This window comes from Streptomyces sp. NPDC015532 (assembly GCF_043078065.1).
Taxonomy (GTDB): domain Bacteria; phylum Actinomycetota; class Actinomycetes; order Streptomycetales; family Streptomycetaceae; genus Streptomyces.
This window is the reverse complement of record NZ_JBIBSY010000001.1, coordinates 883,123-930,091: the sequence shown is the minus strand read 5'-3', so window position 1 is coordinate 930,091 and position 46,969 is coordinate 883,123. Positions and strand designations below refer to the sequence as shown.

The window sequence follows — 46,969 nt, the reverse complement described above, 5'->3', positions numbered from 1 at the left end:
GGGGGGGGGGGGGGGGGCCGGGGCCGGGGGCGGGGGGGGGGGGGGGGGCCGCGCCGGGGGGGCCCGGGGCCGGGGGGGGGGGGGGGCCCCCCCCCCGACGCCGATGCCGATGCCGATGCCGGTGCCGGTGCCGGTGCCGACCGCCCGTCCGGGGTCCGGGGCCTCCCCCGCCCCGACCGCGGGCCTCCGGGAGCCGGGCACCCGAACCCCGGGCACCGCCTCCGAAAGCCTCCCGGGCTCCCCGGGTCCGCTCGCGGAGGCCGGGGCCACCGCCACGCCCGCCGTCCTCGCCGCGCCCCGCCCCACCCTGCGCGCCGCCCTCGCCCTGCTGCGCCGCCCGGGGCTGCGCGGGATCGCGCTCTGCGCGCTCCTGCTGGGTCTCGCCACCGTCAGCGACTCGTTCGTGTTCCTGCTGCTCCAGCGCAGACTCGGGGTGCCGGACCGCTGGTTCGCGCTGCTCCCCGTCGGCACCGCCGCCGCGTTCCTGCTGCTGGCCGTACCGCTGGGCCGGCTCGCGGACCGGGCCGGCCGATGGCGGGTGTTCCTGGCCGGACACGGCGCCCTGCTCCTCGCGTACGGCCTGCTGCTGACGTCCTGGCACGGTACGGCCCTGCCGTTCGCCGTCCTGTTCCTGCACGGCGGCTTCTACGCGGCGACGGACGGCGTACTCATGGCCGCGGCCTCGGACAGCGTGCCCGGGGAACTGCGCTCGTCCGGGCTCGCGCTGGTCCAGACGGGGCAGGCGCTGGCCCGTTTCGTCTGCTCGCTCGCCTTCGGCGCGGCCTGGACGGCGTGGGGCGACCGTACGGCGCTCACGGCGTCGGCCGTGGCACTCGCCCTGTGCGCCCTGTTCTCGACGATCCTGCGCCCCGCCCGCCGCACTCCCTCGGAAGGTCTCGCATGACGCCGCGCACCCGCGTCCTGGTCCTGGTCTCGGCCCTGCTCGTCCTCGCGGGCGTCGCGACGGCCTCCGTGCTGCACGCCTCGGCCCGCGCGGAGCGCCGGAACCAGGCACGGCCGGGCGGCCCGCGGATCACCGCGGGGCCGGTCTCCCTGACCGGCTCCCGGCGGCTGGTGTTCCGGAACATGGCGTGGGGCCCGCACCGCGACGAGCTGACGTCCGTCCCGGCGTCCGCCCCGTCGGGTCCGCGCACCGCGTCCAAGGTCACGTGCCTGCGCTTCTACGCCGCTTCGGGCACCGGGGTGTGCCTCCAGGCGGTGCGCGGCACGGTCCAGGACACCTACCGGGCGGTGATCCTCGACGCCGCTCTGCACGTCAGGGCCCGCTACGACGTGCCGGGCATCCCGTCCCGCGCCCGCGTCTCGCCCAGCGGCCGGTACGCCGCCTGGACCGCGTTCGTGGGCGGCGACTCCTACGCGGGCACGGACTTCTCCACCCGGGCGGCGATCGTCGACACCCGCACGGGAAGGCTGACGCCGTCCCTGGAGGCGTACCGGGTGGTGAAGGACGGCAGGACCTACCGGTCGGCCGACGTCAACTTCTGGGGTGTCACGTTCACGGGCGACGACCGCGGGTTCTACGCCACCATGGCCACGCGCGGCACGACCTACCTGGTCCACGGCGACCTGACCGCCCGCACCGTCACCACCGTGCACACGAACGTCGAGTGCCCGTCCCTCTCCCCCGACGGCACCCGGGTCGCCTTCAAGAAGCGCGTCAAGGGCCTTCCGCGGGACGCCCCCTGGCATCTGTACGTCCTGGATCTGCGCACCGGACACGAGACGGCGCTCGCCGATCCCCGCAGCGTCGACGACCAGGTGGTCTGGCGCGACGACCACACCCTCCTCTACGCCCTCCCCGGCGACTACGGGGCCGACCTGTGGACACTCCCGTCCGACGGCACGGGAAAGCCGCGGCGCGTGAGCACCGCGGCCGTGTCACCCGCGTACGTGGGCTAGGACTTCCACCGGGCCGGGCAGGGGGCCGTCAGGACCCGGCGCCGGCGCGGCGCCGGCGGACGGCCAGGACCAGGCCGCCGCCGAGGACGGCCGTGGCGGCCGCGGCCGCGGCGAGGACCGGGGTGCCGTCGGAGCCGGTGCTCGCGAGGCTGCCGTCGACGTCACCGCTGGTGGAGCCGCCCGACGTGGAGCCCGTACCGCCGGTACCGCCGGTACCGCCCGTGCTGCCGGAGCCGCCGGTGGACTGGCCCTCGGGGTCGTTGCCGCCGGTCGAGGTCCCCGGGGAGGTGGCGGAGGGCGACGGGGAAGGGTCCTCCTCGTTGTCGGTGGGGATGGCGACGTGGATCTTCGCCGTGTCGTTGGCGGGGTTCTTGTCGAAGTCCGGGTGGATGTCGTAGACCGAGGTCGCCTTCACGGAGCCGTCGGTGGTCTTCGTGCCCTTCGCGACGTCCAGCATGAAGGTGTACGTGAGGGCCTGGCCGACTTCGATGGTGTGGTCGTCGGGCGTGCAGACGTAGACGGCCCTGCCCGGCGTCCCCCCGGGCGCGTTCGGGCCGTCGATCCCGAACGGCTGGCAGTCCTGGGGAACCATGGAGGCGGTCGTGCCCTTGGGTATCCGCACCATGAGCGCCGGCTGGTCGTCGCTCGTCTGGACCCGGATCCAGCCGGGGCCGTCGTTGCGGAGCTGCACGTTGATGGACTGCCGGCCGCCCGCGAGGGCCTCGGTGTCCTCACCGACGGCGACGAGGTCGGCCGAGCTGTCGGCGGTCAGGTTCAGCCGCCGGTAGCTCTCGGAGAATCCCTCGCCCGGAAGCTCGCCCGTGGCCGAGGTTCCGTACTCGACCGCTTCCATCAGCGCCTTGGGCAGCGCCTTGAACCGCACGGGCGTCTCGACCGAGGCACCGGGCTCGATGACCGTGTCGAGCTCGCAGACGGCCTGGCGGACCTGGTCCGCGAGGGTCGAGTAGGTACAGCCCTTCACGTCCTCGGGGAAGTCGAGCCCGCGGGTCAGCCGGACCCGGAAGGTGAAGCCGTCCGCGGCCGCGGTGCCCTTGTTGGTGATGACGACGTTCTTGTCGTACACCTCGCCCGGCTTGGGCGACGCGCTCGCCAGAGTCGAGATCTCCAGGGACGCCTCACCCGGCTCGGCGTACGCCGGGGCCGCGGCGACCGCGGGAACGGCCGCGACGAACGCGGCGGCGGCCACGAACGCCGCCGGCTTGCTGAGGCGTGAGGGGCGGATGCGCTGGCGCACGGTGGGGTCTCCTCGTCGGAACCGGACGGACGACGACCGGAGGTCGGTCGTCCGGTCACGTACTGGACACCCGAGTGGCGCCGATGGTTGTGCGACCGTTCGAAAAAGGCGGGAGAACACCGCCGCCCGATCCAGGTAACGCTCATGACTCGGGCATATTCAAGACGACGATCAATGCCCTAAGCTGCGGTTTGCGCATTCGGGGGGCGGCCGGCCTGCTTGACGACCGGCACCGTGACACATGCGCATCACCCACGCCGTCTCAGGTCGAGCTTCAGCGTGCCCAGGCGTCCGCGCCCGTGCGCGGCTGCCGCCCGGGGCCGCCCGCAAGGGCCGATCGGCGCGCCTCCCCGGACCCCACGGTCATCGGAAGGCAGAGAGCGTCATGGCAGAACGTCAGTACCTCGGTCAGGGCTCCACCACCTCGGCGGAGAAGTTCTGGTACATCCTGGGTTGCATCTACTTCGGTGCCGCCTACTTCCAGAAGGTCCCCGTGAAGAAGGCGCTGAGCGAGTACGGGCTGGTCGAGATGACCGGCGCCGAGAAGTTCTGGTACGTCGTCGAGTGCATCTTCTTCGGCGCCGGCTACATCGCGAAGGTCACCATCAAGAAGGCCCTGTCCGAGGTCCGGAACGGCGGCGGGGTCCCCACCGTCTGACGGCACCACGGCAACAGACGGCCGACGGGCCCGGACCGCGAAAGCGCCCCGGGCCCGTCGCCCTTTCCACAGACCGACTCCGGCCGGCGCCTACAGCACCGGCAGGTTCTTCCGCAGCTCGAAGGCCGTGACCTCGCTGCGGTACTCCTCCCACTCCGCCTTCTTGTTGCGCAGGAACTTGTTTGGCGTCGGGCGGCCCTCGGACGATCCACGCCACGGCGCCGGTGACCTGCGATCGAGCGGCCGTCCACGGTCGTTGTTGGTCAATGTGGGCCGCCCTCCGACGGTCCACAGACGGCCCAGCCTTCAAGGCGGATACGAGCAGGACCGTCGACTACCGAACCACCGCCTTGTAAGGGCGGACGTGATCGGCAGCATGGGTGCCCAGGTTGCTCCGGCTGTAGCCACTGCCCAGGTGAACGGTGCATCTCGACTGTGGCGAGCCGTCGTTGACCGTGGTTGACCGCACGATGTGGCACGGCTGTGGCACGTTCGGAACGGCCGAGCGCTTAGAAGGCGCTCGGTGCGTCGAGTGAGGCACTGCCTCTGACCTGCGTCGCTCCCCCGCCCCGACTCCCAGTCGGCCAGTCCTCGACACGCATTCGACAGGGCCCGGGGTTCGCTACGGTCGCCGGTAGACCTCGGGGTCAACTCCCGCCTCGGGCTTCCTGGAGAAGCTCACATAGACGGGGTACTCAGAATCGCCCACCTGCATGAGGGCAAACTGATCCACATCGTGGTTGGCGAGCCGGTGCAGATACTGGAGGAACAACTCCAACTCCGCTTTGGACAGTGGCTCGTCGTGCCGCTCATTGCGCATGCATGCACGATACGAGCCCAGGTCGCAGGGCCCGCGCGGAACCGTCCCGCTAACGGTTGGACGCCGCAGCTGGGGCGGACGAAGCCGGCCGGATTCGAACCGGCGTCCTCGCGATTTTGGAGACCGCGCGCGACTACCTCTGCGCTACGACTTCGCCCGGCTGGGATCCTAGTCCCGCTGGCCATGCGCGAGGCGTACAGGCGCTCTTCGTCAGGACCCACACGCTTTCCAACTGTGTTGATGGGGTCTTGGGCCGCGTTCGGGGACGTTCACCTGCGTTCATGCGCGGCTGGTCGGCTTAGGGGAGTGGGCTTGTGGTCTCGCCTGAACGTCCGTGAACGGTGGTGAATGAGACGGAAACTGAGACGGTGGCGATTAGCCGGTCGCGTGCTCCTGCCCAGGTGAGCGCTCAGGGATGGCTCGCCAACGCGGTCTCGGCTTCGGCGCGGGTTGGGGGCTGTCCCGTCTCGGATGATCTGGACTGCGGGCAGAGCCGCGACCTGCGGCGACCGGATCGCTTGAGATGCCTGGTCGCCGGGAATCCCAGTGGATCTGGTCCCGGGCGCTTGGCTGCCGGTTGCTGTCTCACTTGATGTGGTTCGACCCCACCGTGGCGAGCTGACACGTCTCGGTAGGATCTCTTGATCATGGACGTGGTCGCGGGAAACGAGATGGTCGCCATCCCGCCGGGGCAGGTAACGCTGTCGGACCGGCGGACGCAGCGCAGTTGGTCGGTCGAGCTTGCGCCCTACCACCTCGCGGCATTCCCGGTCACCCAGGCGTTGTATGCACAAATCACCGGCCAGCGGCCGAGTACCGCCCACGGGGACCAGTTGCCCGTCGAGTGCGTTTCCTGGTGGGACGCGGCACGGTTTTGCAACGCCCTGTCCCTGCGCGACGGGTTCACGCCCGCCTACCACTTCTCTGCCGACAGCGAAGGCATCGAGTGGGACGCGTCCTCCAACGGGTACCGGCTGCCGACCGAAGCCGAGTGGGAGCACGCCTGCCGTGCCGGCACGACCGGGCCGCAGTACGCGCCGCTCGACGAGATCGCCTGGTACCGCGGCAACTCGCACGAGCGCATCCACGCCGTGGGCGGCAAACGCCCCAACCCGTGGGGTCTCTACGACATGCTCGGCAACGTCTGGGACTGGTGCTGGGACGTCTACGACGCCGAGGTCTACGGCACCTACCGGGTGCTCCGTGGCGGTGGCTGGTTCGATGAGCACTGGAGTTGCCGGGCCTCCGCGCGACGCCGCAGCCACCCGACGTTCCAGGTCGACGACGTAGGGTTCCGCATCGCGCGCTCCATCCTGTGACGACCGGTTCCCCCGCGTCGTCGAACGTGACGTCCGCCGCTTCCGCCAACGGACGGCGCACCTCTGTCCCGCACGCGGGACAAACACGCCACTTCGTAGGCCAGGCCCCGCCGGCCCCACCCGTTGAGAGCCAGTCGGCCTCGACGAAGCATCGAACGAACTGGCGGACCCGATCACCTGAGACAGCAAGCGAATCGGACCCGTTCACTTGAGAAGGGGACCAGATCGACAGAGACGGGACAGGGGCGAGGCGTGCCGCCGAAGGTGCGTCTGGGTTGTCCTGTGCCACTGGATCCTGACCGTTTGCCATCGGACTTTGACGGACGCGAGTTTGTGCCATCGGAGCTTGATCACCGCAGGCCAGCGACTCAGCGCACCGAAGGTACATTGAGTCGCTGACCTGCACTTATGTGCAGTTCCTCGTAAACGTGTAGGTCAGAGCCTTGCGATCGTCATGCAGGCTGCTCGTTTTGTGGGGATGGTGGGGTCAGGAAGGCTTGACCGCCGAGACCGGGGTGACGGTCACCTTGTTGTCGCACTCGGCCCACCACCCGTCGTTCAGGGCGACCTGGTGCTTCCCGGAGTGCGGCAGCCCGATGACCATCGTCGGATACGCCGCCGGGGTCTTGCCCGACACGCAGTAGCCGTCGCCCTCCCCCTGGACCTGGACGAAGGTCAGCTTCACCCACGCCTTGCCGTGCGGCCGGACCGTCACGGTGGCCGCCCTGCCGGTGGGGGTGACCTTGAGCGGGGTGTTGTGGGCGGGGGAGCCGTTGCTGGCGCCCGCGACCGTCGGATGGCCCTTGAGGACGCACGTCTTCCGGGAGACGTTGGTGAACTGCACGACTGCCGCCCCGGTCCCGGTCCCGACGGGCGGGTGGGCCGCCTGCCAGGCGCTGGCCTGGAGGGCGGAGGCCGGGCAGGCGGGCGGCGGGGTAGAGGTGGTGGTGCTCGCCGCCATGGCGGTGCCGGGCAGGATGCCGGTCACCGCCGCCGCGACGGCCGTGACCGCCGTCGTCGCCAGAGCCGCCCTGCGAATGCCGTTGCTGTGACGCATGTTGTCGTCCCCCTGAGTCGTCTCGTCCGCGGGTTTCGGTCGTCGGTTGTTGCCCCGCGGTACGCGTGGTCGTGGTGCGTGAGTGCAGATAGGGCGGGAGAGCGGCAGGGTTCCGTGCGGCGATTACTTGTGACGGAACGGTGACGACAGGCTGCACCCGTGCAGATGGCCGTTGCTGACACACCGAAGGCAACACGCCTTGGAAACAAGGGCGATGCGGCCACTCGATGTGCACTCGTCACGCTCTCAGCTAGGGAAGCTGATGTGATCTGGGGCTTGCTCCGAGGCTGACCAGCTGCTGAGCGGTATCGGCGCCTGGGGCAAGGCCGGCTTCCTCCCCCGCTGTTCCCCGGTGTTCCCCGCACGATCTGGCACGGGTCTGGCACGGCCTCTTCGTCCCGGACTCTCGGCTGAGAGGCCGCTGCGGTCAGGTGGGCGGGCCAATCGGCCGTTGTGCCGTGTTGGCGGTGGCCTGCGGTCACTACGGCTGCTCAAGGCGAACACATAAGCGGCGAATCGGGCCAACGTCGCCCGGACACAGTGCAGTTCACGTGCTTCCACACCCGCCACGCTCTTGGCCGGCACTCATGGGAAGACCGGCCGGAGTCCTGGCAAGCGGTGTCAAAAAAGATCTCTTCGCGGTACAACCGTCCCGGGGGTTCGGCAGTCGTCTTCGGTGCCGTCCGGCATCCGAGGCGGATCAGGCCGCCCTCACCCGGGCGACCCGATCTGCCCCGCGCCGGATGCGCCTCGCCAGCTTTGGCCTCGGGCGTCTCGGGGTCACCAGAGTGTGGGGGAAACACACTTATGCGTAAGCGCTCCACTGTGGCCGCCGTTGCCGGTGCCCTGGTCCTGTCCGCGTTCGCCGTTTCGGGCGCCGCTCAGGCGGACGAGGCCGTGGGTGACACCAAAATCACCAAGGTGGTCGTCAACGGCGGGTCCGACATCGTCCTGGGCACCACGAACCCGAAGACCTTCACCATCGCGGTGACCGCCACCGACGACTCGGGCATCAAGGAGGACTACACCTTCCCCGTGCTGTGGCACGGGCCCGGCCAGGTCATGCCCGACGACCCTTACGGGCTCGTGGTCCCCGACGACGTGTCCGGCGACTGCGTGGCCCACAACGCCACCACGACCACCTGCACCTTCACCCTGACCATGAACCCGCGGATCGATCCCCAGGACAACACCACGGCCGGGACCTGGAAGGTGAGGGCCAGTGCCAGCGGCAACGACTGGGACTACGTCAGCAAGGACGTCGCCGCCACGGTGCAGGTCCAGCGTTACGCCAAGCTGACGGTCAACGCCTCGCCGGAGCCGGTGAAGAAGGGCAAGACCCTCACCGTCAGCGGCAGCCTGACCCGTGCCAACTGGGAGACCTACAAGTACGCCGGCTACACCGGCCAGCCGGTGAAGCTGCAGTTCCGCAAGAAGGGCACCAGCACCTACACCACCGTCAAGACGGTGACCACGGGTACCGGCGGTGCCTTGAAGACCACAGTCAAGGCCGCCGCCGACGGCTACTGGCGCTGGTCCTTCGCCGGCACCTCCACCACCAACACCGCGACCGCCACCGCCGACTTTGTCGACGTGCAGTAAGCAGCGATGCAGCACCGCGGCGCGGGTCCCGTGAGCCGGGGCCCGCGCCGTGTCGTCTCCGCATGGCCTGTCGGCCAAATAGACCGGCTCGGAGCGCTTGCAGCGCGAATCAAGGCGTTGCCCTGTGCGTACTTGGGGCGCTTGCCGCTGTTCCCCGTCGTTCCCCCCGTTGGTCGCTCCTCGTTCGGGCACGTGCCCTCTTGGATGCGGCTTACTGCCGGGCGAGAAGTACGACCCCAGCGATGGCGCACGCGGGCCCAATGAACGCGAATGCCCAGCCTACGAACATCCCGACGGTGCGTCTCCTATGGGAGGCTGCGGCACTTGGCGGGGCGCCGCGTCGGTAGGCGACGTGGACGTCCTGCTGCATCTGATCCCCCCATGCCGCCATGGCTGCGGCACCGCCGAGCACCATGAACCACCCCATCAGGCCCGCCCCCACCCCCCAGATCAGCAGGCCTCGCCCTGAGGCGACATTCGTTGACCAGCCAGACTCACGAGCATGCGTACGACAACTCCTTGTGGTCAGGACGGATCAGCGAGCACCGTAGCCGAGGGCAAGACATCAACCTGACCTCCCCTACACGCTGGGCTCATTGTGCATGGCTGACCTGCTCTGAGACGGGCCCGTCCGACGGCCGTTGTCAGCGGCCTCGCCTAGTCTCCGGCGATGAGCATGATCACAGCATCTGTGGAGGCAGGGGCACCCGGTGCCGACGCGCCCGTTATTGATAGGCCCACTTTGCGACGGTGAAGGTCGCTGAACGAGACGATTTGGTGCGGGCCAGATCCGGTGCAACCTTCTGATCTGTAGCTCTATATAGAGCGGTCACGAACAGTCATACCGGCCGCGCTACGGCCTTTCGAGGATGCTGCCGGGCTGGGACGGTTAATGGAGTTGCTGTACTCCTGGAAGCTCTGCGAGGTCGGCGCCAAGGGCCTACCCACCCGAGCCTCAGCTGAATGTTCCGTTCATTGCTAGTGCTCTGACCGCATAGGTTCGCCGGGGCGGTCGGTCTAATCTGGCTCCGTGACGCAGCAAGTGAGTACAGTGGTGCTGATGTGCGGTCTTCCGGGAGCGGGCAAGACCACCTACGCGATGGAGCTGGTGCGCCGCGGTTTCGCCCGGCTGTCGATCGACGAGGTGGTCTGGCAACGACTCGGGCAGCGCGACGCCGGCCTGGTGCTGGGAGCTGAGGCGTTCGACCGGCTCAAGGAAGAGGTCCGCCGCGAGCAGCGGCAGGAACTGGTCGAGCTGATGCAGGCCGGGTGCGACGTGGTCGTGGACTACAGCTTCTGGAGTCGCGCCGCCCGCGACGACTACAAGGCGCTGATCGAAAGCCACGGTTGCCGCTGGGAACTGGTCCACCTCAAGGCCGACCGGACGACGCTGGAGCGCCGCCTCGAAGTACGGAGCGGTACGGAAGGCGCTAACGCCGTCACCGTGGATGAGACGCTGTTCAACCGCTATCTGGTCAACTTCGAGGAACCGAACGGAGAGGGCGAGCAGGTCGTCATGCAGTCCTCAGACTTGAGGATCTGAAGCTGTTCGGCGGGGAGGGCACGCCCGCCCCAGCGGATGCCCTTCTCGCTGCGGATGCGAGCGCGCTCCTTCCGCTGGGCGGCGAGGACGTCGGGGTGGCGTGCGTTCTTGTTGCGCCATCGCAGGTAGGCGTGCAGCGCACGGGTCTGGGCTGAGTGGCTGTGGTGGTGGGAGTTCGCGACGGTGAACTGCCGCAGCGGGCCGAAGTGGGCCTCGATTGGATTAGCCCAGGACGCGTAAGTCGGGGTGAAGCACAGCTGGACCCGGTTCTTCCTCGCCCAACGCCGGATGGCGTCGCCCTTGTGAGCGGAGAGGTTGTCCAGGATGACGTAGATCGGGGCGCCGTCCGGGCGGGCCGCGCGGATCGACCTCAGTGCGGCCAGGGTGTTCCCGGCGCCCTTCTTGGCGCGGTTGACGCCCCACAGCGTCTCGTCACCCACCGAGTAGCAGCCGTGGAAGTACCGCACCCCGTGAGTGCGGTGGAAGTTCGCGGTGCCGCTCGGGATGCCCCTGCTCGCCCAGCAGGACCCGGCGGTGGGCCGGATGCCGAGCGGGCCGAACTCGTCGAACGTGAACACCCGGTCAAGGAACCGCTGCAGGACCTCCTCGATTCGGTCGAGCTTGGCGTCGCGCTCGGGATCCGGGGACTCCCTCCAGGTCTTGGGGCGCTGGAAGGTGATGCCGCGGCGGGCAAGCAGGCACCGTAACGCCTCGCGGCCGATCCGGATGACGCGGCCGTGAACGCGTCGCAGGTAGGCGGCGAGTTTGCCCAGTGACCAGCGGGTGAAGGGCTGGCCGAGCTTGGTCGGGCGGATGGTGGCCGTCTGGACGACGAAGTCCTCGTCGTCAGAGCTGAGCAGGCGGGGACGGCCTCCCGCCCACTGAGGGTCCAGGCAGGCGAGGCCGATCTCGTTGAACCGGTGGATCACGTCCCGGGCGGTGTCCTCGTCGGCCTGCACCAGTTTCGCAATCACCGGCACCCGGTTCCCGCCGGCCGAAACCAACAGCATCATCGCCCGCCGATACCGCGCCGAACTGGTGCTGCCCCGACGCACGATCTGCTGCAGCTTCTGCCCCTCCTGGTCGGTCAACCTGCGCACACAGACAGGCTCAGCCACCACACCCCCAGCAGTCGGATCGGACCTCACCGGATATCCAACCGCTAGAACCACCAACCCGGCGAACCTACGTGGTCACAGCACTAGGCAGGTTGTACCTGGTACAGACACGGTCTGCCTGTTGGTGCCGTGCTCTCCTCTGCCCCCACTCTCTCCAGCTTCCATCCCGTCCGCCGTCGACCCACGCACCGTGGAACGGGCCTGGTTCCTGGCGTCGAGGTGGAGCGCAACTGTACGAACGACTGTGAGGATTGGGGTCTGCTGCAGCGGAAGCGTCAGGTCAGCACGAGCCGTCGGCCTTCTTCCGGAACTCCTTCAGGGACATGCTCTTGCCGTCGGCCCAAACGTCTCCCGGAGCGAGCTTCTCGATGTCCGAGGTGCGAAAGCCGCCGATTCCGTGGTAGTCGACAGAGTCGTCGTGTCCCGAGGTGAAGTTGAGCGAGTAGAACGCTCCGGCGGTCAGCTCTCCGGTTCCCAGTCGGCTGGCCCCCCAGTCCGCGGGAAGGGACACCAGGCTGATGTCCTGCTCCCCCTTCAACGGCTCGGGAGGCGTCCCCACCCAGTACTCCACCCCTTGCGTCGCCGCGCTGGCGGACTCCTTCCCGTCCATGCGCATGAGCGTCATCGAGGTGACGGCGGAATTCGGGCAGGCCCGCAAAAGAGCCCGAACCTCTCCACCCTGCGCCGCGTAGATGGCGACCAGGGGGCGCTCCGGCGGACTGCACCCAACCATGGTGGTGAGCGTGAGCGCAGTGCACGCCAGGAGTACGACCTTCCTGCTCACCCGCAGGCGATCACGAATAGCCACGCCGATAACCACCCGTTCTCATAACAGTCACGTCGGTTGCTGTACTTCTGTGCTGTACCGGGCGGTCGGAAGGGCCGGTCGCATGGCTGACCGGATCGGCGGTGGACACCGGCCCGGGTGAGGACCGTGATCGAGTGGCGCTTCCACGTGGTGACGTGGCCCGGGTGGAAGATCAGCTCACGCGATACCTACTGAGCACGTGCACCACTCCTCCCATCAGGAACTTTCCGCGGCCGCCCAACTCCCCGTAGATCTCGACGAAGGCGTCTGTCGAATCCGGCACTGCCGCGATCCGCACGGTGAACGTGCGCCGGCCGGTCAGCCGGTGGCTGTACCAGGCATCACGCTCGATGTCCGTTCCCGGCAGGGCCGCCTCGACGACCTCCCATTCGGAGTCCCCGAAGTCGTGTTCGGCGAAGTGCGCCAACACCTCGCACAGGGGCCGCAGATTCTCGCCGTATATCCGCTGCTTGCCCATGGCGCGAGTCTCGCCAACCGAGTGGGCGTGGATACCGTCCCAGACTCCCAGGCGCACGAGGCGGCGCTGGCGGGCTCTTTCGAACCGGGCGATCAACCCGAACCATCCGCCGAGCAGCATGCCCACGCCCAACGCGAGCAGAACGTCGCCATCGAAGACGAGGATGAAGAGACCCCAGAAGAAGATCCCTGCCACAAGCCAGACAACGAGTGGCCGCCTCGCTGAGAACATCTGAGATCTAGTCGGAGGCCGTTGTCCTCCGATGGCACGGTCGAAAGCCCAGTATGCACGCGCCAGATCCCCACCCTTGATCGGCATGGCGGGATCTTAGCCCGTCCCCTGCTGCAGAAGTAGGCCCCTGAGCTGTCAGCAATTGTCAGCGTTGAGTGCCCCTCCACGGCCTCGAGACGACCCCGGGCGGGCGCTCCGTTGCTGTGGTTGCAGAAGGTGGCACCCCGCGCAAGGTACCCAACTTTTGAGGTCTGGCCTCATCCTTATCAGGTCGATCACAGGGGTCTACCAACGTCGGCAAATCGCCCGTGCGCGCGCCTCGGCCGATCAGCCTCTGAGGTCCGGCCTCGACCGCCACTACCGCTTCTGGGCCCGTGACAGCCGCAGGGCTTCGTCACGGACTCCCTTGTCCTGGTCGGCAGCGAGTCTCACAAGCTGGTCCACGAACTCGTCCGTCCGGTCGTCGGCGATCATCCAACTCTGGTAGCCGAACACCTCGCCGTAGAGCTGGTCGGCGGTCGACCACTCCTCAGCCCGCGACAGCGCCGCCAGCACCGCGCGCAGACCGACCAGGTCCCTCCGTTCGAGCAAGGCCTGCGCCGTCTCCTGCGTAACTGCGGTGTCGTGGGCGTCCAATAGGAGCCGCTCAAGGATTGGGCCGACCTCTTCCCGCTCGGCCCAGGCCGCAAGCTGTCGGCCGGCCGCGGCTCTTCGAGACCACGATTCCGATTCCGAGTCACGAAGCGCTGCCGTCAATCGGTCCGCCCACTGGTCCTGGCTCACGTAGCCATACTGCCTGTAGCGAGATCGTGCAGGAAGAAACCAAAGCACAGATCAAGCGCCGGGAGAAGGCTTGAAAACCGTCGTGGCGCGAGTCGCCGTGGGTTCAAATCCCACACCCACCGCAGGTGAACGGCCCCGAGAAAGCGCCCAGATCGGTCAGGGGTCGTTGCGTTGCCTGCTGCCCGTAAGTGCCCGCGGTTCACCGTTGTTGCCCGCTGGATCGGGCACGATTGGGGCACGACGCCTTCTGATCCGTAGTTCGGCGGAGCTGCCGTCGGTGGCGTCTGGTGCGTGGCGGTGCCCCCTGGGGTCAGAATGGCGGGTCGTCGGAGTAGCCGGCTGTCCAGGAAGCCGAGATCCGTGAGTCAGGCAGAGGGCCGGGCTCCACACCCCAGGTCACGAGGCACCACTTGGCGATATACCGGTAGCCCCGGTAATCGCTGGTGCTTAGCGTGCTGCGCACCAGCGGCACGAGCTCCGGGATGTGTACGGCCAACTCGGGTGCGGCGAGCGTCATCGCGGCTGCGTGCACCGCAGCTTCCCGGATCAGAAGGTCCGGATCAGCAAGGTACGGCCGCGCTGCCTCGTAGATGAGCGGGAGGATGGCACGTACCGCGGCGACATCGTCAGGTTCTCCCGGGCCGTCTTCGTCGTACGTCGCGTCGTAAACGAGGTCACCCAGCCATTGCAGGAGTGCCGCGCGCATGGGCCGGCGGCGCTCCTCGTGGAAGTAGATCCCCGCGGTCGTCGTTCGGGGGTGGCCAAGGATGGCGATAACGAAGCGAGCGGCCGGGGCGGTGGCGCCGTAGATGGTGTTCTGGTGGGTCACGGCCTGACCGAGGTTGTGTACGGCGGTTCGCTGAACGTCCTCGTCGTCATCCAGTAGCCCTGCCAGGATGACGGGGGTCGCCGGGGCTACGTTGGGGCAGCAGTGTTCGACGCCGTTCCAGTCCGTCGCCAGGAGGAGCGCCCAGGGGTCGCTTGCCCCGCTGCCGTCATTGATCGTCACGGGTCCAGTGTGGCCTGTGGGTCATGTGTGGCCAAGGCCCGGTCGGCGCCTCTCGCAAGGCCTCTGTCGACCTGGAGAGCCTTCGGCCTGTGGTCGACGACGCTGGGAGGTTGGCTCCGAGACTTTGGGCGGGAGCTGCCATGGGGCGAGTGATCATGGCCCCGTAAGCTTCCGGCGAGTCGGGCAGTCTGCACCAGCCCGGGTGAGGCGTGCTCCTCTTGCTGTTCGGCGGAACGTCGCCCAAGGGTCGCGCCGCGCAGCGGCTCCTTCTTCGCTCTGTAAGGCGCACCCGAGCACTACAGGCGCCCCCTTCTTTGTCCTAACTAGGAAGACGCTGCGTCACCTGCGTCACCCGGTGACGCAGCCGATGACGTACCGGTGACGCAGCCCCGAACTGCCGCGTCACCCAAAACCGCAGGTCAGAGCCTGAAGTGACGCTGATGACGCAGTGACGCAGAAACCCGAACCTCGGACAAACCTGGGCCCCCGAGAAAGCCCGGAGCCACCAGAAACGCGACTCGACTCCCGAGGACTCCATGAGCCGAACCCGTTCCGCTCAACCCGATCCGCGCGCCACCCTCCGTGGCGGCCTACCCGATCGGTACCTCACCCCGACGACATCGCCGAGATCTTCGAGGTGCCCAAAGAGACCGTCTACCAGTGGCGCGGTCAGGCGCACCGACTTCAACGTCCGCTATTGGAAGCCCGCGCTCGTCGCCGCCGGCGTCATCCCTGCGCCCCGGCCGGGTGAGCGCTTCCAGGCGGCGCGAGAGCACGGCATGCACGCGCTGCGGCACTTCTACGCGTCGGTGCTCCTGGACGCCGGGGAGAACGTCAAGGCGCTGAGTACCTATCTGGGGCACACGGACCCTGGCTTCACGCTCCGGGTCTACACGCACCTGCTGCCGAGCAGCGAGGGCCGCGCCCGGCGGGCCGTGGACAGCATGTACGAGGGCGGCGTTTTTGGGGCGGACGGCCCACAGACGGCCCAGAGGTGGTGAGGACAGCCGCGGGGCCCACGGTCACCGACCGTGGGCCCCGCGTGCTGGGCAAGAGAAAACGTCCCTGACCTGCGTCTACAGCACCGGCAGGTTCTTCCGCAGCTCGAAGGCGGTGACCTCGCTGCGGTACTCCTCCCACTCCGCCTTCTTGTTGCGCAGGAAGAAGTCGAAGACGTGCTCGCCGAGGGTCTCGGCGACGAGTTCGCTGCGCTGCATGAGCGCCAGGGCCTCGCCGAGGTTCTGCGGGAGGGGCTCGATGCCCATCGCGCGGCGCTCGGCGTCGGAGAGGGCCCAGACGTCGTCGTCGGCGCCCGGCGGAAGCTCGTAGCCCTCCTCGATGCCCTTCAGGCCCGCGGCCAGGAGCAGCGCGTAGGCGAGGTACGGGTTCGCGCCCGAGTCGATCGAGCGGACCTCGACCCGCGCCGAGCCGGTCTTGCCGGGCTTGTACATCGGCACGCGGACGAGTGCGGAGCGGTTGTTGTGGCCCCAGCAGATGTACGAGGGGGCCTCGCCGCCGGCGCCCGCGGTGCGCTCCGAACCGCCCCAGATGCGCTTGTAGGAGTTGACCCACTGGTTGGTGACGGCGGAGACCTCCGCGGCGTGCCTCAGCAGGCCGGCGATGAAGGAGCGTCCCACCTTGGAGAGCTGGTACTCCGAGCCGGACTCGTAGAACGCGTTGCGGTCGCCCTCGAAGAGGGAGAGGTGGGTGTGCATGCCGCTGCCCGGGTACTCCGAGAACGGCTTCGGCATGAAGGTCGCCTGGACCCCCTGCTCCAGCGCGACCTGCTTCATGATCAGCCGGAAGGTCATGATGTTGTCGGCCGTGGAGAGCGCGTCGGCGTAGCGCAGGTCGATCTCCTGCTGGCCGGGGGCGCCCTCGTGGTGGCTGAACTCGACCGAGATGCCCATCGACTCCAGCATCGTGATGGCCTGGCGCCGGAAGTCCTGGCCCACGTTCTGCGGGGTGTGGTCGAAGTAGCCGGAATTGTCGGCCGGGGTGGGCCGTGAGCCGTCCAGCGGGCGGTCCTTCAGCAGGAAGAACTCGATCTCGGGGTGGGTGTAGAAGGTGAAGCCCAGGTCCGAGGTCTTGGCGAGGGCGCGCTTGAGGACATAGCGCGGGTCCGCGAAGGACGGGGAGCCGTCCGGCATGAGGATGTCGCAGAACATGCGGGCCGTGCCGGGGGCCTCGGCGCGCCAGGGCAGGACCTGGAAGGTGGACGGGTCCGGCTTGGCGATCATGTCCGACTCGTACACGCGGGCGAAGCCCTCGATGGCCGAGCCGTCGAAGCCGATGCCCTCGTCGAAGGCCTGTTCCAGCTCGGCCGGGGCCACGGCCACCGACTTGAGGAAGCCGAGTACGTCCGTGAACCACAGACGTACGAACCGGATGTCACGCTCCTCCAGTGTCCGGAGCACGAACTCCTGCTGCTTGTCCATCTTCCGCTTCCACCCATCCTTGCTGGTCAGGCCGCCTGCTCCCACGCCTCGAAGACGATCGGCGCACCTGAGCATCCCACCACAACACCATTTCATGCGCGTTGCGGACCATGATCGGCCGGGCGACCTCGGTCTGAACGCCTCGCGTACGGCAGGTGTCCTGCTCTGCCGCACATACTGCCTGCTCACACGCGCACCCGTAAGGGGCGGCCGGTACTCACCCGTCCCTCGCGATTAAATTTGCATCTCAGATGCAAGTTTAATTAGTGTGCGATCCATGCGGAGAGGTGCAACGCACCGCTCCGGCCCCGGCTTTGAGGAGTCCTGATGCTGTCCGAACAATCCGCTGTCACCGTGCGCGCGACCCTCCCCGTGGTCGGCGCCGCCATAGGTGAGATCACCGAGCGCTTCTACGGCCGGCTGTTCAGCGCCCACCCCGAGCTGCTGCGCGACCTGTTCAACCGCGGCAACCAGGCCGCGGGCACCCAGCGCCAGGCCCTCGCGGGATCCATCGCCGCCTTCGCGACCCACCTGGTCGGCCACCCCGACGAGCGGCCCGACGCGATGCTGAGCCGCATCGCCCACAAGCACGCCTCCCTGGGTGTCGCGCCCGAGCAGTACGAGGTCGTGCACGAGCACCTGTTCGCCGCCATCGTCGAGGTGCTCGGCGACGCGGTCACCGCGGAGGTCGCCGCCGCCTGGGACGAGGTGTACTGGCTCATGGCGAACGCCCTGATCGCCATCGAGAAGCGCCTGTACGACGAGAACGCGGACGACGGGTCCCTGCGCCCCTGGGTGGTCACCGAGCGCGTCGAGGAGACCGCCGACGTCGCCACCTTCCTGATCCGCCCGGCCGACGGCGCGCCCCTGCCGGACTTCCGCGCCGGCCAGTACGTCTCCGTCGGCGTCGAACTCCCCGACGGCGCCCGCCAGATACGCCAGTACAGCCTCTCCCGCGCGCCCGGCTCCCCGGAGCGCCGGATCAGCGTCAAGCGGGTGCGCGCCGGCGAGAACGGCGTGACGAGCCCCGAGGGCGAGGTCTCCGGCCATCTGCACGCCCACGTCCGCGAGGGCAGCGTCCTGGAGGTCTCCGCGCCGTACGGCGACCTGGTCCTCGACGACACGGACGCCCCGCTCCTCCTCGCCTCGGCGGGCATCGGTGTCACCCCGATGATCGCCATGCTGGAGCAGCTCACGATCTCCGGCCACAAGGCCCCCGTCACCGTGGTGCACGCCGACCGCTCCCCCGCCGAGCACGCGCTGCGCGCCGACCACGAGGCGTTCGCCGGCGAGCTCGCCGACGCGGAGACCCACTTCTGGTACGAGCGGCCCGAGCCCGGCCACCCCGCCGAGCGCACCGGTCTGGTCGACCTCTCCGCAGTGACCGTGCGGCCGGGCACGCACGCCTACCTGTGCGGCCCGCTGCCCTTCATGCGCGCGGTACGCACCCAGCTCCTCGCCAAGGGCGTGCCCGCCTCCGACATCCACTACGAGGTGTTCGGCCCGGACCTCTGGCTGGCCCAGGGCTAGGGACGGGACCTCCGACCGGGTCAGGGCCAGGGCACGGACCGGCGGCCGGCCGCCGGCGGGACCGGCGGGGTGCCGTGCGGACCGGTCAGGATCCGCTACGGCCTGCGGGTGATGCCCAGCAGTACGGGCCCGGTCGGCTCGGCGACGACGTCGGTGATGGTCAGCGGGTCCAGCGAGGCGTAGAAGGCCTCCTGGGCCCGCCGCAGGGCGCCCCGCAGCCGGCACGCCGAGACGAGCGGGCACGGTGTGTCGCCCTCGCACTCGACGACGTCACCCTCGCCCTCGAAGGTGCGCACGATCGCGCCGACGGACTCCCCGCGCCCCTTCTCGGTGAGCGTGAGACCGCCGCCCCTGCCGCGCCGGGCGTCGAGCAGCCCGAGGTGCTGGAGTTCGGCGACGACCTTGGCGGCGTGCGTGTAGGGGACCAGCATGTCGGCCGCGACCTCGCGCGTGGTGGGCGTCGAGTCGCCGGCGACGGCCAGTCGCATCAGGACGCGAAGGGCCAGGTCGGTGGAGCGCAGCAGCCGCATACCCGTCAGGGTAGGTAATGCGCATCTCCGGTTCAAATTTTCTTTTCCGGCCCGGTCCGGGGTGATTCGGGCCGGACCCGTGCCGGACCCCGTGCCGTCCCCCCGCGTCCCTGCGCGGTCCCTGCGCGGTCCGGACCCGCTCCCCCGCGGGAGCCGCCCGCCTCCGCTCCACTCACATCCACCTCTCCCTCGTCCACCCCCTTCTTCGGCCAATCCCGTGCACTCCCTGGGCCAATCCGGTGCCCTCCCTGCCGACGCCCCTCCCTGCCCGATTACGATCGGCGCACCCGACCGTCCCATCCTCATAAGGACTCACCATGGGTTCCGCCAAGAACACCAGCACCGGATCGCGCAAGGACCGCATCGAGGAGCTGCGCCGCGCCGAGCGCGCCCGTGAGCGGCGCAACCGGTTCCTCGTGATCGCGGCCTCCACGGTCGTCGTCGCCGGTCTCGTCGCCGGTGGTGTCGTGCTCGTCCGGTCGCAGTCGGACGACGCCAAGAAGGACACGGCGAGCGACTCGAAGCAGCCGTCGGGGCACTTCGTCACGGGCGCGGACGGGGTGAACACCTGGAAGGGCACCCTGACGCGCAACCACGTCGCGAAGACCGTGACGTACGCGATGGAGCCGCCGGTCGGCGGTGACCACAACCAGGTCTGGATGAACTGCAACGGCGACGTCTACACCAAGGCCGTGAACAACATGAACGCCGTGCACTCCCTGGAGCACGGCGCGGTGTGGGTGACGTACAACGGCAAGGCGTCCGAGGCCGATGTGAAGGCGCTCGCGGCGAAGGTCAAGAAGACCCCGTACACGCTGATGAGCCCGGTCGAGGACCAGAAGGACCCGATCATGCTGAGCGCCTGGGGCAAGCAGCGCACGGTGACCGGCGCGAAGGACAAGAACGTCGACGCGTTCCTCTCGGAGTTCGTGCAGGGCAAGCAGACGCCCGAGCCGGGCGCGGCCTGCACCAACGGCCTGTCCCAGTGAGGCACGTCGGGTGGATCGCGGGGGCCGCGGCGACCGTGCTCGTCGCGGCCGGGGCGATCACGTACGCGGTCGCCGACGGCGGCGGCTCCGGGACGCGGACGCCCGCCGCGGACTCCGCGGACGCGGGCTTCGCCCGGGACATGGCAGTCCACCATCAGCAGGCCGTCGAGATGTCCTACATCGTGCGGGACCGCACCAAGGACGTGGAGGTACGGCGGCTCGCGTACGACATCGCGCAGACCCAGGCCAATCAGCGGGGCATGCTGCTCGGCTGGCTCGACCTGTGGGAGCTGCCGAAGGTGTCCGCGGACCCGCCGATGACCTGGATGGGCATGGGTGACATGGCGTCCGGGAAGGACGGCTCGCTGATGCCGGGCATGGCCACCAACGCCGAGATGAAGCGGCTCGGCACGCTCAACGGGAAGAAGGCCGAGGTCTTCTACCTCCAGCTGATGACCGACCATCACAAGGGCGGCATCCACATGGCCGAGGGCTGTGTCGCCACATGCGCCGTCGGCGTGGAGAAGCGGCTCGCGCAGGGCATGGTCGACGCCCAGCAGTCGGAGATCACGTTGATGGCCGACATGCTGAAGGCCCGGGGCGCGAAGACCCGCGACTAGACCGGTCGTTCGGATCGCGTGGCGGGGCGGGGCGGGGCGGGGCGGGGTCTGACCGGCGTGGGGACGGTGGGGACTCGATCCGCTCACAGAAATCGTGCGCCTCTTTACAGAGTTCGGATCGGGACATAGGGAAAACCCTCGACTATGCGCGAGGGTGCATGTCAAACCATCCCAAATGATCGCCAATTGCTGCCACTTGGTCTTTCCTTGGCTTTTTCATTCCCCTGGCATGAACGGTTCACCGTAAGAGTTGCCCCCATCTGTGATCCATTCCTCACGCTCCGGCAGGACGTGGGGCTTTCGCATGGATCACCGCAACCACTACATGCGACGAATCGCATCGCAGGGGGTTCTATGAGATCCAACCGCGCCACCGCGCGCGCCGGAGTGAGCCTGGCGGCGACCCTGCCCCTGCTCGCCGGCGCGCTGGCGCTCGGCATACCCGCGGCACACGCCACGGACGGCCCGAGCCGGGACACGCTCGCGGGCACCAAACCCGCGTGGGCGACCGCCCACGCGGACAAGGGAGCGGCTTCCGACAGCTCCCAGGTCTCGGCCCGGGTGTACCTCGCCGGCCGGGACGCCAAGGGCCTGGCGGCGTACGCCAGGGCCGTGTCCGACCCGCACTCGGCTTCGTACGGGAAATACCTCAGCACCAAGAAGACGCAGGCCCGTTTCGGCGCCACCAGGGCCCAGGTCACCGCGGTGACCACCTGGCTGAAGTCGGCGGGCCTGAAGGTCACCGGAACGACGCAGCACTACGCCTCCGTCACCGGTGACGTGGCCGCCGCCGAGAAGGCGTTCGGCACCCAGCTGCACAACTACGCCAAGGGCGGGAAGACTTACCGGGCGCCGTCGAAGACGGCTTCCACGCCCGCCGCCCTGAACGGCGCCGTCCTGACCGTCACCGGTCTCGACAACGCCCCGCACAAGGCGCGGCACGCCGATCAACTGCCGCCTCCGGACGCGGTGTTCAACAACTCCGGGCCGTTCTCCTCGTACTACGGCTCGAAGATCGCGAGCACGCTGCCGGACGCGTACGGAACGAAGATCCCGTACGCCGTCCAGGGCTACACCGGCAAGCAGCTGCGCGCGGCGTACGGAGCGGGCAAGCGCACCGGCAAGAACGTGCGGGTCGCCATCACCGACGCGTACGCCTCGCCGACCATCGCGTTCGACGCCGCCACCTACGCCTCCAAGCACGGTGACGCGAAGTACGCCAGCGGTCAGCTCCGTCAGGTGCTGCCCAAGACGTACACGAAGACCGAGGAGTGCGGGGCGGCCGGCTGGTACGGCGAGGAGACCCTCGACGTCGAGGCCGTGCACGCGGTCGCGCCGGGCGCGAGCATCACGTACGTGGGTGCCGCCTCCTGCTACGACGACGATCTGCTCGACTCGCTCAACAAGATCGTCGACGGGCACCTGGCCGACATCGTCTCCAACTCGTGGGGCGACATCGAGGCCAACCAGACCCCGGACCTGGCCGCGGCCTACGACCAGACGTTCCAGTTCGGCGCGGTCGAGGGCATCGGCTTCTACTTCTCCTCCGGTGACAACGGCGACGAGGTCGCCAACACCGGTACGAAGCAGGTCGACACCCCGGCCAACTCGGCGTGGGTGACGGCGGTCGGCGGTACCTCGCTGGCGGTCGGCAAGGGTGACAAGTACCTGTTCGAGACCGGCTGGGGCACCGAGAAGGCCACGCTGTCCGAGGACGGCAAGAGCTGGACCGGGTTCCCGGGCGCGTTCACCTCGGGTGCGGGCGGCGGTACCAGCAAGACCGTGGCGCAGCCCTACTACCAGAAGGGCGTCGTCCCGAACGCGCTGGCCAAGGCCAACAACGCGGCGGGCAACCGGGTCGTCCCGGACATCTCGGCGATCGCCGACCCCAACACCGGTTTCAAGGTCGGCCAGACGCAGACCTTCCCGGACGGGACCGAGCAGTACAGCGAGTACCGCATCGGCGGCACCTCGCTGGCCGCTCCGGTGATCGCGGCGGTCCAGGCGCTCGCCCAGGAGGCGCGCGGCGGCAAGGCGATCGGTTTCGCCAACCCGTCGATCTACGCCAAGTCCGGCTCGAAGGCGTACCACGACGTCACCGACACGCCCGGCGGCAAGCACTACGCCGTGGCCCGTGTCGACTTCGTCAACGGCTTCGACGCGGCCGACGGTGTGGCCACCTCGGTCCGCAGCCTCGGCCAGGACAGCTCGCTGAAGGCGGTCAAGGGCTACGACGACGTCACCGGCGTCGGCTCGCCCGCGAACGGCTACGTCGAGTCGTACGCCACCACCAAGCACCACCGCTGACGACCGCTCCACGGCCGTCCGCCCGGCGCGCCCGCCTCCTCCGGGAGCGGGCGCGCTCGTGCGTGCCGGGGGCACGGGGGCCGGGGCGCCGCACGTCTCGCGCGCGTCCCGGCCGGGTCCGCCACCCCATCGCGTCGGTCTGACGATTACACTGGGCGGGTGCCTCGACTTCACCCTTCTCCCCAGCAGCCGCCGGAGTTCCGGTCCCTCTACCAGCACGGCTTCGCACGCGTCGCCGCCTGCACGGGCCACACCGTCATCGCGGACCCGCACGCCAACGCCGAGGCCGTGCTGCGGCAGGCGCGCGGATGCGCCGAGGAGGGCGTCGCCGTCGCCGTCTTCCCGGAGATGGGGCTGTGCGGCTACTCGATCGAGGACCTGCTGCTCCAGGACGCGCTGCTCGACCAGGTGGAGACGGCGCTCCAGGAGGTGGTGACGGGGTCCGCGCAGCTCCTGCCGGTCCTGGTCGTGGGCGCCCCGCTGCGGCACCGCAACCGGGTCTACAACTGCGCGGTGGTGGTGCACCGCGGCCGGGTCCTCGGCGTCGTGCCCAAGTCGTACCCGCCGAACTACCGGGAGTTCTACGAGCGCCGGCAGATCGCCTCGGGCGACGACGAGCGCGGCGGCACGATCCGGGTCGGCGGGGAGTCGGTGCCGTTCGGCGTGGACCTGCTGTTCGCCGCCGAGGACGTGCCGGGCCTGGTGCTGCACGCGGAGATCTGCGAGGACATGTGGGTGCCGGTGCCGCCGAGCGCCGAGGCGGCCCTGGCGGGCGCCACCGTCCTCGCCAACCTCTCCGGCAGCCCGATCACCGTGGGCCGGGCCGAGGACCGCAAGCTGTTGTGCCGTTCGGCGTCCTCACGCTGCATCGCCGCGTACGTGTACGCGGCGGCCGGGCTGGGCGAGTCGACCACCGACCTGTCCTGGGACGGCCAGACCATGATCTACGAGAACGGGTCGCTGCTGGCCGAGTCCGACCGCTTCCCGCTCGACGACCAGTTCGCCGTGGCGGACGTCGACCTCGACCTGCTGCGGCAGGAGCGGAGCCGGACGGGCAGCTTCGACGACAACCGGCGTACCCACACCGCCCGGACCGCCGATTTCCGGACCCTGTCGTTCCGGCTCGACCCGCCCGCCGGTGACCTGGGCCTGCGGCGCCGGATCGAGCGCTTCCCGTTCGTGCCCGCGGACCCCGACCGGCTCGCCCAGGACTGCTACGAGGCGTACAACATCCAGGTCGCGGGGCTCCAGCAGCGGCTCGCGGCGATCGGTGGCCCGAAGGTGGTCATCGGGGTGTCCGGCGGTCTCGACTCCACACACGCGCTGATCGTCGCGGCCCGCGCGATGGACCGGGCGGGCCGCCCGCGCAGCGACATCCTCGCCTTCACCCTGCCGGGCTTCGCCACCAGCGACCACACCAAGGGCAACGCGCACGAGCTGATGCGCTCCCTCGGCGTCACCGCGGCCGAGCTGGACATCACGCCGACCGCCCGGCTGATGCTGAAGGAGATGGACCACCCCTTCGCCTCCGGCGAGCCGGTGTACGACGTCACCTTCGAGAACGTGCAGGCCGGTCTGCGCACCGACTACCTCTTCCGGCTCGCCAACCAGCGCGGCGGCATCGTGCTCGGCACCGGTGACCTGTCGGAACTGGCGCTCGGCTGGTCCACGTACGGCGTGGGCGACCAGATGAGCCACTACAACGTCAACTCGGGTGTGCCGAAGACGCTGATCCAGCATCTGATCCGCTGGGTCATCGGCAGCCACCAGTTCGGCGAGGACACCGACCGGACCCTCGCCGCGATCCTCGACACGGAGATCAGCCCGGAGCTGGTGCCGGGTGAGGAGATGCAGTCCACCGAGTCGAAGATCGGCCCGTACGCGCTGCACGACTTCACCCTCTTCCACGTGCTGCGCTACGGCTTCCGGCCGTCGAAGATCGCCTTCCTTGCCTGGCACGCGTGGCACGACCCGGACGGCGGCGCCTGGCCGCCCGGCTTCCCCGAGGCCGAGCGGGTCGCGTACGACCTGCCCGAGATCCGGCGCTGGCTGGAGGTGTTCTGCCGCCGCTTCTTCGGGTTCGCGCAGTTCAAGCGCTCGGCCATGCCCAACGGGCCGAAGGTCTCGGCCGGTGGTTCGCTCTCGCCGCGCGGCGACTGGCGTGCCCCGTCCGACAGTTCGGCCCGCACCTGGCTCCGCGACCTGACCCGCTTCGACCCCCCGGAGACGGACGGGGCCACGGACGAGCAGGCGCGCGGCTGACGCCTGACGGCCGGAGCCGCGGGCGAGCAGGCACGCGGCACCCGGCTGACGGACGACGGCACGCGGACACGCGGGCACGCGGCACCCGGCTGACGGACGACGGCACGCGGGCACGCGGCCGGTTTCACGGACGAGCAGGCACGCGACTGACAGCCGGGGTCGCGGGCGCGCGGCCGGCGGACGAGGCCGCGGCCACGCGGCACACGGCCAACGGCCGGGGCCGCAAACACGCGGCCGGCGGACGGCCGTTCAGCCGTGCAGTGCGGCCGGCCGGTCGGGGACGTGGGTGGCGACCACCCGCTCGTGGCCGGCCGCCGGGGCCGCGCGGCGGCGGTCCACCGCGTGGGCCACGGCGGCCACCGCGAGGCCCAGCACCGCGAGTCCCGCCCCGGCGAGGGCCGGAGAGGTCGCGCCGAAGCCCGCCGCCAGGGCGAGCCCGCCGATCCACGCGCCGCCCGCGTTGGCCAGGTTGAACGCGGCCTGGTTGGCGGAGGACGCGAGGGACGGCGCGGCGGCGGCCTTCTCCATGACCATCAGCTGGAGGGGCGAGCCGGTGACGAAGGCGGCCGTGCCGAGCAGCACCACCGCGACCGCCGCGCTCCACTCCGTACGCATCAGCACCGGGAAGGCTGCCAGCACGACCACCAGCGAGGCCAGGCCGCCGAACAGGGTGCGGCGCATCGCCTGGTCCGCGAGCCGCCCGCCGAGCAGGTTGCCCGCCGTCGCGCCGACCCCGAAGAGCGCCAGCAGCAGCGTGACGCTGCCCTCGGTGTATCCGGCGGCGTTCGTGAGCATCGGCGTGATGTAGCTGTACGCGGAGAACAGGGCCCCGAAGCCCGCGACCGTCGTACCGAGGGCGAGCCAGACGGGCAGCGGGCGCAGGGCGGCGAGTTCGCCGCGCAGGCCGCCGCCGGGGGTGTGACCGGGAGTCGACGGGATCAGCAGGTACAGCGAGGCGATGGCGGCCACCCCGATCGCGCTCACGCCGAGGAAGGTGGCCCTCCAGCCCAGGTGCTGTCCCACGAGGGTGGCGGCCGGAACGCCGGCGATGTTCGCGACGGTCAGGCCGAGGAACATCAGCGACACGGAGCGGGCCTTGCGCTCGGGCGCGACCAGACCGGTGGCCACGACGGCGCCGACGCCGAAGAACGCGCCGTGCGGCAGGCCGCTGAGGAAGCGGGCGGCGAGCAGCCAGTTCTCGCCGGGGGCGAGGGCGGAGAGCGCGTTGCCGGCGACGAAGAGGCCCATCAGGGCGATGAGGACCGTGCGGCGGGACATCCGGGCGGTGGCCGCGGCGAGCAGCGGGGCGCCGATGACGACGCCGAGCGCGTAGGCGGAGACCAGGTGTCCGGCGGCCGGGATGGATATGCGCAGGTCACCCGCGACGTCGGGCAGCAGGCCCATCATCGCGAACTCGGTGGTGCCGATGCCGAAGGCGCCCACGGCGAGGGCGAGCAGGGCCAGAGGCATGAGAGGCCTTTCGAAGGAGCTGGGGCGAGCGGGACTCCGTACGGGCGCGGCGGTTCGCGGGAAGCCGCGCGGGTACGGGCGCGCCCGCGCACGGCGATGTGCGCGGGACACGGTCGGTCGAACACCGGCTATTAAGTTTAGCTGGTGAACAAAGTCCCGCGGTACCGTGTTCCCGGAAGCCGAAAGGCGGTTCCGGGCGGGTCAGGACGCCGTCGCGTCCACCTTGACGCGGGCCGCGATCGGAAGGTGGTCGCTGCCGGTCGACGGCAGGGTCCAGGAGCTCACCGGCTCGATGCCCTTGACCATGATCTGGTCGATCCGGGCCATCGGGAACGAGGCGGGCCAGCTGAACCCGAAGCCGCTGCCCGCCGCGCCCTGCGTGGAACGCATCTGAGCGGTGACCGCGTTCAACGCCCGGTCGTTCATCGTGCCGTTGAGGTCGCCGAGCAGGACGACCTGCTTCAGGGAGTCGTCGGCGATGGCCTCGCCCAGCGCGTTCGCGCTCTTGTCGCGCTGGTGGGCGGTGAACCCGGCCTTCATCTTCACCCGCACCGAGGGCAGATGGGCCACGTACACCGCGACCCGGCCGGCCGGCGCCGTCACGGTCGCCCGCATGGCGCGCGTCCAGCCCAGCTTGATGTCCACCGGCCGGACGTCACCGAGCGGGTACTTGCTCCACAGTCCGACGGTGCCCTGCACCGAGTGGTACTTGTACGTCGGCGCGAGCGCCTTCTCGTACACCGGCACCGCCGAGGCCGTCAGCTCCTCCAGCGCGAGGACGTCGGCGCCGGAGGCGGCCACGTCCCGGGCGGTGCCGGACGGGTCCGGGTTGTCGGCGTTGACGTTGTGGGTGGCGACGGTCAGATCGCCGCCCCCGCCGGTCTTGTCGGTGAGCAGTCCGCCGAAGAGGTTCAGCCAGACCGCGCCGGTCAGCACCACGGCGATCAGGGCACTGGCGGACCTGCGCACGAAGGCGAGGACCAGCAGGACCGGGATGAACACCCCGAGCCACGGCAGGAACGTCTCGGTGAGACTGCCGAGGTTGCCGATCCGGTTCGGGATCCGCGCGTGCGTCAGCATCACCAGGGCGAGCAGCAGCGCGATGGCGGCGAGGATCAGCCCGCGCCGCCAGATGCCGCGGTCGCCGCGCCAGCCGTCGAGCAGGCGCCGGAGCCGGGAGTCTCTGCGTTCCGGCCCCCGGCCGTCGCTGCCCGTCTCCGTCATATACGCCTGCGCCATACCGTCGCCTCACAAAATGCCGTGCGCACCGTCTGCCCCTCGACTACGACCCTAGGGGATGTCCGGTGTGGTTCTCGCCGTCCGGGACGGCCGTACAGGCAAGGGGACGTACAACTCGGCGTCCGGAGTTCCGCATCCTGGCACGAGGTGCGGCCTCTGTGACGAAACGCGCACATTCACCCCGTCAGAAACAGTTCGTGTCACGGCCGGGCGGGGCGCAGGCCCTCCAGCAGCGTGTCGACGATCTGCTCGGCGAGGCCCTCCGGGAGTTCGGTGTCCGGGCGCATGACGGAGCGGACGAGCATGGGGCCGACGAACATGTCGTTGAGCAGCTCGACGTCGACGTCGTCGCGGAGTTCGCCGTTCTCCTGTCCGCGGCGCAGCAGTTCGTAGCCCTGTTGGCGTCGCGGCGCTATGACCGTGGCGTCGTACGCGGCCCACAGTCTGGGGCTGCTCTTCATCTGCGCGTAGACGTTGTGCAGGATCGCCGAGGAGCGGCTGACGAGACCGCGGCGGCGCAGGGACTCCAGCAGGACGACGAGGTCGTCGCGCAGGGAGACGCCGGGGAGTTCGGGGTCGGTGGGCTCGGCGCCGCGCAGGACGTCGACGAAGAGTTCTTCCTTGCCGCTCCAGCGGCGGTAGATCGTCGCCTTGCCGACGCCGACGGTGCGCGCCAGCCGCTCGATGGAGATGTCGGCGAGCGGGACCCCGTCCTCCAGGAGCTTCATCACGCCCTCGATGATGGCGCGTTCCACCGCCTCGCTGCGGGGACGACCCCGGCTGGGGCACACCTGCCTGTCTCGGCTGTCCGCGAGGCTCACGTCGAACTCCGTTCCCATCGTCGACCAGGTGTCATTCTCCCCCGTTCACAGCGGTGGCGGGCACACCGCGCGACGTGCCCGCCGTGGGCACCCGGGGCGTGGGTGCCCACGGTCGCGTACGCGCGTGTCAGTCCTGTCCGAGGTCGGCCGTCACCAGCTCGGCCTCCTCCTTGCCCTCCGGCTCGGCGGCCGGACGGCCGGGCAGGAACAGCGCGACGACCACCGCGCCGATGACCGCGACACCCGCGCCGCACAGGGCGGTGACGTGCATCGCGTGCAGGAAGGCGTCGTTCGCCGGGGTGACGAGGGCCTTGCCCTGCGGGCCGAGCTTGGCGGCGACACCGAGGGTGGCCTCGATGGACTCGCCCGCGGTGTGCCGCAGGGGGGCCGGGACGAGGGAGAGCTTGTCCTCGATGCCGTTGCGGTAGGCGGTGGAGAGCACGGAGCCGAGGACCGCGATGCCGAGGGCGCCGCCGACCTGGCGGAAGGTGTTGCTCAGCGCGGACGCGGAGCCGGCCTTCTCGCGCGGCAGCGCCTGCATGATGACGACGCTGGTCGGGGTCATGATGTGCGCCATGCCGGTGCCCATCAGGAAGAAGATGACTTCCAGGAGCCAGATCGGGGTGTCCGCCTCCAGGGTGGCGAACGCGGCCAGCATCGCGGCGATGAGCACGAGGCCCGCCGTGCAGGTGGCGCGGTTGCCGAAGCGGTCCACGACCAGCCGGGCGCGCGGGGCGAAGATGAGCTGGGCGACGGCCAGCGGGAGCATCAGCAGGCCGGTCTGAAGCGGCGAGTAGCCGCGCACGCTCTGGGTGTAGAAGACCGAGAAGAAGGTCACGCCCATCAGCGCGAAGAAGACCAGGGCAATGGCCGACATCGCCGCCGAGAAGACCTTGTTCTGGAAGTACGAGACGTCGATGGACGGATGGTCGCTGCGCTTCTCGAACAGCACGAAGCCGATGAGGACGGCGAGTCCGGCGCCGATCGTCGCGAGGACCTGCGGGTCGGTGAAGTCGGCGAGCTGGCCGCCCTTGATGATGCCGTAGACGAGCAGGACCAGGCCGATGATCGAGAGGACCACGCCGACCGGGTCGAGGCGGCCCGGGTTCGGGTCGCGGGAGTCGGGGACCAGCCAGATCATGAGGCCGATCGCGAGCACCACGATGGGCACGTTGATCAGGAAGACCGAGCCCCACCAGAAGTGGTCGAGGAGCACGCCGCCGGTGATCGGGCCGATCGCGATGGCGAGGCCGACGCCGCCGGCCCAGATGCCGATGGCCTTGGGCTGCTCGTCGCGCTCGAAGACGTTCATGAGGACGGCGAGGGTCGCGGGCATCACGAAGGCGGCGCCCAGGCCCATGAGCGCGCGGAACGCGATGAGCTGGACGGGCGAGCCGGACTCGGCGGCCAGCGCGGACCCGATGCCGAAGACGGCGAGACCGGCGAGCAGCACCTTCTTGCGGCCGAGCCGGTCGCCGAGGAGGCCCGCGGTGAACAGCAGGCCGGCGAAGACGAGCGTGTAGGCGTTGATGGCCCACTCCAGCTCGCCCTGGGTGGCTCCGAGCCCGGTGGGCGCGGGGGTCGAGATCGTCTTGATCGCGACGTTCAGGATGGAGTTGTCGAGCACCACGATCAGCAGGCTCAGCATGAGCGCGCCGAGGATCGCCCAGCGGCGCCGGTGCACCGCCTCGGGTACTCGTCGTTCGAGCGGTGGAGCGGAAGTTGTCATGACGGCCAGCCTAGAGGAAATTCGATACGGCACCGTCTCGTATCGGAAATGCTTTACGCAGAACTTACGAAGAGACCTGGGCCTCCGGACGGAGGCCGAGGGGGAAAGCCGGAGGGAGCGGGTGGAGCGTGGCGTGAACGACATCGGGTCGGGCGGGCCCGGTCTAGCCGCGCGTTGCGCGAGGTGCCACCATGGAGGTGATCCGGGGACGCCGTCAGGGTGCCTCGAGATGACATAAGGAGCCGTTGCGATGACGCAGGTTTCGGCTGCCCAGGAGCAGCCTGCGGAGGGTGTCCTCAAGGCCGGCAGCAGCAAGGCGCTGTACGGGGGCAAGAGCACCCGCCGTATCACGGTGCGCGACATCACCGCCGCCAAGGAGCGCGGCGAGAAGTGGCCCATGCTCACCGCCTACGACGCGATGACCGCGTCCGTCTTCGACGAGGCCGGCATCCCGGTCATGCTCGTCGGCGACTCGGCCGGCAACTGCCACCTGGGGTACGAGACGACCGTCCCGGTGACCATGGACGAGATGACCATGCTGTCCGCCGCGGTGGTCCGGGGCACCAGCCGCGCCCTGATCGTGGGCGACCTGCCCTTCGGGTCCTACCAGGAGGGTCCGGTGCAGGCGCTGCGCTCGGCGACCCGGCTGGTCAAGGAGGCCGGGGTGGGCGCGGTGAAGCTGGAGGGCGGCGAGCGCTCGCACCGCCAGATCGAGCTGCTGGTGGAGTCCGGCATCCCGGTGATGGCGCACATCGGCCTGACCCCGCAGTCCGTGAACTCCATGGGCTACCGCGTCCAGGGCCGGGGCGAGGAGGCCGCGCACCAGCTCCTGCGGGACGCCAAGGCGGTCCAGGACGCGGGCGCCTTCGCCGTCGTCCTCGAACTGGTCCCGGCGGAACTCGCCGCCGAGGTCACGCGCAGCCTGCACATCCCGACCGTCGGCATCGGCGCGGGCCCCGAGACCGACGCGCAGGTCCTGGTGTGGACCGACATGCTCGGCCTGACCGGCGGCAGGATGCCGAAGTTCGTCAAGCAGTACGCCGACCTGCGCGGCATCATGGGCGCGGCGGCGAAGGCGTTCGCCGAGGACGTCGTCGGCGGGACGTTCCCGCTGGAGGAGCACTCCGTCCACTGAGCCGCCCACCGAGGCACCTCGGCCGCCGGGACCCGGGCTCTCGCGGCCGATGAGCCGCCCGAACCCTGGCCCTCGCGGCCGATGAAACGCCGAGTCCCTTGAACCTCCAGGACACCCGGGGGGTCCCGAGGCACCGAGCCACTGCGGCACCAGAGACAACCCGCCGATCTTCCCCCGTCGGCGGGTTGTCGCCGTTTTCGCGCCCTGTCGGCGGTTGTCGCCGCGCAGGCGTGTCCTGTCGGCGGATCGTCGCCGCGCGGGCGTGTCCTGTCGGCGGATGTCGCCGCGTGAATGCGTCCTGTCGGCCGACTGTCGGCGACCTATCGGTAACGGTCGGGTTCTGTAGGCGGCCTGTCGGTCGTTTGTCGGTGGCGCCTGGCACCTTGATGGACATGACGCGAATCGACAACACGCCCCGGCAAGCTGCGACCGGCCGCAGCGCCGTCACCGTACGGGGGCTGGTCAAGCACTACGGCGAGACCAAGGCGCTGGACGGGGTCGACCTGGATGTGCGCGAGGGCACCGTCCTCGGAGTCCTGGGCCCCAACGGCGCCGGCAAGACCACCCTCGTCCGCTGCCTGTCCACCCTCATCACCCCCGACGCCGGAACGGCCACGGTCGCCGGCTTCGACGTGCTGAGGCAGCCCCGGCAGCTTCGCCGGGTGATAGGCCTCACCGGCCAGTACGCCTCGGTCGACGAGAAGCTCCCCGGCTGGGAGAACCTCTACATGATCGGGCGGCTGCTCGACCTGCCCCGCAAGGACGCCCGCCGCCGCGCCGACGAGCTCCTTGAGCGCTTCTCCCTCACGGAGGCCGCCAAGCGCCCGACGTCGACGTACTCCGGCGGCATGCGCCGCCGGCTCGACCTCGCCGCCTCGATGATCGGCAGCCCGGCCGTGCTGTACCTGGACGAGCCGACGACCGGTCTCGACCCGCGCACCCGCAACGAGGTGTGGCAGGAGGTCAAGCGCATGGTCGCCGACGGCGTCACCGTGCTGCTCACCACCCAGTACATGGAGGAGGCCGAGCAACTGGCCTCCGAGCTGACGGTCATCGACCGCGGCAAGGTCATCGCCGGCGGCCGGATCGACGAGCTGAAGGCGCGCGTCGGCGGCCGGACGCTGCGGATCCGCCCGCTGGATCCCCTGCAACTGCGCCCGCTGGCCACCATGTTCGACGAGTTGGGGCTCACCGGCCTCGCCACGACGAGCGTGGACAGTGAGACCGGCAGCGTGCTGGTCCCGATCCTCAGCGACGAGCAGCTCACCGCCGTCGTCGGCGCGGTCACCGCGCGCGGCATCACGATCTCCTCCATCTCCACCGAACTGCCCAGTCTGGACGAGGTGTTCCTGTCCCTCACCGGTCACAAGGCCAGTGCCCCGCAGGACGAGAACCCCGCCCGCGCCTACGAGGAGGTCTCCGCATGAGTACCGCCACTGTCGAAGCCCCCCTCGCCGTCGAAGCCGACGCCCGCATCTCGCCGCGTGCGCACGCCCGCCATATCGGCGCCCTGATCCGCCGCAATCTGCTGTGGATCCGCCAGGACCCCGAGTCGATGTTCGACGCCGTCCTGATGCCGATCATCTTCACCCTGCTGTTCGTGTACGTCTTCGGCGGCTCCATCGGGCAGTCGCTGGGCGGCGGCCAGGACGTGTACGTGCAGTACGTGATGCCCGGCCTGATGGCGATGACGACCATGAACATGGCGACAGCCGTCGGTACCGGCTTCAACGAGGACTTCCACAAGGGGGTGATGGACCGCTTCCGCACCCTGCCGATCGGCCGGGGCTCCGTGCTCTTCGCCAAGATCGTCGTGGAGCTGATGCGGATGCTCGTCGCCACCACGGTCCTCATGATCGTGGGCGTGCTGGTGGGCTTCGACATCACGAACTGGCCTGGCCTGTTCGCCTCGGTGGGCCTCGCCGCCCTCTTCTCTTCAGCCCTGATGTGGATCTTCCTGGTCCTCGGGGTGACGATGAAGAACGCCCAGTCCGTCCAGGCGATGGGCTTCCTGGTGCTGTTCCCCCTGCAGTTCGGTTCGTCGATCTTCACGCCGACCACGACGATGCCCGGCTGGCTGCAGACCTTCACCGACTACAACCCGCTGTCCAACCTCGCGGACACCGCTCGGGGCCTGATGGTGGGCGGCCCTGTCGCGCACGACCTGTGGCTGACCCTCGGCTGGTCGGCTGCCATCACCCTGGTGATGGCGCCCATCGCCATCCACAAGTTCCGCACCAAGAGCTGACGTCCGACGCACGGACCCGGCCCCCCACCGGGGCCGGGGCGCGCCGGTTCGCGTCCGCGCCTCAGATGAGGGCGGCGGCCTCCTCCACGGAGAGGCCGCCGCCCTCCGCGTATGCCGCCTCGTACGCCGCGTCGCCGAGCACGGCCCGCGCGCCCGTCTCGGCCCGCTCGCGCACCTCGACCTCCATGGGACCGGCGAAATGGCCCGGCGGCAGCAGGGCGTCCGCGGCGCCCAGGAGCCGGGCCGCGTCCGGGGCGCGACGACCGCCGTCCAGTTCGCCGAGGGCGATGGCCGCCGTCGTCAGATGGGCGGAGGGCATGTGCGGCGCGATCATCCGCGACAGCCGGTCGACGGACCGTTCCAGAGCCACGCACACCTTGTCCAGGGCGCTCTCGCTCTGCCCGTCGATCGCGTCCAGCCAGGCTTCGATGCCCAGCATGAACCCGTCGAACAGGACGAAGGAGCCGGCCCCGAAGTCCTCGCGGAGCAGCCGGATCTGCTCGCGCGCCTCATCGATCCTGCCACTGCGGCCGAGCCAGGTCGCGAGGAAGAGGTGGGCCGCCGGCATGGCCTCGTTGTGGGCGCCGTGCCCGTTCGCCAGGACGTCGCGGATCATCCGCTCGCCGCGCTCGGCCTCGCCCAGTTCCATGTACATGCAGCCGAGCCGGACGTCGAGCACGGCCGTCTGGGCGCGCGCGCCCAGCCGCTCGGCGTACTTCCCCGCCTCCGCGTAGTCCGCGGCGGCCGCCCGGAAGTCGCCCTTGCGCTCATGGGCCTCCCCGCGCGCGGAGAGGGATTCGGCGGCGCCCCAGGCGTCACCGATGCGTCCGAAGAGCTCCAGTGCCTCGTCGGCGTCCACGGTGGCGTCGCCCGCCATGTCGGCACGGTTGGCGAGGATGTTGGCACGCATCTGGAGGGCGGTGGCCAGTTCCCAGTCGTAGCCGAGCTCGCGGCAGGTGCTGACCGTCCTGTTGATCACCTCGGTGAACCGCTCCATCGTGCCGGTGAGCAGCACGGCGTAGAACCAGAGGTAGCCGGGGGTGCGGCAGGTCTGCGGCATGCCGGGCTCGTAGGTCGTGCTGATGGTACGGAGCTTCTCCTGGGCCTGCGGGGTCTGCCAGGCCCCCATGTCCATGTCCATATAGGCGAGATGGACGAGGTGGACGCCGCGCCGGGCCTCTTCGAGGACCTCCGCGCGCATCGGCGGCGGCGAGTCCGTGCAGCGCTCGTACAGCGGGACGGCCGGGCGCACGGGCGGTGCGAAGGGGTCGGGGCCGAGGCCCATCACCTCCATGGACCAGGCACGGGCGTCGACGCGCTGGTCGCGGATCTGCCAGTACCAGGCCAGCGACAGGACCATGCACAGCGCCTCCTGCTCGTCGCGTTCGGCGACGGCGTGCCGCAGGGCGGTGCGCAGGTTCTCGTACTCGCGCTCGATGTGGTCGATCGCGGCGCGCTGTCCCGGGCCGCGCAGCAAGGGGTCGGTGGTGCGGGCGAGTTCGCGGTAGTACGTGAGGTGGGCGCGCTCGGTGGCCCCGCGGGCGCCCGACTCGTCGAGACGTTCGCCCGCGTACTCGGCGACGGTCTCCAGCAGCCGGTAGCGCATCTGCGTGTCCGCCTCGCCCGAAGGGGCGGCGACGACAAGGGACTTGTCGACGAGCGAGCCGAGGACGTCCAGCGCGGCCGGACCGCAGACGGCCTCGGCGGCGGCGAGGTCGCAGCCGCCCGCGAACACCGACAGCCGCCCCAGGGTGTCCCGTTCGGCCTCGTCGAGCAGATCCCAGGACCAGTCGACGACGGCGCGCAGGGTCTGCTGCCGGGGCAGCACCGTGCGGCTGCCGGAGGTGAGCAGCCGGAACCGGTCGTCGAGCCGGTCGGCGATCTGGCGCGGGGTGAGCATCCGCAGCCGGGCGGCGGCGAGTTCGATGGCGAGCGGGAGGCCGTCGAGGCGCCGGCAGATCTCGGCGGCCGCCTCGGGGTCGTCCTCGACACGGAAGCCGGGCCGGGCCGCGGCCCCCCGGTCGGCGAGCAGCCGCAGCGCGACGGGTTCCGGCAGCGGGTCCACCGGGCGCAGCAACTCCCCCGGTACGCCGAGGGGTTCACGGCTGGTGGCGAGCACGGTCACCCCGGGACAGCGTTCCAGCAGGGCCTCGGCGAGGTGCGCGGCGGCGACGACGACATGTTCGCAGTTGTCGAGGACGATCAGCATCCGGCGCTTGGCGCAGTGTTCGGCGAGCCGGGTGAGCGGGTCGTCGTGCCGGTCGGCCACGGCGCGCATCTCCTCGGCACCGGCTCCGCGCAGGACGGTCTCGCGGGCGCCGACGGCGGTCAGCACGGCCTCGGGCACGGCCTTCGGGTCGTCCACCGGGGCCAGTTCGGCCAGCCACACCCCGTCCCGCAGGGTGGGCGCCAGGGCCTCGGCCGTCTCCTGCGACAGCCGTGTCTTGCCCGCGCCGCCGGGCCCGAGCAGGGTCACGAGCCGGGCGGTCGCGAGGTCGCCCCGGATGGCATCGATGTCTTTCTCACGCCCCACGAAGGAGGTGAGCCGGGCACGGAGGTTGCCGGGGGGTGGTGACCCGGGGCGGGAACGCCGCTCGACGAGGTGGTGATCAGTCCCCGTGGCGCGAGTCTCCGCGCCCTGCGTTCGCTCCCCGCCACCGACCCCGGTCGGGCGGAGCAGCTCCCCGTACAGGGACTGGAGCTCCGAGCCGGGGTCGGATCCCAGGCGATCGGCCAGCACGTGTCGTACGTCTTCGTACGCGGCCAGGGCCTCCGCCGTGCGGCCCGCTTCGCGCAGAGCGCGGAGACGCAGGACCTGGAGGGGCTCGTCCAGGGGGTGGGCGTCGCACAGGGCGGTCAGTTCGGGAAGGGCGGATTCGGCGTGTCCGAGGGCCAGCGCCGCGGTGAGGCGAGCGTGCCGGGCGCGCAGGTGACGGGTTTCCCATTGGGCTGCTTCGGCGGTGCGGTCGGGCAGGTCCGCGAGGGCGGGGCCGCGCCACAGCGCCAGGGCGTCGTCGAGGATGACGGCGGCCTTGGCCGGGTCCCCGTCGGCGACGGCCCGGCTGCCTTCACCGGCGAGTCGCTCGAAACGGTGCAGGTCGACATCGTCGGGCGAGGCTTCGAGCCGGTAACCGCCGTCGGCCGAGGCGACGGAGTCCGCGCCGAGGGCCCGACGCAACCGCCCGACCAAGGCCTGCAGCGCTCCTGTCGCGTCGGCGGGCGGGTCGCCGTCCCACACCTCGTCGACCAGGAGCGCCGCCGGCACGGTCCGGTCGACCCGCAGGGCGAGGACGGTCAGCAGGGCACGCAGCCGCGCGCCGCCGACCGGGACGGGCGTGCCGTCGGGGCGGAGTGCCTGGGTGGTGCCGAGAATGCGATAGCGCACGGGGTCCATTGTCTCTGGTGGCTTCAGGTGCGGGGGCCGGGTACGTACAGATCGGCCAGGACTCCGGCCCGGCCCTCGCCGAACCATCTGGGGCTGCGGTCCACGGCCTCCGACGAGCGCGACGCGGGCACCGGCTCCCGGGTGCGCGAGCCGGGCCCGGTCTCCGCGAAGTCCTGGTGCACCAGGTGGATCGTACGGACCGTGCCGGTCGTCCCGGGCCACCGGGCACCGTGCCGCTCGACGGTGAGCAGACCGCTCCAGGCCACCCGTCGGCCGGGACCCGGCCCGGTTCCGTCACCGCCCGAGCCGGAACCGGTGCCTCTGGCCCTGCCCCGGCCCCTGCCCGTACCCCTGCCCCTGCCCCTGCCCCTGCGGGTGTCCGCGGCATTGTCGTCGGGATCACCGGGCAGAGCCACGACCAGGCCGTCGTCCGCGCGCAGCACCCGGATCTCGGCTCCGTCGTCGCGCACGTACTCCGGTGTCGCCGTGATCGCGCTGAGCGCCCCGGACCAGCCGCCGCCGAGGGTCTCGCCCCCTTCGTCCAGCAGGAGCGGCCAGGTCACCTCGTCCCCGACCGAGAAGGGGGTGCCGCAGCACTCCATCTGCCAGTCCGCGTAGAACACCCGCCACAGCCCCATTCCCCCAGCCTCCCCGGAACCGATGCCCCATGGCGAGACGTTTTCCGCTTGAGCCCGGTACGGTCGGGCAGTCTCCAGCACACGTTCGTCGGCCCAGCCAGTCCAGGGAGCCCCATGACCACCGTCGCGACCCGCCGCAGTGACCGGAGGATCAGCCCCGTCTTCGTCGGCATCGTGGCCGTCATGGGGGTGACCGGCTGGGCGGCGTGGTCCGGGTTCGCCGAGCAGCCCGGTGTGGCCGTGTTCCTCTTCGTGACGGCGGCCTGGGTCGTCTCGTTGTGCCTGCACGAGTACGCGCACGCCCGCACCGCCCTGCACAGCGGCGACATCTCGATCGGCGCCAAGGGCTATCTGACCCTGAACCCTCTGAAGTACACGCACGCGCTGCTGAGCATCGTGCTGCCGCTGCTCTTCGTGATCATGGGCGGCATCGGTCTGCCGGGCGGGGCGGTCTTCATCGAGCGGGGCCGTATCCAGGGCCGCTGGAAGCACAGCCTGATCTCGGCGGCGGGCCCGCTGACGAACGTGCTGTTCGCCGTCGTGTGCACGGCCCCGTTCTGGCTGCACGCCCTGGACGGCGTCCCCCCTGCCTTCCGCTACGCGCTGGCGTTCCTCGCGCTGCTCCAGGTCACGGCCGCGATCCTGAACTCCCTGCCGGTCCCGGGCCTGGACGGCTACGGCGTCATCGAGCCCTGGCTGTCGTACGGCGTCCGCCGCCAGGTCGAGCCCTTCGCGCCGTTCGGACTGCTCGCGGTGTTCGGGCTGCTGTGGATCCCGCCGGTGAACCAGGAGTTCTTCCACCTGATCGACGCCGTCCTGGGGGGCCTCGGCATCGACGGCCAGGACACCGACTGCGGACAGTGGCTCTACCGCTTCTGGGAGGCGAACAGCGACATCTGCGTGCGGTCCTCCTGACAGGACCGGGGGCGGGAACCCACGTCCCGGCCGCGGGGTCCTGCCCAGCGGCTACGCCCTGCCCCGCCGCGCGTAGTACCAGGTCATGTTCGACGACAGGCCCGCCATCAGCACCCAGACGATGCCCAGCCAGCTGCCCTGGACGAACGAGACGACGGCCGCGGCCACGGACAGCACACAGACGGCGAGGGCGTAGAGAGCGAGGCGGGGCATGGGGTCGGCTCCTGTCGGGGGGACACTGCTTGGCACCAGTGTCCCCCACGGGAGCCGGAGGGTGGCGCACCCCCCGGGCCCGGCCGCCGGCCGGGACGAGACCCTAGACGTCCGTGACCCGCAGGCCCGCGTGTGCCTTGTAGCGCCGGTTCACCGAGATCAGGTTGGCGACCAGGGCCTCCACCTGATGGGCGTTGCGCAGCCGGCCGGAGAAGACGCCCCGCATACCGGGGATGCGGCCCGCGAGGGCCTGGACGATCTCGACATCGGCGCGCACCTCGCCGAGGACCATCACGTCGGTGTCGATCTCCTCGATCTCCGGGTCCGAGAGCAGCACGGCGGAGAGGTGGTGGAAGGCCGCGGTGACCCGGGAGCCGGGCAGCAGGGCGGCGGCCTGTTCGGCGGCGCTGCCCTCCTCCGGCTTCAGCGCGTAGGCGCCCTGCTTGTCGAAGCCGAGCGGGTTGACGCAGTCGACGACCAGCTTCCCGGTCAGTTCCTCGCGCAGCGATTCGAGGGTCTTGCCGTGGCCCTCCCACGGCACGGCGACGATGACGATGTCGCTGCGCCGCGCGGTCTCCGCGTTGTCGGCTCCCTCCACCCCGTTGCCGAGCTCCTCGGCCGCGGCCCGCGCGCGGTCGGCGGCGCGCGAGCCGATGATCACCTTCTGTCCCGCCTTGGCGAGACGGTGGGCGAGGCCCTTGCCCTGCGGACCGGTGCCGCCGAGCACGCCGACAACGAGCCCGGACACGTCGGGCAGGTCCCAGGGGTCCTTGGCGGGGGCCTTCTGTGCACTGTCAGTAGAGGTCATGGGCCGACTTTACGTGCGCGGGCCGTGCCAGGACGTCCGGGTCGGCCGAGCGCCCGGGGTGAGGACGGTCACCCGAGCGCGGTCACCGGGACGCGCCGGAAGGTGATCGTCTCGTACGCGCCGAAGTCCCCCGTCTCGTAGAGGAGTCCGACCGTCGTGGTGTCGACGCGGACCAGATCGGAGTACGCGGCGGGCAGCCCGTCCACCGTGAGAGCGGACCGCCAGGTGGTGCCGCCGTCGGCCGAGACCCGGACCGTCATCAGGGCGCGGAAGTCCGGGTCCGCGGGCCCGGAGTACAGGAGCAGGTCCGGGTCGCGGAGCTGGAGCAGGCTGCCCTGGACGACCGGAGTGACCAGGCCGGCCTGTGGGCGGAAGGGCTTGACGAGGGTTCTGCCGCCGTCGAGGGAGTGGGCGTCGGCGCGGTTGCCGGGGGACGGGGAGTCGTTGCGGGTGTTGAAGTAGACGCGGCCGTCGGGGAGTTCGGCGGCGGTGGTCTCGTTGACGTTGACGTATCCGTTGGTGTTCTCGTCGAGGTAGCCGAGGTACCAGGTCGCCCCGCGGTCGTCGCTGAGCAGACAGTGCCCGCTGTTGTACTTCGCCTCCGTGCCGTTGTCCGTGCCGGTGGGCGGCAGGGTGTGGTTGCCGGGGACCACCACCCGGCCGGAGCCGAGCTGGAGCGCGTGCCCCGGAGTCGTGGCGTACCAGCGCCAGCCCGTCCTCCTCACCTGTGCGGTGATCTCCCGGGGGGCCGACCAGACGCGTCCGTCGTCGTCGCTGTGCTGCACCCATACGCGCCGCCCGTCGGCCGCCTTCACCTTGCCGCGCAGCAGGGCGTCCTCGGTGGCGGTGGCGGCGCTGCGGACATGGACGAGCAGGACGCGGCCGGTGTCGAGGGTGACGGGTGCCGGGTTGCCGGCGAGGTCGGTCCCGTTGTTCGCGACGACCTGGAGCGGGCCCCAGGTCCGGCCGCCGTCCGCGGACCGCTTGAGCACGATGTCGATGTGTCCGTGGTCCTTCGCGGAGCCGACCCGGCCCTCGCAGAAGGCCAGCAGGGTGCCGGTCCGGGTGGCGACGACGGCGGGGATCCGGAAGCTGGCGTAGCCCTCGCGCCCGGCGCGGAAGGGGACGCTCACCCCGGGGCCGGGGCCGGTGCCGGTGCCTGTCGCGGTGCCCGTGCGGGGGCTCGTCGCCCGGTCCGTGCCGGGGCTCGTCGCCCGGTCCGTGCCGGGGCCGGTCTCTGCGCTCGACTGTGTCATGGCCGGGCTCCCTGCCGAGGTCGCTCGTGGGGTCGGTGATGCCGCCTTCTGCCCAACTTGGGCGAATTCGTGGTGAACTCCGGGTCACGAGTGGCCCGTTGCGGCAGGATGCGGTCATGGATGCCGTACGGGTCGCGTTGCTGCGCGAAGTGCTTGCCGGGACCGAATGGCTGGGTGCGACACGGCGTTTCGGGGGAACCCTGCGGGGGGCCGTGGTGTCGCACGGAGGCGGTCTGCTGCTGGTCGGTTCCGAGGCGTACGAACCCTGGCACCTCGCGGCCCACCTCGTGGACGAGGCGGCCTGGTCGGGGACGCCGGAGCTGTCGCCGACGCTGGTGCGGCACGGGGCGCGGCAGTCGGATCCGGCGCACCTCGCGGTGGGCCTCGGACGGATCGAGGCGGCCCGGCGCGGCGAGACGCTGCTCGTGGTGGCGCCGGACGTTCCCGGGGACGCGCTGCTGGAGCGGGTGCACGGCGCCCGGCGGGCCGGGGCGACGGTGCTGGCCCTGTCCCACGGGGAGGGCGAGCTGCCGGCGCTGGCCCACGAGTCGCTCACGGTGCCGCCGGATCCCGAGCTCGACCTCGACACCGTGCAGCATCTGGTCAGCGCGGCGGCCGGGGAGAACGCGCTGCCCTCACCCCGGGGCCGCCACCGCTTCCGCGACCGGCTGTCCCGACTCGCGGACCAGTTGACGGCCCCACCGTCGTACCGGTGGTAGCGGGGTCATCCCCCTCCCCTTTCCCGGCGCGGCTGACGGGCCGGGAAGGGACCGGCAGGGCCCCCGGCGTCCGCTGGAGACGTCGCGCCGGCACGGGGTCGTCGGCCCCGTGAACCGGTTGCCCCGTGTCCTTGGGCCGTCGGCCGTCCCGGAACGCTCTCCAGGGCCGTCCAGGGCGCGGCACCCGGGGCGTGGTGCCCGGAACGCGGTGCCGTGGCCGGCCGGGGCGCCCGCGTCAGCCGTCCTCGGCGTCCGGCGCCTTGCCCGACGCGTCGTGCCACTTCGGGTCCGTCTCCCATTCGAGGTTCCGCTCCCGCGCGAGCTCCATCGCGTGTTCGGCCTCCCCACGGGTGGCGTACGGGCCGAAGCGGTCCTTGGCGGGGCACTCGGGGCCCTCCTCGACCTTCTTGTGCTCCAGGCAGTAGTACCACTCGCCGGGCTTGCCGACCGTCCGCTTCTTGAACAGGGCCATCACCAGCTCCTTTCGCCAGGGACATGTTCCCCCATGCCCGCTGGTTAGACTCGCTGCCATGTCTGGCCAGTCGCTGCTCGTACCAGGGGAGCTTTCTCCCACCCGCCCCGTGCCGGGAAACATCAGGCGCCCCGAGTACGTGGGAAAGCCCGCCCCCACGCCGTACACCGGACCGGAGGTGCAGACGCCCGAGACGATCGAGGCGATGCGTGTCGCCGGGCGGATCGCCGCGCGGGCGATGGCCGAGGCCGCCAAGCTCATCGCGCCGGGTGTGACGACGGACGAGCTGGACCGGGTGGCGCACGCGTACATGTGCGACCACGGCGCCTACCCGTCGACCCTCGGCTACCGCGGCTTCCCCAAGTCGCTGTGCACCTCGGTCAACGAGGTCATCTGCCACGGCATCCCCGACTCAACGGTGCTGCGCGACGGTGACATCGTGAACCTCGACGTGACGGCGTACATCGGCGGCGTGCACGGCGACAACAACGCGACCTACCTGGTCGGCGACGTCGACGACGAGTCGAGGCTCCTCGTGGAGCGGACCCGGGAGTCGCTCGACCGCGCGATCAAGGCGGTCAGGCCGGGACGCCAGATCAACATCATCGGGCGCGTCATCGAGTCGTACGCGAAGCGCTTCGGGTACGGGGTCGTCCGTGACTTCACCGGGCACGGGATCAACTCCTCGTTCCACTCCGGGCTGATCGTCCCGCACTACGACAACCCGCACGCGACCACCGTCATGCAGCCCGGGATGACCTTCACCATCGAGCCCATGCTCACGCTCGGCACGCACGACTACGACATGTGGGACGACGGATGGACCGTCGTGACGAAGGACCGCAAGCGCACGGCCCAGTTCGAGCACACCCTCGTCGTCACGGCGAGCGGCGCGGAGATCCTGACCCTGCCGTAGCCGCCGAGCGTTCCCGCGACCACCGAACCCGTCCTGTCCACAGGGCGGGTTCTTCCCTGTTGGCGCGGCCCTCGATCGGGGTACGGTTTTACCGACAGCACGTCGGGAAGAGTATTGACTTAGGTAAGCCTAACCATAGAAGATTCGACTGATCTCGCCACGGGCTCTCGCCCTTCCTCATCGGCTCCGGAGGCCCCATGAACGCGTCGGACACGTCGGACACGATGAGCACGCCGGACACCACGGGCCCGGCGGGCACACCCTTCTCGACGCTCATCCGCACCGCGTCGCACGAACAGCACACCGAGGCGGAGACCTCGACGTTCATGAGCGACCTCCTCGGCGGCCGGCTCGGCGTCGAGGCGTACGCGCGCTACACGGAACAGTTGTGGTTCGTGTACGAGGCACTGGAGGCGGAGACCGGGCGGCTGGCCGCCGATCCGGTGGCCGGGCCGTTCCTGCGGCCCGGGCTGCTGCGCCGCACCGCCCTCGAACGCGACCTCGCCCACCTGCGGGGCCCCGACTGGCGGGACACGCTCAGCGCGCTGCCGGCGACCCGCGCGTACGCGGACCGGGTCACGGAGTGCGCCCGCGCCTGGCCGGGCGGCTATGTCGCCCACCACTACACGCGCTACCTGGGCGACCTCTCCGGCGGCCAGATCATCCGCGGCAGGGCGGAGCAGACCTGGGGCTTCAGCCGCAAGGGCGACGGGGTCCGCTTCTACGTCTTCGAGGACATCTCCAACCCGGCCGCGTTCAAGCGGGAGTACCGCGAACTGCTGGACGGGGTCCGGGCCGACGACCTGGAGAAGCAGCGGATCGTGGCGGAGTGCAAGCGGGCGTTCGCCCTGAACACCGGGGTGTTCAGGGCCCTCGGCGAGGAATTCCCGCTCACCGCCTGACCGCCCGACCGCGTGACCGCCCGAGGGGCGGTGGGAGGCGGGCGTGCCGGGTGAGGCGGTCCGGCCTCAGCGTTCGAGGCGGACCCGGCCGCCCATCTCGACCCAGTCGCCCGGCTGCGGTGCGGTGAGGATCTGCGATCCGACGCCCTGGGTGATGTTGAGGGCCCGGCCGAGCTGCCGGGTCAGCAGCAGCGCCGCCGCTCCGGTGGCCTCGTCCTCCTCGATGCCGTCGTTGCGGCCGGGGAAGGCGCGGGCCCGCACCCGGCCGGCGGCCTCGTCCTCCCAGGCCCAGGCGTAGATCCACTCCCCCGACGGCGGCACGGCCAGCGCCTCGACCTCGGCCGCGGTCCCGTGCCGCCGCAGCGTCCTCGGCGGCGCCCACTCGGCCCGCGCCTCGATCCAGCTGAACTCGCCGTCCAGCCGCACGCCCACCACACCGGCGGGTGTGACCAGTTCGGGCACGTCGAGCAGCCATCCCACCCCGACGCACGGGTGTCCGGCGAACGGCAGCCGCAGCGACGGGGTGTAGATGTCGATGATCCCGCGCTCGGGGTCGTCGACGAACACGGTCTCGCTGAAGCCGAGCTTCGCGGCGAACTCCTGCCGCTCGGCGCGGTCCGGCATCACCGAGCCCTCGCGCACGACCCCGAGTTCATTGCCATACCCGCCGCCTGGTCCGCAGAAGACCCGCAGCACGTCGTAGTCAGTCACTCCGGCATTCAAACATTCATCCGCCCGATCGGTGACCCACAAGACCGGACCGCCCGCCTCCGAAAGCTCCCTGATCATCGGGAACGCTGTCGGAGGCGGGCGGTCCGGACGGGGTTCCCGTCCGGACGGTCCGGACGCGTTCGCGTCCGGACCGGTTCCGACGGATCAGGCGTTCTGCCGCCGTCGCATCGCGACCACCACGCCGGCGCCCGCCGCGACGGTCACCGCGGCCGCGGCTCCCAGCGCTCCGGCCGGCACCTGCGACCCGGTCGACGCCAGGGCACCGCTCACACCGCCCGTCGTGGACCCGGTCGTCCCCGCGCCGCCCGTGGTGCCCGACGACGAACCGGAGCCGTCCGAGCCGGAGCCCGAGTCCGACCCGTCACCGTCCGGCAGTTCGGCGTCGTCGCTCAGCGCCACCGAGAGGCCGACCGGGTCCAGCTCGGCACCCTCGGCGTAGAAGCCCCCGAAGGCCTCCGCGCCGGCCTTGGTGAGCTTGGCGGTCACTCCGTCGAGCGTGATCACGTCGTCCTGCGCCGTCAGTCCCGCGGTGTCCGTGCTCAGGTCCGCGAGGACGACGTCGTCGGAAGTCTCGCCGAGGCTGTCGACGTCGGCGGTCAGCTCGCCGGAGCCGCCGTCGAGCTCCACACCGAGGTCGCTGAGGGTGAGGTCGAGACCGTAACGGCCGTTCGCCTCATGGCCCTTGAAGTTGACCGCGCCCTTGAAGGAGGCCGAGAGCGTGTCGGCGTCGGTGTCATAGGTACCGGTGGCGTCCGCGAAGGTGAAGGCGCCGTTGCCGGCGGCCTGCGTGGCACCGCCGGACGCGGTGATCTTCCCCTGGGCGGCACCGTCCACGACGTACGTACGGAAGGACCGCTTCACGCCCCAGCCGAGCGTGCCGTCCGCTATCTCGCCCCGCGCGGGGGCGCCGGTGCCGGAGGCCGACGCGCTCGGGCTCGCGCTCTCCGAGGCCGAGGCCGAGGCCGACGGGGACGCCGAGGAGGTCCGGCTCGGTGACCGGGAGGTGCTGCGCGGGGTCGACGTCACCGCCCGCGCGGGCGAGGTCCTCGCCCTGGTCGGGCCCAACGGGGCGGGAAAATCGACCCTCCTGGCCGCGCTGGCGGCCGATCTGCGCGCCGGGGAAGGGGTCGTACGTCTGCACGGGCGTCCCGCGCAGGACTGGTCCGCGGCCGAACTCGCCCTGCGCAGGGCCGTACTTCCCCAGTCGGCGACGCTCTCCTTCCCGTTCACCGTGGAGGAGGTCGTCCGCATGGGGCGGGCTCCCTGGGCCCACAGCCCGCGGGACGACGACGCGGCGGTCGGCGCGGCCATGGCCGCCGCCGAGGTCACCGCCTTCGCGGCCCGCTCGTTCGCCGCGCTGAGCGGCGGGGAGCGCGCCCGGGTGGCGCTCGCCAGGGTGCTCGCGCAGCGCGCGCCCCTGCTGCTGCTCGACGAGCCGACCGCCGCACTCGACCTGCGGCACCAGGAGTTGGTGCTGCGGGTGTGCCGGGAACGGGCGCACGCCGGTGACGCGGTGGTCGTGGTGCTGCACGATCTGGTTGCTGGCTGCGGCATACGCGCACCGGGTCGCGATTCTGTGCGCCGGTCGTGTCGCGGCCCACGGCCGGCCGGCGGAGGTCTTCACCGACGGCCTGCTGACCGAGGTCTACCGGCAGCCGGTCGAGGTGTTCCCGCACCCCAGGACCGGCGCCGCGCTCATCACCCCGAAACGCGACGAAGCATTCCACTTGACCATTCCTTGACCCTTCCGTGGGGTCCGTTTTGAGTCACCGTGATCAAGCCGTTCCTGTACGGCATCTGTGAGAGGTGAATCACCGAACGGGCGGGTATCAGTGAGGCAAGCCTCAGATAAGTTAGGCCAGCCTCACCATGCCGAACGGGCCCCGCCGTGCGGCTTGTCCGACTTCTCTTGGAGCCTGTATGCGAGCCGTTCGACTGTCCGTTGTCACCGCTGCCGCCACCGCGGCAGCTCTGGCCGCCGTCACGGGTTGCACCGAGAAGAGCGACGCGAAGAACGGCGACGCGATCCAGGTGACGGCCGCCGACTCCACCTGCACGACCTCCGTCAAGACCGTGCCGGCCGGCCACGTCACC

40 protein-coding genes, 1 tRNA gene and 5 pseudogenes (1 of these 46 cut by a window edge) are annotated in these 46,969 nt (G+C 70.5%); 22 read left to right on the top strand and 24 right to left on the bottom strand.

The genetic code is table 11. The annotated features are described in order from the left end of the window. A partial coding sequence (locus tag ACF07B_RS03930; protein WP_392177643.1) for an MFS transporter occupies nt 1–904 on the top strand: 904 nt, incomplete at its 5' end. Further along, the gene (locus ACF07B_RS03925) at nt 901–1,920 is read left to right on the top strand and encodes a TolB family protein (RefSeq protein ID WP_392177642.1); all 1,020 of its coding nucleotides are present in this window, start codon (nt 901–903) and stop codon (nt 1,918–1,920) included. The genes ACF07B_RS03930 and ACF07B_RS03925, both read left to right, overlap by 4 nt. A 28-nt stretch (nt 1,921–1,948) precedes the next feature. Here the strand turns inward: ACF07B_RS03925 and ACF07B_RS03920 are convergent, their stop codons facing one another. Then, nucleotides 1,949–3,175 carry an LPXTG cell wall anchor domain-containing protein gene (locus ACF07B_RS03920; protein WP_392177641.1) on the bottom strand — a complete coding sequence of 409 codons (1,227 nt, stop codon included), beginning with the start codon at nt 3,173–3,175 and terminating at the stop codon, nt 1,949–1,951. Between the two features lie 385 nt (nt 3,176–3,560). On the opposite strand from ACF07B_RS03920, the gene ACF07B_RS03915 reads away from it, so the two are divergent. Then, the gene (locus tag ACF07B_RS03915; protein WP_369484134.1) at nt 3,561–3,833 is read left to right on the top strand and encodes a hypothetical protein; all 273 of its coding nucleotides are present in this window, start codon (nt 3,561–3,563) and stop codon (nt 3,831–3,833) included. A 90-nt stretch (nt 3,834–3,923) separates the two neighbouring features. On the opposite strand, the pseudogene ACF07B_RS03910 reads toward ACF07B_RS03915, so the two are convergent. The 3 genes and pseudogenes from ACF07B_RS03910 to ACF07B_RS03900 all read right to left on the bottom strand — a co-directional run. Next, nucleotides 3,924–4,010 (bottom strand): annotated as a pseudogene (locus ACF07B_RS03910) (glutamine synthetase); the annotation flags it as partial. 445 nt (nt 4,011–4,455) lie between these two features. Continuing rightward, nucleotides 4,456–4,653: a hypothetical protein gene (locus ACF07B_RS03905; RefSeq protein ID WP_384242185.1), complete on the bottom strand. Its 198-nt coding sequence runs from the start codon at nt 4,651–4,653 to the stop codon at nt 4,456–4,458. A gap of 79 nt (nt 4,654–4,732) precedes the next feature. After that, nucleotides 4,733–4,807, bottom strand: a tRNA-Trp gene (locus ACF07B_RS03900). A 493-nt stretch (nt 4,808–5,300) separates the two neighbouring features. On the opposite strand from ACF07B_RS03900, the gene ACF07B_RS03895 reads away from it, so the two are divergent. Continuing rightward, nucleotides 5,301–5,972 (top strand): formylglycine-generating enzyme family protein, encoded by a 672-nt coding sequence (locus tag ACF07B_RS03895; RefSeq protein ID WP_392177956.1) that lies wholly within the window; start codon nt 5,301–5,303, stop codon nt 5,970–5,972. A gap of 487 nt (nt 5,973–6,459) precedes the next feature. Here the strand turns inward: ACF07B_RS03895 and ACF07B_RS03890 are convergent, their stop codons facing one another. Continuing rightward, nucleotides 6,460–7,029 (bottom strand): DUF4232 domain-containing protein, encoded by a 570-nt coding sequence (locus ACF07B_RS03890; protein WP_392177640.1) that lies wholly within the window; start codon nt 7,027–7,029, stop codon nt 6,460–6,462. A gap of 807 nt (nt 7,030–7,836) precedes the next feature. On the opposite strand from ACF07B_RS03890, the gene ACF07B_RS03885 reads away from it, so the two are divergent. Beyond that, entirely contained in the window at nt 7,837–8,631 is a 795-nt protein-coding gene (locus ACF07B_RS03885) for a calcium-binding protein (RefSeq protein WP_392177639.1), read from the top strand. Nucleotides 8,632–9,661: 1,030 nt separating this feature from the next. After that, nucleotides 9,662–10,174 (top strand): AAA family ATPase, encoded by a 513-nt coding sequence (locus ACF07B_RS03880; RefSeq protein WP_392177638.1) that lies wholly within the window; start codon nt 9,662–9,664, stop codon nt 10,172–10,174. Nucleotides 10,175–10,188: 14 nt separating this feature from the next. On the opposite strand, the pseudogene ACF07B_RS03875 reads toward ACF07B_RS03880, so the two are convergent. The 5 genes and pseudogenes from ACF07B_RS03875 to ACF07B_RS03855 form a co-directional block, all read right to left on the bottom strand. Continuing rightward, nucleotides 10,189–11,292, bottom strand: a pseudogene (locus tag ACF07B_RS03875) (IS630 family transposase); the annotation flags it as partial. Between the two features lie 280 nt (nt 11,293–11,572). Beyond that, nucleotides 11,573–12,100 carry a hypothetical protein gene (locus ACF07B_RS03870; RefSeq protein WP_392177637.1) on the bottom strand — a complete coding sequence of 176 codons (528 nt, stop codon included), beginning with the start codon at nt 12,098–12,100 and terminating at the stop codon, nt 11,573–11,575. Nucleotides 12,101–12,272: 172 nt separating this feature from the next. Beyond that, nucleotides 12,273–12,773, bottom strand: coding sequence for a hypothetical protein (locus ACF07B_RS03865; protein WP_392177636.1), 501 nt, complete (start codon nt 12,771–12,773; stop codon nt 12,273–12,275). Between the two features lie 393 nt (nt 12,774–13,166). Beyond that, nucleotides 13,167–13,400: a hypothetical protein gene (locus ACF07B_RS03860; protein WP_392177635.1), complete on the bottom strand. Its 234-nt coding sequence runs from the start codon at nt 13,398–13,400 to the stop codon at nt 13,167–13,169. A gap of 502 nt (nt 13,401–13,902) precedes the next feature. Next, a complete protein-coding gene (locus ACF07B_RS03855) occupies nt 13,903–14,601 on the bottom strand; it encodes a hypothetical protein (RefSeq protein ID WP_369484145.1) in 699 nt (232 codons plus the stop codon). A gap of 536 nt (nt 14,602–15,137) precedes the next feature. On the opposite strand from ACF07B_RS03855, the pseudogene ACF07B_RS03850 reads away from it, so the two are divergent. Continuing rightward, nucleotides 15,138–15,268 (top strand): annotated as a pseudogene (locus tag ACF07B_RS03850) (DNA-binding protein); the annotation flags it as partial. After that, a pseudogene (locus ACF07B_RS03845) lies at nt 15,249–15,602 on the top strand (tyrosine-type recombinase/integrase); the annotation flags it as partial. The pseudogenes ACF07B_RS03850 and ACF07B_RS03845, both read left to right, overlap by 20 nt. 75 nt (nt 15,603–15,677) lie before the next feature. On the opposite strand, the gene glnA reads toward ACF07B_RS03845, so the two are convergent. Continuing rightward, a complete protein-coding gene (gene glnA, locus ACF07B_RS03840) occupies nt 15,678–17,039 on the bottom strand; it encodes a type I glutamate--ammonia ligase (RefSeq protein ID WP_369484146.1) in 1,362 nt (453 codons plus the stop codon). 327 nt (nt 17,040–17,366) lie between these two features. Here glnA and ACF07B_RS03835 point away from each other — a divergent pair, with 327 nt between their 5' ends. Beyond that, complete coding sequence (locus ACF07B_RS03835; RefSeq protein WP_392177634.1) at nt 17,367–18,569, top strand: globin domain-containing protein; 1,203 nt, start codon at nt 17,367–17,369, stop codon at nt 18,567–18,569. A gap of 95 nt (nt 18,570–18,664) precedes the next feature. On the opposite strand, the gene ACF07B_RS03830 is transcribed toward ACF07B_RS03835, so the two are convergent. Continuing rightward, a complete protein-coding gene (locus ACF07B_RS03830; protein WP_369484149.1) occupies nt 18,665–19,099 on the bottom strand; it encodes an Rrf2 family transcriptional regulator in 435 nt (144 codons plus the stop codon). A 317-nt stretch (nt 19,100–19,416) separates the two neighbouring features. Between ACF07B_RS03830 and ACF07B_RS03825 the strand changes: the two genes are divergently transcribed. The 4 genes from ACF07B_RS03825 (at nt 19,417) to ACF07B_RS03810 (ending at nt 25,277) form a co-directional block, all read left to right on the top strand. Beyond that, the gene (locus ACF07B_RS03825; protein WP_369484150.1) at nt 19,417–20,088 is read left to right on the top strand and encodes a DUF3105 domain-containing protein; all 672 of its coding nucleotides are present in this window, start codon (nt 19,417–19,419) and stop codon (nt 20,086–20,088) included. Continuing rightward, nucleotides 20,085–20,708 carry a DUF305 domain-containing protein gene (locus ACF07B_RS03820; RefSeq protein ID WP_392177633.1) on the top strand — a complete coding sequence of 208 codons (624 nt, stop codon included), beginning with the start codon at nt 20,085–20,087 and terminating at the stop codon, nt 20,706–20,708. Before ACF07B_RS03825 ends, ACF07B_RS03820 begins: the two co-directional genes overlap by 4 nt. A gap of 354 nt (nt 20,709–21,062) precedes the next feature. Then, nucleotides 21,063–23,015, top strand: coding sequence for a protease pro-enzyme activation domain-containing protein (locus ACF07B_RS03815; protein ID WP_392177632.1), 1,953 nt, complete (start codon nt 21,063–21,065; stop codon nt 23,013–23,015). Nucleotides 23,016–23,174: 159 nt separating this feature from the next. After that, the gene (locus ACF07B_RS03810) at nt 23,175–25,277 is read left to right on the top strand and encodes an NAD(+) synthase (protein ID WP_384233323.1); all 2,103 of its coding nucleotides are present in this window, start codon (nt 23,175–23,177) and stop codon (nt 25,275–25,277) included. 249 nt (nt 25,278–25,526) lie between these two features. On the opposite strand, the gene ACF07B_RS03805 is transcribed toward ACF07B_RS03810, so the two are convergent. The 4 genes from ACF07B_RS03805 to ACF07B_RS03790 form a co-directional block, all read right to left on the bottom strand. Then, nucleotides 25,527–26,747, bottom strand: coding sequence for an MFS transporter (locus tag ACF07B_RS03805; RefSeq protein ID WP_392177631.1), 1,221 nt, complete (start codon nt 26,745–26,747; stop codon nt 25,527–25,529). 201 nt (nt 26,748–26,948) lie between these two features. Beyond that, nucleotides 26,949–27,986, bottom strand: a complete 1,038-nt coding sequence (locus ACF07B_RS03800; protein ID WP_392177630.1) for an endonuclease/exonuclease/phosphatase family protein — start codon at nt 27,984–27,986, stop codon at nt 26,949–26,951. Between the two features lie 200 nt (nt 27,987–28,186). Then, entirely contained in the window at nt 28,187–28,807 is a 621-nt protein-coding gene (locus ACF07B_RS03795; RefSeq protein WP_392177629.1) for a TetR/AcrR family transcriptional regulator, read from the bottom strand. 127 nt (nt 28,808–28,934) lie between these two features. Continuing rightward, a complete protein-coding gene (locus ACF07B_RS03790; protein ID WP_362398982.1) occupies nt 28,935–30,536 on the bottom strand; it encodes an MFS transporter in 1,602 nt (533 codons plus the stop codon). A 250-nt stretch (nt 30,537–30,786) separates the two neighbouring features. Here ACF07B_RS03790 and panB point away from each other — a divergent pair, with 250 nt between their 5' ends. From panB to ACF07B_RS03775, 3 genes are all read left to right on the top strand, one after another. Beyond that, the gene (gene panB / locus ACF07B_RS03785) at nt 30,787–31,671 is read left to right on the top strand and encodes a 3-methyl-2-oxobutanoate hydroxymethyltransferase (protein ID WP_392177628.1); all 885 of its coding nucleotides are present in this window, start codon (nt 30,787–30,789) and stop codon (nt 31,669–31,671) included. A gap of 392 nt (nt 31,672–32,063) precedes the next feature. Continuing rightward, nucleotides 32,064–33,098 carry an ATP-binding cassette domain-containing protein gene (locus tag ACF07B_RS03780; RefSeq protein ID WP_392177627.1) on the top strand — a complete coding sequence of 345 codons (1,035 nt, stop codon included), beginning with the start codon at nt 32,064–32,066 and terminating at the stop codon, nt 33,096–33,098. Then, the gene (locus ACF07B_RS03775) at nt 33,095–33,919 is read left to right on the top strand and encodes an ABC transporter permease (protein ID WP_369484162.1); all 825 of its coding nucleotides are present in this window, start codon (nt 33,095–33,097) and stop codon (nt 33,917–33,919) included. Before ACF07B_RS03780 ends, ACF07B_RS03775 begins: the two co-directional genes overlap by 4 nt. 61 nt (nt 33,920–33,980) lie before the next feature. Here ACF07B_RS03775 and ACF07B_RS03770 read toward each other — a convergent pair whose 3' ends face one another. Both ACF07B_RS03770 and ACF07B_RS03765 read right to left on the bottom strand, forming a co-directional pair. After that, nucleotides 33,981–37,313, bottom strand: a complete 3,333-nt coding sequence (locus ACF07B_RS03770) for a BTAD domain-containing putative transcriptional regulator (protein WP_392177626.1) — start codon at nt 37,311–37,313, stop codon at nt 33,981–33,983. 14 nt (nt 37,314–37,327) lie between these two features. Next, a complete protein-coding gene (locus ACF07B_RS03765; RefSeq protein WP_392177625.1) occupies nt 37,328–37,942 on the bottom strand; it encodes a DUF6578 domain-containing protein in 615 nt (204 codons plus the stop codon). A gap of 114 nt (nt 37,943–38,056) precedes the next feature. On the opposite strand from ACF07B_RS03765, the gene ACF07B_RS03760 reads away from it, so the two are divergent. Further along, nucleotides 38,057–38,857, top strand: coding sequence for a site-2 protease family protein (locus ACF07B_RS03760; RefSeq protein ID WP_392177624.1), 801 nt, complete (start codon nt 38,057–38,059; stop codon nt 38,855–38,857). Nucleotides 38,858–38,908: 51 nt separating this feature from the next. Here ACF07B_RS03760 and ACF07B_RS03755 read toward each other — a convergent pair whose 3' ends face one another. From ACF07B_RS03755 to ACF07B_RS03745, 3 genes are all read right to left on the bottom strand, one after another. Next, complete coding sequence (locus tag ACF07B_RS03755) at nt 38,909–39,070, bottom strand: hypothetical protein (RefSeq protein WP_362399002.1); 162 nt, start codon at nt 39,068–39,070, stop codon at nt 38,909–38,911. A gap of 103 nt (nt 39,071–39,173) precedes the next feature. Next, nucleotides 39,174–39,878 carry an NADPH-dependent F420 reductase gene (npdG, locus tag ACF07B_RS03750; protein WP_369484167.1) on the bottom strand — a complete coding sequence of 235 codons (705 nt, stop codon included), beginning with the start codon at nt 39,876–39,878 and terminating at the stop codon, nt 39,174–39,176. 68 nt (nt 39,879–39,946) lie between these two features. Then, nucleotides 39,947–41,134, bottom strand: coding sequence for an exo-alpha-sialidase (locus ACF07B_RS03745; RefSeq protein ID WP_392177623.1), 1,188 nt, complete (start codon nt 41,132–41,134; stop codon nt 39,947–39,949). A 116-nt stretch (nt 41,135–41,250) separates the two neighbouring features. Between ACF07B_RS03745 and ACF07B_RS03740 the strand changes: the two genes are divergently transcribed. Further along, the gene (locus ACF07B_RS03740; protein WP_362399011.1) at nt 41,251–41,853 is read left to right on the top strand and encodes a hypothetical protein; all 603 of its coding nucleotides are present in this window, start codon (nt 41,251–41,253) and stop codon (nt 41,851–41,853) included. A gap of 235 nt (nt 41,854–42,088) precedes the next feature. Here the strand turns inward: ACF07B_RS03740 and ACF07B_RS03735 are convergent, their stop codons facing one another. Then, nucleotides 42,089–42,325 (bottom strand): hypothetical protein, encoded by a 237-nt coding sequence (locus tag ACF07B_RS03735; RefSeq protein ID WP_362399014.1) that lies wholly within the window; start codon nt 42,323–42,325, stop codon nt 42,089–42,091. 58 nt (nt 42,326–42,383) lie between these two features. On the opposite strand from ACF07B_RS03735, the gene map reads away from it, so the two are divergent. Both map and ACF07B_RS03725 read left to right on the top strand, forming a co-directional pair. After that, on the top strand, nt 42,384–43,241 hold the full coding sequence (gene map, locus ACF07B_RS03730; protein WP_369484170.1) for a type I methionyl aminopeptidase: 858 nt from the start codon (nt 42,384–42,386) through the stop codon (nt 43,239–43,241). Nucleotides 43,242–43,465: 224 nt separating this feature from the next. Then, nucleotides 43,466–44,143 (top strand): heme oxygenase (biliverdin-producing), encoded by a 678-nt coding sequence (locus tag ACF07B_RS03725; RefSeq protein WP_392177955.1) that lies wholly within the window; start codon nt 43,466–43,468, stop codon nt 44,141–44,143. A gap of 66 nt (nt 44,144–44,209) precedes the next feature. Here the strand turns inward: ACF07B_RS03725 and ACF07B_RS03720 are convergent, their stop codons facing one another. After that, nucleotides 44,210–44,854: a PhzF family phenazine biosynthesis protein gene (locus ACF07B_RS03720; RefSeq protein ID WP_361678155.1), complete on the bottom strand. Its 645-nt coding sequence runs from the start codon at nt 44,852–44,854 to the stop codon at nt 44,210–44,212. Nucleotides 44,855–45,019: 165 nt separating this feature from the next. After that, a complete protein-coding gene (locus ACF07B_RS03715; protein WP_392177622.1) occupies nt 45,020–45,736 on the bottom strand; it encodes an HtaA domain-containing protein in 717 nt (238 codons plus the stop codon). A 13-nt stretch (nt 45,737–45,749) separates the two neighbouring features. Here ACF07B_RS03715 and ACF07B_RS03710 point away from each other — a divergent pair. After that, nucleotides 45,750–46,617: pseudogene (locus ACF07B_RS03710) on the top strand (heme ABC transporter ATP-binding protein). A 178-nt stretch (nt 46,618–46,795) separates the two neighbouring features. After that, nucleotides 46,796–46,969 carry the 5' end (the start) of an iron uptake system protein EfeO gene (gene efeO, locus ACF07B_RS03705; RefSeq protein WP_392177621.1) on the top strand. The gene runs 963 nt beyond the window's last position, so the window shows 174 of its 1,137 coding nt (coding positions 1–174); the start codon lies at nt 46,796–46,798; its stop codon lies beyond the right edge, outside the window.

What these genes read in the sequence shown, in the direction of transcription:
- ACF07B_RS03885 (WP_392177639.1), top strand. Translation starts at nt 7,837, where the DNA reads ATGCGTAAGCGCTCCACTGTGGCCGCCGTTGCCGGTGCCCTGGTCCTG.
- ACF07B_RS03775 (WP_369484162.1), top strand. Translation starts at nt 33,095, where the DNA reads ATGAGTACCGCCACTGTCGAAGCCCCCCTCGCCGTCGAAGCCGACGCC.
- ACF07B_RS03725 (WP_392177955.1), top strand. Translation starts at nt 43,466, where the DNA reads ATGAGCACGCCGGACACCACGGGCCCGGCGGGCACACCCTTCTCGACG.
- ACF07B_RS03895 (WP_392177956.1), top strand. Translation starts at nt 5,301, where the DNA reads ATGGACGTGGTCGCGGGAAACGAGATGGTCGCCATCCCGCCGGGGCAG.
- ACF07B_RS03815 (WP_392177632.1), top strand. Translation starts at nt 21,063, where the DNA reads ATGAGATCCAACCGCGCCACCGCGCGCGCCGGAGTGAGCCTGGCGGCG.
- ACF07B_RS03805 (WP_392177631.1), bottom strand. Translation starts at nt 26,747, where the DNA reads ATGCCTCTGGCCCTGCTCGCCCTCGCCGTGGGCGCCTTCGGCATCGGC.
- ACF07B_RS03800 (WP_392177630.1), bottom strand. Translation starts at nt 27,986, where the DNA reads ATGGCGCAGGCGTATATGACGGAGACGGGCAGCGACGGCCGGGGGCCG.
- npdG (WP_369484167.1), bottom strand. Translation starts at nt 39,878, where the DNA reads ATGACCTCTACTGACAGTGCACAGAAGGCCCCCGCCAAGGACCCCTGG.
- ACF07B_RS03740 (WP_362399011.1), top strand. Translation starts at nt 41,251, where the DNA reads ATGGATGCCGTACGGGTCGCGTTGCTGCGCGAAGTGCTTGCCGGGACC.
- map (WP_369484170.1), top strand. Translation starts at nt 42,384, where the DNA reads ATGTCTGGCCAGTCGCTGCTCGTACCAGGGGAGCTTTCTCCCACCCGC.
- ACF07B_RS03745 (WP_392177623.1), bottom strand. Translation starts at nt 41,134, where the DNA reads ATGACACAGTCGAGCGCAGAGACCGGCCCCGGCACGGACCGGGCGACG.
- ACF07B_RS03925 (WP_392177642.1), top strand. Translation starts at nt 901, where the DNA reads ATGACGCCGCGCACCCGCGTCCTGGTCCTGGTCTCGGCCCTGCTCGTC.
- panB (WP_392177628.1), top strand. Translation starts at nt 30,787, where the DNA reads ATGACGCAGGTTTCGGCTGCCCAGGAGCAGCCTGCGGAGGGTGTCCTC.
- ACF07B_RS03755 (WP_362399002.1), bottom strand. Translation starts at nt 39,070, where the DNA reads ATGCCCCGCCTCGCTCTCTACGCCCTCGCCGTCTGTGTGCTGTCCGTG.
- ACF07B_RS03765 (WP_392177625.1), bottom strand. Translation starts at nt 37,942, where the DNA reads ATGGGGCTGTGGCGGGTGTTCTACGCGGACTGGCAGATGGAGTGCTGC.
- ACF07B_RS03890 (WP_392177640.1), bottom strand. Translation starts at nt 7,029, where the DNA reads ATGCGTCACAGCAACGGCATTCGCAGGGCGGCTCTGGCGACGACGGCG.
- ACF07B_RS03735 (WP_362399014.1), bottom strand. Translation starts at nt 42,325, where the DNA reads ATGGCCCTGTTCAAGAAGCGGACGGTCGGCAAGCCCGGCGAGTGGTAC.
- ACF07B_RS03905 (WP_384242185.1), bottom strand. Translation starts at nt 4,653, where the DNA reads ATGCGCAATGAGCGGCACGACGAGCCACTGTCCAAAGCGGAGTTGGAG.
- glnA (WP_369484146.1), bottom strand. Translation starts at nt 17,039, where the DNA reads ATGGACAAGCAGCAGGAGTTCGTGCTCCGGACACTGGAGGAGCGTGAC.
- ACF07B_RS03835 (WP_392177634.1), top strand. Translation starts at nt 17,367, where the DNA reads ATGCTGTCCGAACAATCCGCTGTCACCGTGCGCGCGACCCTCCCCGTG.
- ACF07B_RS03770 (WP_392177626.1), bottom strand. Translation starts at nt 37,313, where the DNA reads ATGGACCCCGTGCGCTATCGCATTCTCGGCACCACCCAGGCACTCCGC.
- ACF07B_RS03780 (WP_392177627.1), top strand. Translation starts at nt 32,064, where the DNA reads ATGACGCGAATCGACAACACGCCCCGGCAAGCTGCGACCGGCCGCAGC.
- ACF07B_RS03915 (WP_369484134.1), top strand. Translation starts at nt 3,561, where the DNA reads ATGGCAGAACGTCAGTACCTCGGTCAGGGCTCCACCACCTCGGCGGAG.
- ACF07B_RS03760 (WP_392177624.1), top strand. Translation starts at nt 38,057, where the DNA reads ATGACCACCGTCGCGACCCGCCGCAGTGACCGGAGGATCAGCCCCGTC.
- ACF07B_RS03825 (WP_369484150.1), top strand. Translation starts at nt 19,417, where the DNA reads ATGGGTTCCGCCAAGAACACCAGCACCGGATCGCGCAAGGACCGCATC.
- ACF07B_RS03830 (WP_369484149.1), bottom strand. Translation starts at nt 19,099, where the DNA reads ATGCGGCTGCTGCGCTCCACCGACCTGGCCCTTCGCGTCCTGATGCGA.
- ACF07B_RS03790 (WP_362398982.1), bottom strand. Translation starts at nt 30,536, where the DNA reads ATGACAACTTCCGCTCCACCGCTCGAACGACGAGTACCCGAGGCGGTG.